This window comes from Agrobacterium leguminum, assembly GCF_015704895.1.
In the GTDB taxonomy this organism is placed as follows: Bacteria; Pseudomonadota; Alphaproteobacteria; order Rhizobiales; family Rhizobiaceae; genus Agrobacterium; species Agrobacterium leguminum.
Genome location: NZ_JADQWB010000002.1, coordinates 509,369 through 565,990, shown reverse-complemented (window position 1 = coordinate 565,990; position 56,622 = coordinate 509,369). Strand labels below are relative to the sequence as shown.

The window sequence follows — 56,622 nt, the reverse complement described above, 5'->3', positions numbered from 1 at the left end:
TTTGGGCCTCCTCGGTGCGGCAACCGACGCCATGGCGCAGGGTGCCGCCAAAGGCGCAAGTGGTTTGCCGCTGCCACGTTTTGTCAGCCTGAAATCCAAGCGCGTCAACATGCGCATCGGACCGAGCACGGATTATGCCGTGTCATGGATGTATCTCAAATCGGGAATGCCGGTGGAAATCATTCAGGAATATGAAAACTGGCGGCGCATCCGCGATGCTGATGGGACGGAAGGCTGGGTCAACCAGGCTCTGCTTTCCGGTGAGCGCACGGCCGTTGCGGCTCCGTGGATGCGTGGCAAGGGCAAGGAAGTTTACGTGAACATGCGCCGCGAGGCGCAGTCGGGCGCTTCCGTCGTGGCGCGGCTTGAGCCGGGCGTCGTCTTCAGGATCGGCGAATGCAATGGCGACTGGTGCCGCGCCGAGGCCGGCCAGGCCTCGGGCTGGGTTTCGCAGGGCGAAATCTGGGGTGCTTACCCCGGTGAAGCCTTTAAATAAGGCCGTGCTTCTCGCCAAGCGCCTTGAGCGATGACATCGGGCGCGGCCCGACCTGCTGAATGACGGCGGCAGCCGCAAGGCAGCCGAGCTTGCCGCAATCTTCGAGCGACCGGTCCTGCGTATAACCGAACAGGAAGCCGGCGGCGAAAAGATCACCGGCGCCCGTCGTGTCGACCACATCATGCACCGGATAGGCTTCGACCTTCACACGTTCCATGCCGCGCAGGATGACGGCGCCTTCCTCGCTCATCGTCACCGCTGCGATCTTGCAGTCGGCTGCGATTTTGGTCAGAGCAAGCTCGAAATCGTCGGTTTCGTATAGCGAAAGCGCTTCCTGCTTGTTGGCGAAAACAATGTCCACAGTACCGGAGCGCATCAGGTCGAGGAATTCGTCGCGATAGCGGCCGACGCAGAAGCTGTCGGAAAGCGTCATGGAGACTTCGCGGCCGTTTTCATGGGCAATGCGGGCGCATTCGCGAATGGCGTCCTTGGCGCGCGGCGGGTCCCAAAGGTAACCCTCGAAGTAGGTGACTTTCGTATCCGCCACCACGTCTTCTTCCACGTCTTCAGGACCGAGATCGACGCAGGCGCCGAGATAGGTATTCATCGAACGCTCTCCATCTTCGGTGACGAAGATCATCGAACGCGCAGTCGGCGGGAAGGTGCCTTCCGGCTTGGTTTCGAAATAGACGCCCTGCGCGCGAATATCGTGCTGGAAGATTTCGCCGAGCTGGTCTTCGGCCACCTTACCGAAATAGGCGGCCTTGCCGCCGAAATTCGCCACGCCCGCTGCCGTGTTGCCAGCGCTGCCGCCGGAGGCTTCGAGAGCCGGTCCCATCAGCGAGTAAAGCAACTCGGCCCGTTCCGCATCGATGAGGTTCATCGCGCCTTTGGTAATGGCATTGTCGTTGAGAAAGCGATCATCGCAGCGGGAAATGATGTCGACGATGGCATTGCCGACAGTCAGTACGTCGAATTTCGTCATAGGCCCTATCCGTTTCGCACGGTGTGTGCGTATTTTTCGAAAGGTCTTAAACATTTCTGGCGGCAAGAAAAGCCCAAACAGAAAATATGCGGTTCTCCGCGAGGAGCGAAAACGCGTCATCTGCCTGTAATGTGGTTAAGCTATTTCATTTGTCAGAGCAAAAGGTGTGTGAATGCATACCGGAATGGAAGACATGATGGTCTTCTGGCTCAACCGTTATCTCCGCCACGGATGTACTGGCGGCATATAACGGACACAAAAGGCGGGGGAGACCCCGCTTTTTCTTTTGGGCAACGTTCGGCCTTGCGAATTTTACGGGCCAAGATGCGCTTTCTGCCCGAAGCGGCTCACTGGCCTCCTCCTTCTTGGGCGCCCATTTGGCGAAAACAAACAGTGGGAGCGTTTTCGCGATTCCATTCCCGTGGAAAAGGCTCTAAAGCGGAGTATCTCCCGCAAAAGCCGCGAAAGCTTTCCCTCCATGTCTGCCGTTGCCGCGAATGTCGCCCCGATTTTCATTCTCATCCTGATCGGCTGGCTCACCGTCAAGGCCGGTCTGTTCAGGGCCGATGCCGGCGATATCCTCAGCGATTTCGTGTTCAAGATCGCCGTGCCGACCTTGATCTTCCGCACACTTGCGGAAGCGAATTTTCACGGTGCTTCGCCCTTCCGGCTCTGGATCGCCTATTTCGCCGGCGTGGCCGTCACCTGGACGGTCGGGCATATCGTCACCCGTTATGTCTTCAAGCAGGATGTCCGCATCGCCGTCATTGCCGGCATTTCCTCCGCCTTTGCCAACAATATCTTCATCGGCCTGCCGCTCGTCGGGCGCTCCGTCGGGGATGAGGGGCTGGTGGCTCTCTCCATTCTGCTGGCCATCCACTTGCCGGTGATGATGATCGCCGGCACGATCCTGATGGAAAACGCCACGCACAAGGCGGTCGGCGGAGAAAAGCGAAGCATGGCGGCGGTCTTCAAGCAGGTGGGCCGCAACCTCATCACCAATCCTTTGGTGATCGGCCTGTTCATCGGGCTTTCGACCAATGTTTCCGGCGTGGCGCTGACGCCCATCCTGAAAACCGTGGTCGATCAGATCGCCTCCATGGCGGGGCCGGCGGCGCTTATCTCGCTCGGAATGGCGCTGACGAAATACACCATTCGCGGCAATCTCGGCATTGCCGTCACCATGACGGTGTTCAAGCTACTGTTTTTCCCGGCCTGTGTCTGGGCTATGGGTCACTTTCTCGGCCTCAGCCGGGAATGGACGGCAGCGCTTGTGCTCACATCTTCCGTGCCGACGGGCGTGAATGCCTGGCTGATCGCCAACCGCTTTGGCATCGGCCACAGCGTTGCGGCCTCCACCATCAGCATTTCCACGGCGACAGGCGTTCTTTCCGTGTCGCTGTGGGCATGGCTGCTGAGCTGATTATTCTGCCGAGTTGATTATTTCTGGGCGCTCAGAATCTTGAAGCGGGCATTGCGGCACACTTCAGTGCTGGTGCGGAATTCCGCCGCGAGCACCGGCTCATAGGGCATGCCACGATTGGCGACCATCAGCAGCTTGCCGCCGCTGCGCAGCGCGCCGGCGGCAGCCTTGATGAAAGCCTGCCCGAGAGCAGGTTCTGCTGCCTGTCCCGCCGCATGGAAAGGCGGGTTCATGATGATGAGATCGTATTTTTCCTTCGGCGGTTCGTTTGCCAGATCCTGCCAGAAGAAGCGCGCCGTCAGCCGCGGATTGTTTTCGAGAAGATTGGTTTTGGCGAATTCCAGCGCATTCCAGTCCGCCTCGAACAGATCGATACGGGCCGTGCGCGGCGATTTCTCGGCCAGCATGACGGAGAGATAACCCCAGCCCGCGCCGAAATCGGCGGCATTGCCGTCAAAATCGGTCGGCAGGCGCGATGCGAGCAGTTCCGAGCCGTCATCCACGCGGTCATGGGAGAACATGCCGGGCAGGGCGGTGAAGCGGCCTTCGACCGTGACGGGCTTTTGAGCGAGCTTCGATACGACGGCTGCAACATCGTCCGGCCGTTTGAACCAGAGAGCGACGCCGTGATACTTCGGCGTCGATTCCGCTTCGATGCCAAGCTTTGCCAGCGTCTTGCGCAGCGTCACGATGCCGTCTTCCTTCGATCCGGCCGCGACGATCAGGCCACCGGCCTTCACGCGCGAAAGCGCTTCGGCGACGCGGTTTTCATTCTCGCCGCGATGTTTGCCGCAGAGCAGCAGCGCCGCATCGTAATCCTCGCCCGAAATATCCGGTGTCACCTCTGCGCCCTGAGCCTGCAGAGCACGATAAAGCGGCCGTAGATGCTGAACCGCGACGATCTCCGCGTCAAAACCGTCCAGCCGGGGACCGGCTTCCGCTCCCAGAAACAGAACGCGTTCGCCCTCTTTCGGCATGGAAAGCATGTCCGAGGCGAAGGGATGGAAAAGGGTTTTCACGGCGTCACGGCTCATGGGAGCGTCCTCGAGGTAGGATGGAGTTTGTCAGGGAAAAGTGGAAACCGGTTTTCCAGAAAAGACAAACGATAACAAAACGAAAAAAAGGCGCGGGCAAAACCCGCGCCTCGATAGGGTCTGGCGGCGCGGCCTTATTCGGCAGCGGCTTCGCCGTCTTCCTTCTTCTTGTCGGCAGCGACTTCCTTGCCGGTTGCCTGGTCGACAACCTTCATGGACAGGCGAACCTTGCCACGCTCGTCGAAGCCCATCAGCTTCACCCAGACCTTGTCGCCTTCCTTGACGACGTCAGAGGTCTTGGCGACACGCTCGGAAGCGAGCTGCGAGATGTGGACGAGGCCGTCACGGGCGCCGAAGAAGTTGACGAAAGCGCCGAAGTCAGCGGTCTTCACAACCGTGCCTTCGTAGATCTGGCCGACTTCCGGTTCCGCAACGATGGAGTGGATCCACTTGCGGGCCGCTTCGATTTCCTTGCCGGAAGAAGAAGCGATCTTGACGGTGCCGTCGTCTTCGATGTTGATCTTCGCGCCGGTCTTCTCGACGATTTCGCGAATGACCTTGCCGCCGGAACCGATGACTTCACGGATCTTGTCGACCGGAATGTTCATAACTTCGATGCGTGGTGCGAATTCGCCGAGCTGGCTGCGGCTCTCGGTGATGGCATTGGCCATTTCGCCGAGGATGTGCTTGCGGCCACCCTGTGCCTGCTCCAGAGCGATCTTCATGATCTCTTCGGTGATACCGGCGATCTTGATGTCCATCTGCAGCGAGGTGATGCCGTCGGCAGTACCCGCAACCTTGAAGTCCATATCGCCGAGGTGATCTTCGTCACCGAGGATGTCGGAGAGAACCGCAAAGCGCTCGCCTTCAAGGATGAGGCCCATGGCGATACCGGCAACCGGCTTTGCCAGCGGAACGCCGGCGTCCATCAGTGCAAGCGAGGTGCCGCAAACCGTTGCCATCGACGAGGAGCCGTTGGACTCGGTGATTTCGGAAACGACGCGCAGCGTGTAGGGGAACTGTTCCGCAGTCGGCAGCATCGGGCGGATAGCGCGCCATGCGAGCTTGCCGTGACCGATTTCGCGACGGCCCGGGGAACCCATGCGGCCTGTTTCGCCGACCGAGTAGGGCGGGAAGTTGTAATGCAGCAGGAAGCGTTCCTTGTACATGCCGGTGAGGCTGTCGACATACTGCTCATCTTCGCCGGTGCCGAGGGTCGCGACAACGATCGCCTGGGTTTCACCGCGGGTGAACAGTGCCGAACCGTGCGTGCGCGGCAGAAGGCCGACTTCCGAGATGATCGGACGAACGGTCGACAGGTCGCGGCCATCGATACGGCTCTTGGTGTCGAGAACGTTCCAGCGAACGATCTTCGCCTGAAGGTGCTTGAAGACAGCGCCGATTTCTTCCGGCGTGTACTTGGCTTCGCCTTCTTCCGGCAGGAAGTGCGCCTTCACCTTTGCCTTAACGGCGTCAACGGCGGCGTAGCGGGCTGCCTTTTCGGTGATCTTGTAGGCGTCGCGCAGTTCGGCTTCGGCGAGCGCCAGCATTTCGTTTTCGAGCGCGGAGAAATCTTCCGGTTCGAATTCGCGCGGTTCCTTGGCGGCAACTTCGGCGAGCTTGATGATCGCGTCGATAACCGGCTGGAAGCCCTTGTGGCCGAACATGACGGCGCCGAGCATGACGTCTTCGTTGAGTTCCTTGGCTTCGGATTCAACCATCAGAACGGCGTCGGAGGTACCGGCGACAACCAGGTCGAGCGTGGATTCTTCCATCTCGTCCAGATGCGGGTTCAGAACGTATTCACCGTTGATGTAGCCAACGCGTGCGCCGCCGATCGGACCCATGAACGGAATGCCGGAAAGGGTCAGCGCAGCCGAAGTGGCGACCATCGACAGAATGTCGGGGTTGTTTTCCAGATCGTGCTGGATGACGGTGACGACGACCTGCGTGTCATTCTTGTAGCCTTCCGGGAAAAGCGGGCGGATCGGACGGTCGATCAGGCGCGAAACCAGCGTTTCGTTTTCGCTCGGACGGCCTTCGCGCTTGAAGTAGCCACCGGGGATCTTGCCGGCTGCGTAGGTCTTTTCCTGATAGTTGACGGTCAGCGGGAAGAAGTCCTGGCCCGGCTTCGGAGACTTTGCGGAAACCACGGTCGCGAGAACCATCGTCTCGCCGTAGGTTGCGATGACGGCGCCGTCAGCCTGACGGGCAACCTTGCCGGTCTCGAGCTTCAGCGGGCGGCCTGCCCATTCGATTTCCACGGAGTGTTGATTGAACATATCTTGTCCTTGGTTGTGGCTGCCCGCTCCGGCGTCGTACCGGCGGAAGCAGCGCTGTGACTCAATCACGGGCAAGACAGCGGGAGGCTTCGAAAAGCAAGCATCCGGCAATCCTGCCCCATGACAGGTCTGCGGTTGAAAAAGGCGGCACCGGCCCATCCGGGTCACCCTTATCGTCCGGGGCCACATTTGCGGCGAACGCCCGGAAATTTCTGTGGCCTCGAAGGCCGGATATAAAAACCGGCGGGCATCGTTGCGAAACCCGCCGGAGAAGTTATTAGCGGCGAATGCCGAGAGCACCGATCAGCTTGGTGTAACGGGCTTCGTCCTTCTTCTTCAGATAGTCGAGAAGCGAACGACGGCTCGAAACCAGCGTCAGAAGGCCACGACGGGAGTGGTTGTCCTTCTTGTGGTCCTTGAAGTGACCGGTCAGGTTGTTGATCCGCTCGGTCAGGATAGCAACCTGAACTTCCGGCGAACCGGTGTCGCCTTCCTTCGTGGCATATTCCTTGATGAGGGCGGCTTTGCGCTCTGCAGTAATCGACATCGGACGATCCTTTCTGTTTTAAGGAAAAATGGGACGCCTAAAGCCGGGATGTCGTCCAGCTCTGGCCATTCAGCAGCATAGGCAAAGCCCAAGCTGGCGCTGCCTATAAACTATTCCGGGTGCAATTGAAAGAGGCGATTGACAGCGCCTCCATGAGCGTTTCCAGGAAAAGTGCGAAGCGGTTTTCCGTCCGGAAACGCGTAAAACAAATAGATAGAGCCCGTTTCAGCCGAAAACACGCTTCGGCCGGAATTCGCCTTCGCCGATTTCGCCAATGGCGACGAGCTTGCCATGCGCGGTGGCATAGGCTTCCGGATGATTGGCCGGTGCATCGCGCCCGCGCAGCAGGATGGGGTTGCCCATTTTCAGCCGGTGCGCCTGGTCATCGTTGATGATGAGGCGGGGAAGGGCGGAAAGCGCCTCGGCCGTGTCGATCAGGAAGGCATCCAGCGCCTCCAGTCGCTCGTCGCGATCCTCCACTGCTTCCAGTGCCGTCAAGGTTTCGAGCGGCACCATCATGTCTTCACCGAAGGGGGCGACCATGGTGCGGCGCAGTTCCGAAATATGGCCGAAGCAGCCGAGATCGCGGCCCATGTCGCGCGCCAGTGCCCGTACATAAGTACCCTTGCCGCATTCCACTTCGAAATGCGCGGTGTTGGCGTCCGGACAGGCAAGCAGCGTCAGGCGATGGATTTCCACCTCCCGCGCCGGGATTTCCACCGTCTCGCCGTCACGCGCCAGATCATAGGCGCGCTCGCCGGCGATCTTGATGGCCGAAAATTGCGGCGGTGTCTGCATGATAACGCCAGTGTAATTGGGCAGGATATCGCGGATCGCCTGTTCGTCAGGGCGCAGATCGGAGGATTCGACCACCTCGCCTTCCAGATCGTCGGTCGCGCGCTGCTCACCCCAGGTGACGGTGAATTCGTAGATTTTCCGGCCGTCCATGACATAGGGGACGGTCTTGGTGGCGTCGCCAAGCGCGATCGGCAGCATGCCGGAAGCTAGCGGATCGAGCGTGCCGGCATGGCCGGCCTTCTGGGCGTTGAACAGCCATTTGATCTTGGAAACGGCCTCGGTGGAGCCGAAATCCAGCGGCTTGTCGAGAATGAGCCAACCGGAAATCGGACGGCCCTTGGGTTTGCGGTTTTGCTGTTTGCGTGGTTTGGACATGCTTCAGTTCTGTTCGTCGTCTTTTTCGTTTGAAGGTCCAAGATCGCGCTGCACCTCCGGTGACCGCAGGAGTGCGTCGATCTTCTGGTAATTGTCGAAACTCGTATCGTCGCGGAAACGCAGTTCCGGCATGTATTTCATCTGCCGAAGCTGCGGACCAAGGCGGCCGCGCATGAACTTGGCGTGGCGGTTTAGTGCCGTGATGATGTCGGTGTGATCGGCGACGCCAAGTGGCGTCACGTAGGCGGTGGCGATCTTCAGATCGGGAGACATGCGCACTTCCGAGATGGAAATGACGGTGCCTTCGATCAGATCGTCGCGGACTTCACCGCGCTGGAGAATTTGTGTCAGGGCGGCGCGCACCTGTTCGCCTACACGCAGCATGCGTTGCGAAGGGGCCGATGATGTAGCTTTTGCCATTTTATCTCAGGCTTTTTGTTGTTCGTTGAAGCACAATTGCAGTTCCTATAAGGAGCGGGACGCTTAATGAGGCTGTAATGATGATCCACGATAGCGAGTGCAGACAGCCTTCTCTAATCATGGCTTCAATATATGGATCGTTTGGATCTCCAAGAAGCGGCTCGTAAAGCGTAACCATTAGCCCCAGCAGCAAATATAGCATCATGGACCAAACAAGCCAGAACCAGCGCTTATATGCTCCCAGAGCGATCAGCAGAGTCGCCAAGGTCGACCTAATTATCCCGCTTATTATCTCAGAAGACAGGGTAACGACGCCGTCCTCTGGTTCCCATCCTGCTTTGTCGCAAACTTCCGCAATGGCAGGGTGCGCGAAAAGAAAACAGACGGCGAGCAGAGCTGCCGTCCATTTCGTTTTCAGGCCATAAGCCAGCATGGCTTAGAGCGTTCTTGTGATGTGCTCGACGCGGAAGCACTCGATGATATCGCCTGCGCGGATATCTTCGTAGTTCTCGAACGCCATACCGCATTCCTGACCGACCGGCACTTCTGCCACTTCGTCCTTGAAGCGCTTGAGCGTCTTGAGCTTGCCTTCGTGAATGACGACGTTGTCGCGAATGAGACGAACGCCTGCACCACGTTCCACCTTGCCTTCGGTGACGCGGCAACCCGCGACCTTGCCGACCTTGGTGATGTTGAACACTTCGAGGATTTCCGCGTTGCCGAGGAAGGTCTCGCGACGCTCCGGCGACAGGAGGCCCGACATCGCTGCCTTCACGTCATCCACCAGATCGTAGATGATGTTGTAGTAGCGGATCTCGATGCCGGCGCGTTCGGAAGCCGTGCGTGCCTGTGCGTTGGCGCGAACGTTGAAGCCGATGATCGCGGCGTTGGATGCCTCGGCAAGCGAGATATCCGATTCCGTGATGGCGCCAGCGCCTGAGTGAACGATACGAGCGCGGACTTCGTCGGTGCCGAGCTTGTCGAGCGAAGCGATAATGGCTTCGACCGAACCCTGCACGTCTGCCTTGATGACCAGCGGGAATTCCTTCATTCCCGAAGTCTGCAACTGGCTCATCATCTGTTCCAGCGAACCGCGCTGGCCCGTCTGACGTGCGACAGCCTTGTCGCGTGCCAGACGCTGGCGGTACTCGGAAATCTCGCGAGCACGGCTTTCGTTTTCGACAACCGCGAAACGGTCACCGGCAGATGGCGTACCGGAAAGACCGAGAACCTCGACAGGCATGGCCGGACCGGCTTCCTTGACGTGTTCACCCTTGTCGTTGACGAGGGCGCGAACGCGGCCCCACTGGTCGCCAGCCACGATGATCTGACCAGGCTTCAGCGTACCCTTCTGCACGAGAACCGTGGCGACGGCACCACGGCCGCGGTCGAGTTCCGCTTCGATGACGGTACCTTCTGCGGTACGGTTCGGATCTGCCTTGAGGTCGAGAATTTCAGCCTGCAGCAGGATCGCTTCAAGCAGTTTGTCGAGACCGAGCTGCTTCTTGGCGGAAACTTCCACGTCAAGCACTTCACCGCCCATGGATTCCACGAACACTTCGTGCTGCAGGAGCTGCTGGCGAACCTTTTCGGGGTTTGCCTCGTGCTTGTCGATCTTGTTGATCGCAACGACGATCGGAACACCGGCCGCCTTGGCATGATTGATAGACTCGATCGTCTGCGGCATCACGCTGTCGTCAGCGGCGACCACCAGAACGGCGATATCCGTCGCCTGCGCACCGCGGGCACGCATGGCCGTGAAGGCGGCGTGGCCGGGGGTGTCGATGAAGGTGATCTTCTGGCCGTTCTTTTCGACCTGATAGGCACCGATATGCTGGGTGATGCCACCGGCTTCGCCTGCGACCACATTCGCCTGACGAATGGCGTCGAGCAGCGAGGTCTTGCCGTGGTCGACGTGGCCCATGATCGTGACAACCGGCGGACGCGGCAGCATTTCGCCTTCGTCGTCTGCCTGGTTGAAGATGCCTTCTTCCACGTCGGATTCAGAAACGCGCTTGACGGTGTGGCCGAATTCGACGGCGATCAGTTCCGCCAGATCGGCGTCGATCACGTCGCCCGGCTTCATCATCTGGCCTTCCTTCATCAGGAACTTGATGACGTCGACGGCGCGTTCGGACATGCGCTGCGACAGTTCCTGAATGGTGATGGTTTCCGGCAGGATCACTTCGCGCATGACCTTTTCACGGGTCTCCTGCATCTGGCTGCGGCGGAATTTTTCCTGGCGGCGGCGCATGGATGCCATGGAGCGTCCGCGCGGCGTGCCGTCTTCATCCAGGTTGGACGAGGTGACGGTCAGCTTGCCGCGACGGCGTTCTTCTTCCGTCTTCAGGCGGGCTGCGGGCTTTGCCGGTGCAGGCGCGGCGACCTTGCCACGGACCGGCAGGTTGCCACGGCGTGCACCGCGATCGTCCTCGTCGTCGCCATCGGTACGGCGTCCGCGCGGAGCGGCGGTTTCGGGAGTTGCGCGAGCGGGGGTGGCAGCGGCGGGCTGAGGACGAGCCTCGGCGCGCGGCGCCGGCTGAGCGGCGGTAGCCGGCTTTTCATCGACCGGTTCCGGCTTTGCTTCCACGGCAGGCTGGCTTGCGGCCACCTTGGCGGCTGCGGCCTCTTCGGCGGCGCGGCGTGCGGCCTCTTCCTTTTCGGCGGCGATGCGGCGCTCTTCTTCCACCTTGCGGCGCGCTTCGTCTTCGGCGCGCTGCTTGGCTTCGATCACGTCGCGGGCCTGTGCTTCCATCAGCGCACGGCGGCGGGCTTCCATCTCGCCTGCCGACAGGTCGTGCAGGACGTTGCCGCGCGGACGCTCAGGCTGGCGCTGCTGCGGTGCGGACGAGCCGGGACGCTGCTGCGGCTGGGAGGAACCCGGACGCTGCTGCTGGCCGCTTGGCTGGTGAATGCGCTGCTGTGGCGCCTGCGGACGCGGTGCTGCCGCGGGGGCAGGGGCGGCCGGCTTCGGAGCGGGCGCTGCAACCGAATGAACCTGCTTCTCGTCTTCAGGACGCATGGGGCGGCGCTTGCGTGTTTCCACGACAACCGCGTTCGTGCGACCTCGACCCATATCCTGCCGCACGGTGCCCTGATTCATCCCGCCCGGCTTGAGGGTGAGAGTCTTCTTGGCAGGCGCGTTAAGTGTCTTGTCGTCGTTGTTGTCGGTCATTCCGTTCCCGTTCCTTCGGACGAGAACCGGATGACGTTCATCAGGTCTCGTCGTTCAATTGCTGCATCAGAACGCGGCGACCGTTCATATCGGGCAACCGCGTCATTGTTCTGTCCGGGCAGCGTCGCGTTCCGCCTGAGATCGACCGCCAAGACGGTACTGCTCAAGCATCGTTGCGCGCTTCACTACACCCTCACCCGCCTGCCCTGCAAGCGCGCAGGCATGGATAAAAGCATTCTGGCCCATCAACTCGTCCATTTCGGCGCCGCTGAAGAGCCGGAAGGACGGAATTTCGTTGCCGGCATCGCTGCCGAGCGCCCAGGCCTTGCGGGCCTGGTCCAGTTTTCTCACGCCGTCTGCCGCAGCATCGGTCGCGTGGAACACGGCGATCGCATTCCCCGAACGGACGGCGGCGTCGACTTTCATCGCGCCGCTGATGAACTGGCCCGCCTTGCGCGCCATGTTCATCATGCCTGCAAGCTGCTGCGCCATCAGCCGATCGAGAAGAGCAAGAAGCTCCGGCCCGGCCTTGACGTCGCGTTTGAGCGCCCGTGCGAATAGCTTCTTCGCGATGGCTTTCTCGATCAGGGCGCGCTCGGGTGTTACCCAGCAGCCGCGCCCCGGCAATTGGCGTTTCAGATCCGGAACGACGCTGCCGTCCGGCCCTGCGACGAAGCGGATCAGCTCATCGGGCGATCCGCTTTGCCGTGTCACAATGCACATACGTCCATTGACGTCGCCCTTGAGCCGCCCGTCGTCATCCGTTTCGGGCAGCTCATCCGGCTCATGCGCCTGCGATATCATTCCTGTTCGGCGGTATCCGCCTCCTCGGCAGCCTCAGGATCGGCTTCCTCTGCGGAAGCAAGCTCCTCGGCGGTGATCCAGCCTGCCAGAAGACGGGCCTGTACCACCATGTTCTCGGCCTCGATGCGCGAAACATCGAGCTTGGAGAAGATGCCTTCGAACTTCTTGGTCTCGCCGTCCTTGCGCTCGCTCCAGCCAACGAGATCGTCTGCGGCACAACCGGCAAAATCCTCGATGGTCTTGATGCCGTCTTCACCCAGCGCCACCATCATCTGCGAGGTCAGGCCGTCGATCTGGCGCAGCTCGTCGGAAACGCCGAGTTCCTTGCGCTTGGCGTCCATCTCGGCTTCCAGGCGTTCCAGATATTCGCGGGCGCGGGTCTGGATTTCATCGGCGGTGTCTTCATCGAAACCGTCGATCGAGGAAATTTCGTCGAGATCGACATAGGCCAGTTCTTCGACCTGCGCGAAGCCTTCGGAGGCCAGAACCTGACCGACCATCTCGTCGACGTCGAGGGCTTCCATGAACAGGGCCGTGCGCTCGTTGAATTCCTTCTGGCGGCGCTCGGATTCTTCCTGCTCGGTCATGATGTCGATATCCCAGCCGGTCAGCTGCGATGCCAGACGCACGTTCTGGCCGCGGCGGCCGATGGCGAGCGACAGCTGCTCGTCCGGAACCACCACTTCGATGCGCTCGGATTCTTCATCCAGAACGACCTTGGCGACTTCCGCCGGCTGCAGGGCGTTGACGATGAAGGAGGCCGGTTCCTGGCTCCACGGAATGATGTCGATCTTTTCGCCCTGGAGTTCACCGACAACGGCCTGAACGCGCGAACCGCGCATACCGACGCAGGCGCCGACCGGATCGATCGACGAGTCGTTGGAGATGACGGCGATCTTGGCGCGCGAACCCGGATCACGGGCAACCGACTTGATCTGGATGATGCCGTCATAGATTTCCGGGACTTCCATGGTGAAGAGCTTCACCATGAACTGCGGATGGGTACGCGACAGGAAAATCTGCGGGCCGCGCTGTTCGCGGCGAACGTCGTAGACGTAAGCGCGCACACGGTCGCCGTAACGCATGTTTTCCCGCGGGATCATTTCGTCACGACGGATGATACCTTCGCCACGGCCGAGATCGACGATGACGTTGCCATATTCGACGCGCTTGACGGTGCCGTTGACGATTTCGCCGATGCGGTCCTTGAACTCGTCATACTGGCGGTCACGCTCGGCTTCACGCACCTTCTGCACGATGACCTGCTTGGCGGACTGGGCGGCGATACGGCCGAAATCCATCGGCGGCAGCGGATCGGCGATGAAGTCGCCGAGCTTGGCGTCCGGGTTGCGGTCGCGGGCCAGCTCCAGCGGGATCTGGGTCGAATAATCCTCAGCGGCCTCGACAACTTCCAGAAGACGCTGCAGGCGGATTTCGCCGGTCTTGGAATTGATGTCGGCGCGGATGTTGGTTTCCGAACCATAGCGCGAGCGGGCGGCTTTCTGGATAGCGTCGGCCATTGCGGCAAGCACGATTTCGCGGTCGATGACCTTTTCGCGCGCCACAGCATCGGCGATCTGCAGAAGCTCAAGCCGGTTAGCACTCACTGCCATTTTTCTATCTCCGTAAGTCGCATGATTGCGGGGTTCGCCCTTGTTTCCGGGCTTTACGTTGGAATTAGTCTTCGTCTGCTTCGTTTTCGTCGTTCTGGTTTGCGGCGGCGGCCTTGGCCGCCTTGTCTGCCCGCAGCGCATCACGAATAAGATCGTCCGTCAGAATGAGCTTCGCATCCGAAAGCGCGCTGAACGGAATGATGACTGTCGGTTCCTCGCCATAGGCGATCTGGTCGCGTTCCAGCTTGAAGCCGTCCGCATTGACCTCGACGATCTTGCCGCGAAACCGCTTGCGGTTCTCGACCAGAATGGAGGTTTCGACCTTCACCAGATGACCCTGCCAGCGGGTGAAATCCGATTTGCGAACCATCGGCCGGTCGATGCCGGGCGAGGAAACTTCGAGATGATACGCTTTATCGACCGGATCTTCCACATCAAGAACCGGTGAAATCGCCATGGAGACGGCTTCGCAGTCCTCGACGGTCATGGTGCCGTCTTCGCGCTCGGCCATTATCTGAAGCGTCATGCCGTTCTGGTTGGAGAGCCGCACGCGCACCAGAAGATATCCCATGCCTGTCAAAACAGGCTCGATGATCTCGGCAATACGCTGGTCGATGCCCGTTTCGGTTATCAGTCGCGGTTCATGTGCGGTGTCTGCCATCTGGCCTTCCGGTCTTTGATGTTCACCGGGCCTTCTGCCCGTGGTTTCCGGTTCGCCTAACGAAAAAGAGCGGAGCCTTGCGGCCCCACTCTTCATCAAGCGATCAAGAATTTCAGGGCTCATATAGACCCATCCGGGCATGATTGCAAGGTTTTCGCGGCCGTCTGCGTTTCAGTGACGGCTCGGCCACATTTTCACCCTTACCATGTCGGAAAGGCTGGCATGATTGCCGGCACTGTCTATAGTTGCCGTTTGACAAATCGCAGTTGCATCAAGTGGACAGAGCGTGCCTGACCGTAAATCGCCACTCGCGCCTTTAAGGCATTTGACTTACAGACGAATCTGGATCGCCAGCCTTGCCTCGAATTTCGGCGGATTGATCCAGGCGGTGGGCGCCGCATGGATGATGACGTCGCTCTCAAGTTCGGAAAACATGATCGCGCTGGTGCAGGCCTCCACCTCTTTACCGATCATGCTGTTCTCGCTGATTTCAGGGGCGCTGGCCGATAGTTTCGACCGCCGCCGCATCATGATTTCGGCGCAGCTTTTGATGCTGACGGCTTCCGTGCTGCTGACGGTTTTTGCCTGGTCCGGCTGGCTCACGCCGTGGCTTCTGCTCTTCTTCACCTTCATGATCGGCTGCGGCACGGCGCTCAACAACCCGTCCTGGCAGGCCTCCGTCGGCGAAATGGTGCCGCGCGAGGATTTGCCCGCCGCCGTGACGCTGAACAGCGTCGGCTTCAACATCACCCGCAGCGTCGGCCCGGCAATCGGCGGCATCATCGTTGCTGCCGCCGGCGCCGCTGCCGCGTTTTTCGTGAATGCGCTGAGCTATTTCACGCTGATCTACGCCCTGTTTCGCTGGCAGCCGCCCAAATATGCGTCGACCCTGCCACGCGAGCAGCTTCTGGCCGCCATTTCGGCCGGCATGCGTTATGTGGCGATGTCGCCCAATATCGGCAAGGTGTTGGTGCGCGGCTTCCTTTTCGGCCTTTCCGCCAGCGCCATCCTTGCCTTGATGCCCATCGTTGCCCGCGATCTGGTCGAAGGCGGCCCCTTGACCTACGGCGTCATGCTGGGCGCCTTCGGCGTCGGTGCCATTGGCGGTGCCCTGATCAGCGCCAGATTGCGCGAGGTGCTGTCCAGCGAATGGATCGTGCGCGTCGCATTTCTAGGCTTCGCCTTCAGCGCTGGCGTAACAGCTGTGAGCACGAGTGCGATCGTCACTTCGCTGGTGCTGACCGTTGCCGGCGCCTGCTGGGTTCTGGCGCTATCGCTCTTCAACACCATCGTCCAGCTCTCCACCCCGCGCTGGGTGGTTGGCCGGGCGCTCTCGCTCTACCAGACGCTCACCTTCGGCGGCATTGCGGTCGGTAGCTGGCTGTGGGGCGAGCTGGCGGAAGATTACGGCATTTCCTATTCGCTGCTCTGTTCGTGCGCACTGATGCTGCTCGGCGTCGTCGTCGGTCTTAAGCTCGCCATGCCGGCTTTTGCTTCGCTCAATCTCGATCCGCTCAACCGTTTCGTTGAACCGCCGCTGAGGCTGGATATCAAGCCGCGCAGCGGCCCCATCGCCATCCTCATCGACTATGAAATCCACGACGAGGACCTCGGCGAATTCCTGCCGCTGATGGCCGAGCGCCGCCGTATCCGCATCCGGGACGGTGCCCGCAACTGGAACCTGATGCGCGATCTGGAAAATCCCGATATCTGGACCGAAAGCTACCACGTGCCGACATGGGTGGAATATGTCCGCCATAACCACCGCCGCACCCAGGCGGATGCGGAGGCCTGGGACCGGCTGCTCGAGCTTCACCGCGGCAAGACACGGCCGCGTGTGCACCGGATGATCGAGCGGCAGACCATTCCGCCGACCGACGATATTTTTCATAAACCCCACACCGATCAGCATTGAGAGGCGATGGTTAAGTGAGTGGCGATGCCCTTCCCATACACTCCCCGTCATCCTCGGGCCTGTCCCGAGGATCCAAACACCTATCGTTAAATCAATCGGTTGCAGATGCTCGGGACAGGCCCGAGCATGACGGAGGAGAGGTTTTCACACGTTGCCAGCAACCGCTACTTCAGCTTCGTCTTCAGCGTCGCATCCGGAAAGCAGGTCGGAGCGAGGCCGTTTTTCGCCTGCCAGTCGCCCAGCGACCGCCGCGTCTTGAAACCGGCCAGCCCATCTGCCTTGCCGACATCGTAACCTTTGGCCACCAGCGCCTTCTGCATGGCGAGAACATCCGAGCGCAGCATCGATCCGACATTGCCCCATTCACCCTTGAACGGGCCGGCCCCATGGGTGATGCGGTCGGCGAGATTGCCGATGAACAGCGCATAGAGATCGGAATTATTGTATTCCTTGATGACGTAGAAATTCGGCGTCACCACGAATTCCGGTCCGTGCCGTCCGGCCGGCACCAGCATCATGCCATCGGCGGATAGGTCATTGGACGGGAAAGCTTTTCCGGAAATGCGGGTGATGCCCATCTTCGCCCAGTCGGCCACCGGCCGGGCAAGATCAGGGCCTTCCTGCGCGCAGGAGACATTGGCGGGGATCGACACTTCGAAACCCCAGTCGCGATTGCGCTGCCAGCCGCGCTGGGAAAGATAGTTCGCTATGGATGCCAGCGCATCCGGTACGGAATTCCAGATATCGCGATGGCCGTCGCCATCGAAGTCCACGGCATATTTGAGATAGCTCGACGGCATGAATTGCGGCTGGCCGAGCGCACCGGCCCAGGAGCCCATCATGCGTGACGCTGCGATATCGCCGCTTTCGACGATTTTCAGCGCATCGATCAGCTCGGTGCGGAACATCTCCTTACGGGTGGACATATAGGCTTTCGTTGCCAGCACATCGACCACGGAATGCGGCAGTTTCGCCCGGCCGAAACCGGATTCACGGCCCCAGATCGCAACGATGATATCGCCGGGCACGCCGTATTTCGCCTCGATCCTGCGCAGCGTTGCCGCATGGGTGGCGGCAAGCGAGCGGCCGGTGCCGGCCAGCCCCTGCAGCCGTTTTTCGGAGAAATAGGCGCCGGGCGAAGAAAATTCCGCCTGACTCTGGCTCTGTTCCTTGGGTGGCTTCTGGCCGGGAATGACGAGATCGGGCAGGTTCCAGCTGATGGAAAGACCGCTGAGCGTGGCCTCAAGTGTTTTCTGCGAAATACCGGCCTTGCGGGCTTCAGGCCAGATTTCCTTTTTCAGCCAGGCATTAAATTCAGCGTCATATCGGGCTGCCGCTGCTCCTGTCGGTGCCGATTGCGCCAAGGCCGTCGTTGCTGAAAAAACGGAAAGAAGTGCAGCCAGTGCCTTCGGGGCAAAATGGTTTCGCATTCGGTCTCCTCTTTGAATGACGGGGAGGGAGGGCGACTTCAGATCGTCGTGCGCGCCCGAAGCGCCGCCGTCAATGTACCCTCGTCGAGATAATCGAGTTCACCGCCCACCGGCACGCCATGCGCAAGCCGGGTGATCTTGATGTCGAGACCGGAAAGGCGGTCGGTAATGTAGTGGGCGGTTGCCTGCCCCTCCACCGTCGCATTGACGGCGATGATAAGCTCGCGGATGCCGCCGGCGCTGACACGGTCGATCAGGCCCTTGATATTCAAATCCTCCGGCCCGACGCCGTCGAGCGGCGAAAGCGTGCCGCCCAGCACGTGATAGGCGGTGTTCATCGCGCCCGTCCGCTCCAGCGCCCAAAGATCCGACACGTCTTCCACCACGATGATGACCGACTGGTCGCGCCGGTCGTCGGTGCAGACGGTGCAGGGATCGATCGTATCGACATTGCCGCAGCAGGAGCAGATCTTCACCTTGTCATAGGCCTCGCCCATCGCATGGCCCAACGGCCCGAGAAGCTGTTCCTTCTTCTTGATGAGATGCAACGCCGCCCGCCGCGCAGAGCGGGGCCCAAGCCCCGGCACTTTTGCCAGAAGCTGGATCAGTTTTTCAATTTCGGGACCGGTGACTCGTTTTGCCATGAGCGCTTTCTACTGCATAAATCGGGAAACGGGAATCATGAAGCGCAAAGGGCAGTCCATGAAAATCAGGGCGGTATGCCGGGGCGAGGCAAAAAGCCTGCCGGGAAAGACGATGAAGACGGGCATCTTCAAGCATCCCGTCCACGGCCCGGTCATGGTTGATGCGGAAGGCATCGTCAGCGATGCCGTCTGCAATCGCAAACATCATGGCGGGCCTGATCAGGCGATTTACGTCATGGGGTCCGTCGATCTCGATTTCTGGTCGCGCTCTCTGGGCTTTGTCGTCGAAGCCGGGTTTTTCGGCGAAAATCTTGTTCTTGATGGCGTCGACAGCGCAAAACTCCATGTCGGCGACAGGTTCTCGGCCCACGAAGTCGTGCTGGAGGTGACTGCTGCCCGCATTCCCTGCGCCACCCTGTCAGCCCGCATCGGCGACCCCGATTTCGCACCGCGCTTCCGGCAGGCGGGCCAGCCGGGTTTTTATTGCCGGGTGCTGAAAGGTGGAATGCTCGCCTCCGGGGAGGATATCGCCTTCGCACCCTATCAGGGAACGAAACTGGCCATACCGACTATTCTACAGCGCTTCCGCCCCATGCAGCTCGATATGGCTGAACGCGCGGCCTATCTCGAAACGCCGCTTGCAAGCCGGTTCCGCGCGATGCTGGAAGCCTGATCCTGCCTTGAGACAACGACGGCGACCACTCCCCGCGTGTCGCCATCCTCTTCACCTTGATTATATCAGAACGGGAACTTCATGCCGGGCGGCAGCGGCAGGCCCGCGGTCAGGCCGGCCATCTTTTCCTGCGCCTGCGCTTCGCCCTTTTCCTTGGCGTCCTTGTGGGCAGCCACGATCAGGTCTTCGAGGATTTCCACCTCGTCTTCCTTGAACAGCGAAGGATCGATTTTCAGGCCGCGCATTTCGCCCTTACCGTTGAGAATGACGGTCACGAGGCCGCCGCCAGCCCTGCCTTCGACTTCAAGGGCGGCGATTTCTTCCTGCACCTTCTCCATCTTGGACTGCATTTCCTTGACCTTGCCCATCATGCCCATGATGTCACGCATGTGCCAATCTCCTGTTCTTTTTGTTTAAAACTCGATGTCGTCGCCGGGAAGGATGTCGCCTTCGCTCGATTCGGCAACCGATGGAGGCGCGATCTCTTCGGCCTCATCCTGTGCGGCGGCGCGGATGCGCACGTCGGTGATCTTTGCGCCGGGAAACTGCGCCAGAATGGCGGCAACGTCAGGATCCTGCCGCGCATCGACAAGACGGGCATCCCGGGCATTGCCTTCCGCTTCAACAAGGGTCGGCTCGCCCTGTTCCTTGCTGAGGCTGACGATCCAGTGGATACCGGTCCATTCCTTGAGCTTGACGCCAAGCTCGCCGGGAAGCGATCCGGGCGCGCCTTCGCCGAGGCGCATATCAAGCCGGCCGGGCTCCAGCCGCACCAACCGCACAAAGTTGCGCACCTTCGCCCGCATGACGGGATCGCGGTTCTTCTGGCAGAGATCGGCAATATCCTGCACCGAATTAACGGGAACCTTCGGCTCCGGCCGCTCTTCGGTTTTCGGTGCCGCGACCTGCATCTCCTGCGGGCGGCTGTCCGGAACCGCGCGCAGCACGGCGGAGGTCTGCGGTGTCGTCTGGCGCTGGGCGGGAAGATCGACAGGTCTTCCCGCAGCCACGGCCTGTCCTGACGAATAGGCGCGGGCACCGCCGCCATTGCCGCCGCCCGAAGGTCCGCCATTGGCGTAACCGCCTTCACCGTTCGAAAGCTCCAGCAAGCGCCGCGCGGCATCTTCAGGTGCGGGCAGATTGGCGGCGTGCGAAAGCCGGATCAGCACCATTTCGGCCGCACCCGCCGGGCGCGAGGCGTTTTCCGTTTCCGGAATGCCTTTCAACAGCATCTGCCAGATGCGCGAAAGCGCGGTTATCGCAATCGTCTCGGCAAATTCCGCGCCGCGCACGCGCTCGATCTCGGAAAGCGAGGGGTCTTCCGCCGCGTCAGGCACATATTTCATGCGGGTGACGAGATGGGTGAAATCGGCAAGATCGTTCAATACGACGACAGGGTTTGCGCCCGCCTCATATTGCCCGTTGAACTCCGAAAGGGCGGCCGCGACATCGCCTTTGACGACATGCTGAAAGAGATCGACGATACGTGCACGGTCGGCAAGACCGAGCATGCCGCGCACGGCTTCCGCTTCCACACGCCCGCTGCCATGGGCAATCGCCTGATCGAGCAGCGAAAGGCCGTCACGGGCGGAACCTTCGGCAGCGCGGGCGATCATCGACAGTGCCTGCGGATCGGCTTCGAAACCTTCCTTGCCGGCAATGGCGGTGAACAGGCCGACCAGATCGGCGGCGCTGATGCGACGCAGATCGAAGCGCTGGCAACGAGACAGAACGGTGATCGGAACCTTGCGGATTTCGGTGGTTGCGAAGATGAATTTCACATGCTCTGGCGGCTCTTCCAAGGTCTTCAAAAGACCGTTGAAAGCCTGCGTCGACAGCATGTGCACTTCGTCGATGATATAGACCTTGTAGCGCGCCGAAACCGGGCGGTAACGCACCTGTTCGATGATCTCGCGAATATCGTCGATACCGGTATGGGAGGCGGCGTCCATCTCGATCACGTCGACATGCCGGCCTTCCATGATCGCCTGGCAATGTTCACCGGGAATGCGCAGGTCGATGGTTGGCTTGTCGATGGTGTCGGTCTTGTAATTCAGCGCGCGGGCGAGAATGCGGGCCGTGGTCGTCTTGCCCACGCCGCGAACGCCGGTCAGCATATAGGCCTGCGCGATACGGCCGGTCTCAAACGCGTTGGTCAGCGTGCGGACCATCGGCTCCTGGCCGACCATCAGATCGGAAAAATCCTTGGGGCGATATTTGCGCGCCAGTACCCGGTAGCCGGTCCCGACCTGGGATTCGCTTGATGTGGTGGGTACGGTGTCGCTCATTGCCTCGCCAGTTTGTTTTGCCAGTTGTCTTGGGGCGCTGAACTGGCCCGGCGAAAGCTGAGCACGTCTTTTAAAAAAGGTGGGAGGCTGGCACGGCGACCCGTGCCGGGCTCGTTAGGGCTGCTTCCTTCCGGACCTGACCCGGTTGGCGAGTGGCTCGTCCACCACCAACCTCCCGGGGCCACATATCGGCAATATCGAAAGCAAATGCAAGCCAAGCCTTCAAAAAACTGCTATCACAATGAAAACAAACATGGAGGACACCTTGGAGACATTCCGGCTGGACGACAGACTGGCGCGCGACAGCGTGCTTGTGACGCGTTTGGGACTATGTGAACTGCGTTTGCAAAACGACAACCGCTGGCCCTGGCTGGTGCTGGTGCCGCAACGAGACGGCGTCAGTGAATTGTTCGATCTCACCCCGCTTGATCAGGCCGTGCTGACATTCGAGACCAATCTCGTCGCGTCTGCCTTGAAAGAAATCACCGGAGCCACCAAGATTAATGTCGGTGCTTTGGGCAATATCGTCCGGCAGCTTCATGTCCATATAATCGCTCGCAATGAAGGCGACACCTGCTGGCCGGGTCCCATCTGGGGTCACGGAACGCCTGTGCCCTATGCCGCGGGCGAAAAGGAAAGTTTGATGAAAAAAATCTCCGGCGCGCTCTGATGATTTCCATGAAAATTTTTGAAACCACTGCCCCCCATCCCGAAGCAAGCCTGCTGACAGCCTTTTCCAAGAACGCCCTCGACCGTTTTGCCGAAAAACGGTCGGAAGAGTGCGTTGCCGATGCGCTGAAGGTCGATGGCACCCATATTTTCGCTTTCTCGGGCAACCGACTTGTCCTGAAGCATGACGAACAGGTCATCGATCCCCTGTTTTCCGCTTATGAGCTGGCAGAACTGCAGCCGGATTTCGACAATGCCGTGCTGCTCGGATATCGCGAAACCGGCGAGCCGAGAATTGCGGTGCCGGTCGCCGTAGCCGAGGACCAGCTGGCCAGCCACTATAAACTCGCCGACGCCCGCACCCTTTATCGCGACCATCTTCTCGATGAGGAATTGCTGAGCGAGGTTGCCCAGGCCGTCAGCCTTACCCACTGGAACGCCGAAAATCGGTTTTGCGGTAAGTGCGGCGGCACTATGGAGCTGCGCATCGGCGGCTACAAGCGCATCTGCGCCGCCTGCAATCACACGATTTTTCCCCGCACCGATCCCGTCGTCATCATGATGACGATCGATATCGAGCGTGATCTTTGCCTGCTTGGCCGCGGTGCGCATTTTGCACCGGGCATGTATTCGTGCCTCGCCGGTTTTGTGGAGCCGGGCGAAACCATCGAGCAGGCAGTACGCCGCGAAACGCATGAGGAATCCGGCGTCGAGATCGGCCGCGTGCGTTACCACGCCTCGCAGCCCTGGCCGATGCCGCATACGCTGATGATCGGCTGTTATGCAGAGGCGCTGTCTTTCGATATTGCCCGCGATGAGATCGAACTGGAGGATTGCCGCTGGTTCACGCGGGCGGAAGTCGCCAAGATGCTGGAGACGGCAACGGGTGAGGGCTTTTCCGCGCCTCCCGGCGGCGCCATCGCGCACCGGCTGATGCGCGATTGGGTGGAATGGACGAAATAATCGCGTTCGGCAGGCTCAACCCTGGTTGAGCTTGCCCCGCATCGCATGGCCCTTGTAGACGCCGAGAATGCGGACTTTTTCGGAGAAGAAGCGCAACTCATCCAGCGCATGCCGCACCGGTTCGTCGTCGGGATGGCCTTCAATATCGGCATAAAACTGCGTTGCTACGAATTTGCCGCCGAGCTGGTAGCTTTCGAGCTTCGTCATGTTGATGCCGTTTGTCGCAAAGCCGCCCATGGCTTTGTAGAGCGCGGCCGGAATATTGCGGACGTTGAAGACAAAGGTGGTGACGACGATTTCGTCGCTAGACTGACGCTTGGCCCAATTTTCATCGCGGGAAAGCACAACGAAACGCGTGACGTTGTTTTCCGAATCCTCGACGTTTTCAGCGAGAATATCGAGGCCGTAGAGATTGGCGGCAAGGCGCGGCGCAAGTGCCGCCATGCTGCGGTCGCCCTTTTCGGACACCAGTCTCGCGGAGCCCGCCGTATCGCCGGCGATGACGGGCTTCCAGCCGTTCGAGCGGATGATTTTCCGGCACTGGCCAAGCGCGTGAATGTGGCTGTGGACGGTGCGAATCTCGTCCTTCTTCACGCCCGGCATCACCATCAACTGGAAGCGGATCGGCATGAAATATTCGCCGATGATGTGCAGGTGCGATTCCGGCAGCAGGTGATGAATATCAGCAACGCGGCCGGCCAGCGTGTTTTCAATCGGGATCATGCCGAGATCGGCTTCGCCGTTTTCAATGGCGTTGAAGGCATCCTCGAATGTCGGGCACGGCAAAGGCTCCATATCCGGGAACATGTCGCGGCAGGCCATATCGGAATTCGCGCCGAATTCGCCCTGGAAGGCAATGCGATTTGTGCTCAAGGTCATGGGACTGTCCGTTAGAGGGTTCTGCTTGCGAGAATTTTGCGGGCTTTTTCCAGATCGTGCGGCGTGTCGACGCCGAGCGGCACGGAACTGACGATTTCGGCGTCGATGCGCATGCCGGCTTCCAGCGCGCGCAGCTGTTCCAGCCGCTCGCGTTTTTCCAGCGGCGAGGGCGGCAGGCTCACGAATGTCTCGAGTGCTGCGCGGCGATAGGTATAAAGTCCGATGTGATGATAAAGCGGGCCATCGCCATAAGGGGCGGTGGTGCGGGTGAAATAAAGCGCGCGCAATCGCGACTCGGAAAGCGGGCTGCCCACCACTTTCACTACGTTCGGATTGGTTTTTTCTTCCTCGTCGGTGATTTCGACCGTCAGTGTCGCAATATCGACGGCGGCATTTTCCAGTGGACGCAACGAAGCGCGGATCGTCTCCGCTTCGATGGTCGGAAGATCGCCCTGGACATTGATGACATATTCCGCCTTGCCATAGGGATCGGCTTTCTGCAGCGCTTCGAAAATGCGGTCCGAGCCGGATTGGTGGTCGTCGCGCGTCATCATCACGTCGAAACCGGCATTTTTGACGGCCGAAAACACCTGTTCGTCATCGACGGCCACAACGATTCGCTCTGCGCCGGCCTCGCGTGCGCGCAGCGCCACCTGCACGATCATCGGCTTGCCGCCGATGTCGGCGAGCGGCTTGCCCGGCAGGCGCGTGGATGCCATCCGCGCCGGTATGAGGACGACAGCTTTCTCGAAATCCCGATTCTTCATCCGACACCCTTCAAATCCCGCCCGAAAAGTGTCAAAACGTCACGGTGTGGGGAGCATTATTCAAGTTGCGCAGGCTGTGCAAAAGCCATAGCTTTCGAGCAATTTCAAGATGCCCGTTATATCAAGCGGATGCGAGGGAGCGCATATAGATGAATTCTTATGTAAATATGGGCGTTGGGGCGTTGCTTGGCACGGTTTTCGTCCTGATGTCGGTGTCGATTGCGTCTGAGGGCATTTTCCATGCGCCTGCGCCCGAAAAGGAAGGTTATGCCATCGCTGCGGCAGAGGGTGGCGGCGACGCAGCCGGCGGAGAAGCCGCTGCCGCGGCGACGCCGATCGCGCAATTGCTTGCCAGCGCCGATGCCGCCAAGGGTGAGACGGTCTTCAAGAAGTGTACGAGCTGTCATACCGGAGAGAGTGGTGGTGCAAACAAGGTCGGCCCCAATCTCTTCGATATCGTCAACCGGCCGATCGCCAGCCATGAAGGTTTCAGCTACTCCGCAGGGATGAAGGATTTCTCCAAGGGCGGTTCCGTGCATTGGGATTACGATCATCTCAGCTTCTTCCTCGAAGCTCCCAAGAAACACGTTCCCGGCACGGCCATGGGCTTTGCGGGCGTGAAGAAGGAAACGGAACGCGCCGATCTCATCGCTTATCTGCGGACGCTGTCGGCAAACCCGGCACCGCTTCCGGATCCCGCTGCGGCTCCCGCGCCGACAAACTGATCGTTACGATGGTTTCATGAAAAAAAGCCCGGCATCGCTGCCGGGCTTTTTATTTTTGCAGCGCCGGATTGCGGCTGCGGCAATGGCGCCTGAAAAATCAGAACCCCTTGCCGCCGCGCAATTCGGAAATCACCGTTCCGACCATGATCTTGATATCCAGCCAGAGCGAAAAATTGTCGACGTAATAAAGATCGGAGACGATTCGGGCGCGCGCCTTGTCGCTGCGATCCGTCGGGCCGCGCAATCCCCGCATCTGGGCAAGGCCGGTAATGCCCGGCCGCACCCGGTGCCGCATATGGTAGTGCGGCACCAACTCCTCATAAAGACGGCCGGCCGCCAGCATGCCGATGGCATGGCAGCGGGGCCCGACCAGCGACATATCGCCTTTCAGCACATTCAGAAGCTGCGGCAGTTCGTCGATATTGGTGCGGCGAAGAACCGCGCCGATCCGGGTTATTCTGGGGTCGTTCTTCACCGTCTGCGCCACGCCGGTGGCGTCGCAGAGATCGGTCCTCATGGAGCGGAATTTATAGACACGGATTTTCCGCCCGTTCATGCCCCAGCGGACCTGCGAAAACAGGACCGGTCCCTTGCTGTCGAGTTTGACCATCACTGCCACGGTGAGCAGCACCGGCGCGAGTGCGACAAGGGCGATGGACGCCCCTGCGATGTCAATCGTTCTTTTGAGCGCGAACTGGCCGCGCAGGAATGCGGAGACGGTTTTTTCCGAAGAGGAAGGTTGCGTTTCCGGCGATTCGAAAGTGGTGGCTGCGGAATAGGAGGCACCGTAAAAAACGGCATGCGATGAGCCTTTAGTACCCAGCATAATATAAAGCCCTGAAAAGTTATTTTGATAGAAGAAAATTAATTTATATGAACGATTAATAATTCATTTACCGTAAAAAGTCATCCGAAATGTAACCGCCCCGGCGCAAATGGCAATCTACGGTTAATGCGACTGCACGCGGATGTTGCAGGGTCGGCGTCCTCTCCGCTCGTAGCTGCGGAGACGGCCTGTCCCATGGAACCAAAACCTGCAAAATCGGGAATTTTCGTGCAGCGCTGGCGAAATCGCCATCGGCCCTGAGACAAGCGCTTTTCGACCACTCTAAGTCGTCAGTTTCCCATCAGAATATCGAGCAGGGTCGTCTGCTTCGGTCCGGATGGCGCCTGACCGCCGATATCCGCGGGTGGTACAGGCCCGTTGCCGGCTGAATAGCCGGGTTCGATATCGCGGGAAGGGATATTTGCCGGCGGCATCGGCGCACCGGGCTGATTCGGGTTTGGTGCAACCGGGGCTTCGGGATAGGCGCGCGTATCCACCGTTCCGCCGCCGAGCGCATTGGAAATGATATCGCCGATGGAGGAGGGCGTGCTTTCCGGCGCCGGCTGCTGCATTTCCCCAAGCGGCGGCACGCCGCCTGCGCCAAGCCCGAAGAGCGGTGAGGGCGAAAGCCCCGAATGGGCGGCGGTCATGAAATCTTTCCAGGCCTTTGCGGGAAGCCCGCCGCCGGTGACCTTCTTCATCGACGTGCCGTCGTCATTGCCGAACCACACGCCGGTGGTCAGGTTGCTTGTGTAGCCGACAAAAAGGGCGTCGCGGAAGGATTGCGTCGTGCCGGATTTTCCTGCCGCCTGCCAGCCCTGCAGCCGTGCCGCCTTGCCGGTGCCTTCGGTAATGACGCGCGACAGCATGCTGTTCATGGTCGCGGCGATCTCTTCGCTCAGGACGCGCGGCGGGTTGTCGTATTTGTTTTCGTAAAGCACTTTGCCATCCGCATCGGTGATGCGTTTGACGATATGCGGCGTCGCCTTGTAGCCGCCATTCATGAAGGGGGCGTAGGAGGCCGTGAGCTCCATCAGCGACACTTCCGAGGTGCCGAGCGCGATGGAGGCATTGTTCTGCAGTTCGGATTCGATGCCCATGCGATGCGCCACCTGGGTCACACGATCCGGACCCACTTCCATCACCAGCTGCGCGGCAATGGTGTTCAGCGAATTGGCGAGCGCGGTGGCGAGCGTCACTTCGCCTCGATATTTCTTCTCGTAATTTTCCGGGGTCCAGTTGCCGATGCGAACAGGCGCGTCGTTGCGGATGGTATAGGGCGTGAGCCCGGATTCGAGTGCGGCGACGTAAACGAAGGGCTTGAATGCGGAGCCGGGTTGCCGTTTTGCCTTGGCGGCGCGGTTGAACTGGCTTTCGGCATAATCCGCCCCGCCCACCACGGCCCGGATCGCGCCCGTGCCATCGATGGAAACCAGCGCCGCCTGCGAAGCGCCCTGCTTCTTGCCGTCACCCTGCAGCACGTGGGTCAGCGCCTTTTCGGCGTCACGCTCAAGATTGGGGTCGATGGTCGTGTCGACGACGATGTCCTGCTTGACCTCACCGACGAGGTTGCGCACTTCCTCCAGCACCATATCGGCGGCGTAGTGTTCGGCGCCAGACCAGAAACGTTTCGCCTTGGTCGGCGGCTGCGACATGGCGGTCTTGATTTCATCGTCGGTGATGAAGCCGACATCGCGCATGGATTGCAGCACGACCTGCGCCCGCTCTTCCGCCGCCTGCGGATCGCGCGCCGGCGAAAGGCGCGAGGGCGCTTTAAGAAGCCCGGCCAGCATGGCCGCCTCGCCCAGATTGACGTCGCGCGCGGATTTGTTGAAGTAGCGCCGCGAGGCAGCCTCGACGCCATAGGCATTGGAGCCGAAATAGACGCGATTGAGATACATCGCGAGAATCTGGTCCTTGGTGAACTTATGCTCCAGCCAGAAGGACAGCAGCACTTCCTGAACCTTGCGTTCCAGCGTGCGATCCGGCGAGAGGAACAGGTTTTTCGCGAGCTGCTGCGTCAGCGTCGAGCCGCCCTGCACGGTTCGTCCCGTCAGCACATTCGTGACGATGGCGCGTCCGAGACCGAGCGGATCGACTCCGAAATGCGAATAAAACCGCCGGTCCTCAATGGCCATGACGGCCTGCGGAATATAGGGCGACATATCTTCCAGCGCGAGCGCCTCGCCGCCGGTGGTGCCGCGATTGGCCAGCACGCTGCCATTCACCGAAACGATCTTCACATTCGGCGGGCGTTCGGGAATGGACCAGCTGCTGGCGCTCGGCATGCGTGCACCGTAATAGAGAACGAGACCGGCAACACCGATGCCGCCCCAGATGCCGAGTACGATGCACCAATAGACGAGGGAGCGAATGAAGCCCGTCGCGCCGCGGCCGGAGCTGCGGGTGCGCTTTTCTTTTTTCCTGGATTTGGTGCGGCCGGATGTCGGCTTCGGTTTTCTGGCTTGCTGCTTTGTGGTTCCGCTGATGCGCTCGCTGGCGTCGAGGCGCAGGTCATCACCGGATTCGTGGAAATCCCCGAAGGAGGGTTCTACCCGTTCGCGTGATTTACCCTTGCCTGCCATCCAGCCGAAGTCGCTCCTATTCGCGAAACCGCGCGCATCCCGTTCGGGTTTAAGGCTTCTATGCCTGCGCGATCCTTAATCCAGGATGAAGAGTTTAAATGCGGCAATTTAAGGCGGGGTTAAGTCCTCGCCGGATCAAATCGGCGTCATTGGCAGACGTCGACCCATTCCGCATCCGTCAGCTCGGCCATCGCCTCCGGCGAGATCTTCACCGCCGCATTGGTGGCGCCGGCCGCGGGAACCACCTCATGATAGTTTTTCAGAGAGACGTCGCAAAACACCGGAAGCGGGGAGGGCAGGCCGAAAGGGCACACGCCGCCGATCGGATGGCTGGTCACCGCAACCACCTCTTCCGGTCCGAGCATGCGCGGCTTTGCGCCAAAATGATCGCGGAATTTGCGGTTGTCGAGCCGCTTCGTGCCGGCGGCGACGACGAGAAGAATGGTTTCACCCGCCTTCAGGCAAATGGTTTTCGCAATCTGGTCGGGGTCGACACCATGCGCTTCAGCGGCCAGCGCAACCGTCGCCGAACTCGTTTCCGTTTCGATCACGGCAACCTCGGGCGACTTTTCGGTAAAAAAGGCTCTGACGGATTCGATAGACATGCGTATTTATTAGGCGTTACGCGGAGAAGCTTCAAGTCACCTCGAAACAGCTATGCATTATACGCAATGCTGCGCTGCGATGAAACGTCTGTTTTTTAAGCGGCGATCCTGTATCTTCAAATCATCGAAGCGACGCACTCCTCCTCCCAGCGTCGCCCGATTGGACTGACAATACTCCTCCTCCCAATTGTCAGTCAGTTTCAAGAACCCGGCGCACCTCCTCCCGCGCCGGGTTTTTGCTTTTTGGCGTTCCTGTCGTCTGGCTCCCTGCTGAACCCTGACCAGATGGTCGTGTTCAAAGAAACTTGACTTTCAGCCCCTTCCAACCTAGGTACTTCGCCATCGATATTTGTTTGACGACCAGAGCTTCGGCGTCTTTTTAGGCGCTCACGACGATCTTTTCCTTCAAATTCGACCCAAGTCCGCACTGCTCGCAGTGCAAATACAATTGCCAACGGAAGGAAATCGTTATGGCGACTGGTACAGTAAAGTGGTTCAACGCAACCAAGGGCTACGGCTTCATTCAGCCTGACGACGGTTCGCAGGACGTATTCGTTCACATCTCCGCTGTTGAGCGCGCTGGTCTGACCGCCCTCAACGACGGCCAGAAGCTCTCCTACGAGCTGATGCAGGATCGTCGCTCGGGCAAGATGTCCGCAGGCAACCTCGTTGCTGCCTGATAAGCGCTTTGGCCCGAAAGGGTCATTCGCATGAATGGAAAGGCCGGATTTTTCCGGCCTTTTTCTTTTGCAGGAAGGGGCTGGACCGGTTGCCCTTGAAAAAGCCAGGTCACATACCAATATAGGGTTCAACAGTGCTCCGGACCGGAACTGCCGGGAATGGCGCTTTTTAAAAGTGCCGCTGCTGTTGTGTTAACCAAAGATTAACCAAAGCAGCCGATCCTGAGCCGGAAAGCAGCGTCGATATCTTTGACGCGCTCTGGAGCATCAGACCGTTTAAACGCTTTGACCACGGATGTACTGGCATTGACGGAAAACGGATGGAAAGGTCGGGCTTGCCCGGCCTTTTTGTTTTATGTGCAGAGGAGGTGCCGAATATTCGGCGCCTCCTCTTTTTTCTGGATTATTTCGCCGCGAGCGCGTCGAGAATACGGACCCAGGAGCGGATGCCCTTGTGGAAGGACTGCAGGTCGTATTTTTCATTCGGCGAATGAATACGGTCATCGGTAAGTCCGAAGCCGACAAGCAGCGAATCCATTCCCAGCATCTTCTGAAAATCGCCGACAATCGGGATCGAGCCTCCCATACCGATGACGACAGCAGGTTTCGGCCACTCCTCTGAAAGCGCATTTTTGGCTTTGGTCAGCACGGGCGAGTCGTAGGAAAGCTGGATGGCGGGTGAGCCGCCATGTTCGTGGAACTCCACGGAGCAATCGGCGGGAATCTTCGAGCGCACATAGGCCCGGAAGCTTTCACGAATGGCCGCAGGATCCTGCTCGCCGACAAGGCGGAAAGACACCTTGGCGGAGGCCTTGGCGGCGATCACGGTCTTGAAACCGTCGCCGGTATAGCCGCCGATAATGCCGTTGACTTCCGCCGTTGGCCGCGCCCAGGTCTGCTCCAGCACGGAGCGGCCCTTTTCGCCCGAGGGAACCGAAAGGCCGACTTCGCCGAGGAAGGCTTCGGCCGTCCGGCCCAGCGTCTCCCAGGAGGCCTTGATGTTGGCCGGGGTTTCTTCCACGCCGTCATAAAAGCCTGAAAGAGTGACCCGGCCGGTCTCGTCATGCAGGCCGGCGAGAATATCGGTGAGGATGTGGATGGGGTTTGCCGCCGCCCCACCGAACAGACCGGAATGCAGATCGCGGTCGGCCGCAGTGATGACGACTTCCTCGCCGACCAGGCCGCGAAGGGCTGCGGCAATGGCTGGCGTATCCCGGTCCCACATGCCGGTATCGCAGACCAGCGCATAATCGGCCTTCAGTTCTTCCGCATTGGCTTCGAGGAAAGGCTTCAGCGACGGCGAGCCGGATTCTTCTTCGCCTTCAAAAAGAATGGTGACGCGCACCGGCAGGCCGCCATTGACAGCCTTGTACGCCCGGCAGGCTTCCACGAAGGTCATCAGCTGGCCCTTGTCGTCCGCCGTACCGCGTCCGGTAATCACCTGCCGGCCGGCGCCGATATCCTTGACGGCGGGTTCGAACGGATCGTTTTCCCACAGCTCGAGCGGATCGACCGGCTGTACGTCATAATGGCCGTAGAAAAGCACATGCGGCGCGTCCTTGGTGGCCGCATCGTGATGCGCCACGACCATGGGGTGGCCGGCCGTATCGCGCACGGAGGCCGTAAAGCCGAGCGCCGAAAGCGTTCTGACCAGCCATTCCGCCGCCTTGCGGCATTCCGCCTTGTAGGCGGGGTCCGTCGAAATCGACGGAATACGTACGAGCTCGAACAGTCGCTCAAGGCTGGAGGTGAGATTATCGTCGGCGGTGGAAAGAATGGGGGAAACGTCTGTCATCGCTGATCCTGTCATGTCTGTCGTGACCCGGCGATAAGACGAAACATCCGGGCATCGCGCATCGCGGGAAACAAGGGGGCCGGCGCGTCGTGAATCGGCAAACGTGCGGCCGCCGGAACGATAGAGCAGTTCAGAGAAAGTGCGAAGCGGTTTCGGGCTGTAAATGCTATTTCGCTTTTTTGGCGCTTTCGATCGCCCGGCGCATATATTCCAGCAGAAGCTGTCTCTCGAAACGCCGGAAATCCTTGAGCAGCGCGTCTTCGGTGGCTTCGGAGGCGGCAATGGCGTTGGCTTCCAGATCCCTGCCGCGCTGGGTCAGTTCGATGATCTGGGCGCGGCGGTCGCTTGGATGGGATTTGCGGACGATCAGCCCGTCGCGTTCCATGCGCGAGAGCGTATTGGCGAGCGTCGCCTGTTCGACATCGATTCTATCGAGCAATTGTCTCTGGGTCAGGCCGTCCTCATGCCAGAGCTCGATGAGGATGGGGAATTGTCCGGGTGAGAAACCCAGGGCGGCGGCTCTTTTCTGCAGCGCCATGGTGAATTCCCGCGCCATTTTCGAAGCGAGATAGATTGCCGATTCGTCCCGGGAAAAACCCATTTTTCCGCCCATAAAGCATCACGGCCGGCTCAGCCCGGCAATTCGATAGCGCGATATATATCGCATGATATGTTTAAGCCAGTCCGAAACGGCGCATAAAATAAAACCGCCATGGCCGGGAGGGGTCGGCCATGGCGGTCATATTGGAGGACAAAGGCCCGGAGAGGGGGAAAGGCCTTTGTCCGGTCTGACGCGGCGGGGGACGAGCCAGCTATCAGACTACGGCGTGATCAGGCGCCGTCCCTTATGAAATGTGTCTGCAAATGCGGCTTTTCAAGGGAAGGGCGGATTACAAATCGGTAACGTTCAGGTGAATTTTGCGGGCCTGTGGTGCGGCCTCATTCCCCGCTCTTTGCGGTGCGTTGTGCGAAGTTTCGGTAGACGTCAAAACAGCCCCGCGCTATCCATGCTACCCATGAAAAAAGGCGATCATCTCTTCCTCGTTGACGGTTCCGGTTTCATTTTCCGGGCCTTCCATGCAATCCCGCCGCTGAACCGCAAGTCGGACGGGCTGCCGGTCAACGCCGTCTCCGGCTTCTGCAACATGTTGTGGAAGCTGCTGAAGGATGCGCGCAATACCGATGTCGGCGTGACGCCGACCCATTTTGCGGTGATTTTCGACTATTCGTCGAAGACCTTCCGCAACGAGCTTTATGATCTCTACAAGGCCAACCGCACCGCGCCGCCAGAAGATCTGGTGCCGCAATTCGGCCTGATCCGTGAAGCGACGCGCGCCTTCAACCTTCCCTGCATCGAGACGGAAGGCTTCGAGGCGGACGATATCATCGCCACCTATGCCCGGCAGGCCGAGGCGATCGGCGCCGATGTCACCATCATCTCTTCCGATAAGGATCTGATGCAGCTCGTTACGGCCAATGTACACATGTACGACGCCATGAAGGACAAGCAGATCGGCATTCCGGATGTTGTCGAAAAGTGGGGCGTAGGCCCTGAAAAGATGATCGACCTGCAGGCGATGACCGGCGACTCGACCGATAATGTGCCCGGCATTCCCGGTATCGGCCCGAAGACGGCGGCGCAATTGCTGGAGGAATACGGCGATCTCGATACGCTGCTGGCGCGGGCGGGCGAAATCAAGCAGCAGAAGCGCCGGGAAAATATCATCGCCAATGCGGAGCTTGCCCGCCTTTCCAGGCAGCTCGTGGCGCTCAGAACCGATGTGCCGCTGGATCAGTCTCTCGAAGCGCTGGTGCTCGAACCGCAGAACGGCCCGAAACTGATCGCCTTCCTGAAGGCGATGGAGTTCACGACGCTGACACGCCGGGTTGCCGAGGCAACCGAAACCGACGCTTCCGCCATCGACCCTGCCAATGTGCCGGTGCAATGGGGTGCCGATGCCCATGGTCCCGATCTCGATGCGCCGGCCGCTGCCGTGAAGGCTGGCGAAGTGGCCGCTGATGCGACGGGCGCTGCGGCTTCGCCTGCCGCGCCGGCAAGGAAAGTAACGGGGGAGGGCAGCGCGCCCGCTGATCTCGCCACAGCGCGACAGGCGCTTTTTTCCGCCGCCAAGATCGATACGACCGCCTATCTGACGATCAGGGACCTTGCGACGCTCGACCGCTGGATCGCGGCGGCCCGGGAGACAGGCATCGTCGCCTTCGATACGGAAACGACCTCGCTCGACCCGATGCAGGCGGAACTTGTCGGTTTTTCTCTGGCCATTGCCGATAATGGCAAGGATGCCACGGGCACCGATATCCGGGCCGCTTATGTTCCCTTGACGCACAAGACCGGTTCCGGCGGCGATCTCTTCAGCGATGGCATCAAACTGGCCGAAGGGCAGGTGCCCTTTGCCGAGGCGCTGGCGCGTCTGAAGGACCTCCTTGAGGACGAAGCCGTTCTGAAGGTCGCGCAAAACCTGAAATATGATTATCTGCTGATGAAACGCCACGGCGTCGTCATGCAGAGCTTCGACGACACGATGCTGATTTCTTATGTCCTTGAGGCCGGCAAGGCAACGCATGGCATGGATTCCCTGTCCGAACGCTGGCTCGGCCACACGCCGATCGCCTATAAGGACGTGGCGGGATCGGGCAAGTCGAGCGTCACCTTCGATTTTGTCGATATAGACAAGGCGACCGCTTATGCTGCGGAAGATGCCGATGTCACCCTGCGGCTCTGGATGGCGCTGAAGCCGAGGCTTGTCTCGGAACGGCTGACCAAGGTTTATGAGCGGCTGGAGCGTCCCCTCGTGCCGGTTCTGGCGCATATGGAAGAGCGCGGCATCACCGTCGACCGGCAGATTCTCTCGCGTCTTTCCGGCGAACTCGCCCAGAAGGCCGCGTCCTTCGAAGAGGAAATCTACGAGCTAGCGGGTGAGCGCTTCAACATCGGCTCGCCAAAGCAGCTCGGCGATATTCTGTTTGGCAAGATGGGCCTGCCGGGCGGCTCCAAAACCAAGACCGGGCAATGGTCGACTTCGGCGCAGGTTCTCGAAGATCTCGCGGCGGAAGGCGCCGAACTGCCGCGCAAGATCGTCGACTGGCGGCAGCTGACGAAGCTGAAATCGACCTATACGGATGCACTGCCCGGATATATCCATCCCGAGACGAAACGGGTGCATACGTCCTATGCGCTCGCCTCCACCACCACGGGGCGTCTGTCCTCCTCGGAGCCGAACCTTCAGAACATCCCGGTTCGCACCGCCGAAGGCCGCAAAATTCGCACGGCTTTCATCTCCACACCCGGTCACAAGCTTCTGTCGGCCGACTACAGCCAGATCGAGCTGCGCGTGCTGGCCCATGTCGCCGATATTCCGCAGCTCCGCAACGCCTTTGAAAACGGCATCGACATTCACGCCATGACGGCATCGGAAATGTTCGGTGTGCCGGTGGAAGGCATGCCGTCGGAAGTGCGCCGCCGCGCCAAGGCCATCAACTTCGGCATTATCTACGGCATTTCCGCCTTTGGTCTCGCCAACCAGCTCGGCATCGCCCGCTCCGAAGCCGGCGACTATATCAAGAAATATTTCGAGCGCTTTCCCGGCATTCGCGACTACATGGAGGCAACCAAAGCCTTCGCCCGCGAAAACGGTTATGTCGAAACGATTTTCGGCCGCCGCGCGCATTATCCGGAAATCCGCTCTTCCAATCCTTCGGTAAAAGCCTTCAACGAACGCGCGGCCATCAACGCGCCGATCCAGGGCTCCGCCGCCGATATCATCCGCCGCGCCATGGTTCGTATCGAGCCTGCGCTGGAGGCGGAAAAGCTTTCCGCCCGCATGCTTTTGCAGGTGCATGACGAACTCATCTTCGAAGTCGAGGAGGCGGAAATCGAAAAGACCTTGCCGGTCGTCGTCTCTGTTATGGAAAACGCGGCCATGCCGGCGATTTCCATGAAGGTGCCGCTCAAGGTGGATGCGCGCGCCGCTGACAATTGGGATGAGGCGCATTGATCGGTCAATGACCGACGGATGTCATTGCTTTGTCGCGTGCGGGGACTAGGGGAAACGTCTCACAAGGAGTTTCCCATGCACGCCCCGCTCGTCTCGAAAGATCTCGGCTATATTTCCGCCGCCAACCACGATCAGCCGCCGCGCCATCTCGGCAGCCGCTTCAACGCGGATGGCGAGTTTCTGCCCGACTCGGGCAACACGGTCGTCTGCCATCTTGTCGAGGGATCGCAGACTGAAAAGGCGATCATTGCGACCCGCCAGCGTTTTCTGGATATGGCCGAGGCGCCGCAGCTCGCCTTCACCCCTATTCCCAGCCTGCACATGACGGTATTCCAGGGTGTCAACGATTTGCGGCGCACGCTTCCCTATTGGCCGAGCGAAATGCCGCTCGATGCGTCGGTCGATGCGATGACGGACTACTATCGCGACCGTTTTTCAGCCTTTCCGGCTTTGCCGGCCTTCAACATGGAGGTTACGGGCCTGCGCCCGGTGGGACTGGTGATGAAGGGCGCAACCGCCGAGGACGATCAGATCGTGGCTCTCTGGCGGGATACATTCGCCGATTTCTTCGGCTACCGACATCCTGATCATGACACTTACGAATTTCACATCACCCTGTCCTACATCATTCGCTGGTTCGAGCCGGAGTGCCTGCCGCGCTGGCAGGCGATGCTCGACGAGGAACTGGAAAAGCTGCGCGCCGCAGCGCCGGTCATAGAGATGCGGCCGCCAGCTTTCTGTGAATTTAAGGACATGAACCACTTCAAGGAGCTTGTCGTTTTCGATAAGCCGTGAGGCATGATGTGTGATGCCTGAGGATCGCTTGCCACGCTGATTCCGTTGAATCGGAAAAAATGTGCGTCAGGGCTGGTCAAAGCCCGTTTGGGCATGTATAAGCGCGCCAAATTTCCGATATCGAGACATCCGACATTCGGCCTTTGGTTCTGGCCGGTTCCGTTGTTTCGCCGCTTAAGTGGAGTAACAAAAATGGCTGTACCAAAAAGAAAAACAAGCCCGTCCAAGCGCGGTATGCGCCGCTCGGCTGACGGTCTCAAGTCTGCGACCTATGTTGAAGACAAGAACTCCGGCGAACTGCGCCGTCCGCACCATATCGATCTGAAGACCGGTATGTATCGCGGCCGTCAGGTTCTGACGCCGAAGGAAAGCGCATAAGCTTTTCTGAAATCATCTTTGCAAAAAACCGGTCCTCGTGGCCGGTTTTTTGTTTTCGGGACCGTCCACCTGCCTTTTCCGCTCACTTGGAAAATTCGGCCACTCCTCCTACACTCTTTCAGGGAGAGCAGGTTTCGATGCCTGCAACAGGAGGGGAGCTTCGGTGAAATATCGCTGGATTTTATTGATGCTTCTCAGCCTCGGCCTCGGTTATGGCGCCGTGACGAGAGGTGGCGGCATCATAGCGGAAAGCTATTTCGGCGAAATGTCCGAGCAGGGCCGCACGACGCTGCGGCTGGCCGTCTCTGCGCTCGGCGGGCTTTTGAACCGTTACGAGCCGCTGCCGGCCCTGATTGCCGATCATGACGACATTGAGGAACTGGTCGCACATCCCAAGGATGCCGAACTGCGCCAGCGCGCCAATATCTACCTCAAATCCATCAACACCCTGCTGGAATCCTCCGATATCTACATCATCACGCTGGATGGGGAGACGATCGCCGCCAGCAACTATGATGGTCCGACAAGTTTCGTCGGTGAGAATTTCAGCTACCGTCCCTATTTTCAGGATGCCGCCAAAGGCTTCCAGTCACGCTTCTTCGCGCTTGGCACCACCTCCCACAAGCGTGGCTATTATTTTTCAGCGCCCATTCTCTTCAACGAGGAGATCAAGGGTGTCATCGTCTTCAAGGTCGATATTGAAGGCATAGAGGCGTCATTCGGCGATGGTGAGAACCGAATTCTGGTATCGGACCCGGAAGGCATCATCTTCATGACCGGAACGCCGCAATGGCTTTATTCCGGCCTGATGCCGCTGACACCCGAAAGGCTGGCGCGAACCGAGGCTTCCCGCCGCTACGCCAATGCCACCCTTAAGGAATTGCCCCTGAAAAACGGCAATTTCGGTTCGCATCAGCTGATGACCATCAGCCAGGATGACGGTGAAAGGGAATATATGGTCCTGTCGCAGCCGATGCCGGACGCGGGCTGGACAGTCAGCGTGCTGATGGACACGGGTTCGCTCCGAACGCAGGTGAAGACGGCGATGATAGCCATCATCCTCTGCCTCTGCCTGGCGGCCGCCCTCATCGCCGCCATGCTGCAAAGGCGTCGTCGCCTGCGGGAACGGCTGACCCATCAGGCGGAGGCGCAGGCGGAGCTGGAACGCCGGGTGGAGGAACGCACGGCCGATCTGGCGCGGGTCAATCAGGAGATCGAGCACGAAATCGCCGAACGCCGCCAGACGGAAAAACAATTGCGCAAGATGCAGAACGATCTGGTGCAGGCGGGCAAGCTAGCAGCGCTCGGGCAGATGTCGGCGGCGTTGTCGCATGAGTTCAACCAGCCGCTCGCAGCCGCCAAGAACTACGCCGAAAACGCCTCGCTTCTCGTGGAGCGGGGACGGCTGGAGGAGGTGACGGAAAACCTCAGGCGCATTTCGGGCCTTATCGACCGTATGGCCTCCATCAGCAAGCATCTCAGGAATTTCGCCCGCAAGCCCAATGAAAAAATGGCCGCAGTAAGTCTGGAAGCCGTCCTTCGCGATACGCTTGAAATCGTCGGTGCGCGGCTGAAGGCCGCCGATGCGGTGCTGGATGTGGATCTCGGCCGGGTGCCGCTTGCCGTGAAGGCCGGCCCGGTGCGGCTGCAGCAGGTGCTCGTCAACATCATCTCAAATGCTGCCGATGCGGTGGAGGGGCGGGAGGATCGCCGCATTGCGCTGCGTGCTGTGCAGCATGGCCAGTCGGTGTCGATTTTCATTCGTGATCGCGGTCCGGGTGTGCCGGCGGCGATTTCAGAACGCATTTTCGATCCTTTCTTCACCACCAAGGGCGTGGGACGCGGCCTCGGTCTTGGCCTGTCCATCTCCTATAACATCATCAAGGATTTTGGCGGCCAGCTCCGTGTCAGAAACCATGACGAGGGCGGGGCTGAGTTCGATATCGAATTGCCGGCCGCCGCCTGGCGCGTGGAGGCTGCTGCGGAATGACCATGTCGCGGGTTCTGTTGATCGATGACGAGGAAGAATTGCGCTTTTCCACCGCGCAGGCGCTGGAGCTTTCCGGTTTTGCCGTCACCATGCTCGCAAGCGCAGAACATGCGCTCGAACTCATCGGCTACAGCTTCGACGGCGTCGTGGTCAGCGATATCAGGATGCCCGGCATGGATGGCATGACGCTGCTGCAGAAGGTGCGGGAGCTCGATCCTGAAATACCTGTCATCCTGATGACGGGCCACGGCGATGTGCAGCTCGCGGTCAACGCCATGCGCAACGGCGCGTATGATTTCATCGAAAAGCCGTTCACGCCGCAATATCTCGCCGGTATCATCAAAAGGGCGAATGATCGGCGGGCGCTGGTACTGGAAAACCGCCGCCTCAAGGCGGTGGCGGGCAAGCATGACGATCTCGAAACGCGTCTGCCCGGCAGAACCCAGATCATGGTCGATCTGCGGTATCGTATCCGCGCCATCGGCGCGACGGACGCCGATACGCTGATCGTCGGTGACACGGGCGCCGGCAAGGAGGTCGTGGCGCGGGCTCTGCACGATATCAGCGCCAGAGCCAACCGGCCCTTCGTGGCGATCAATTGCGCCGCCCTTCCCCAGACTTTGATCGAAAGCGAATTGTTCGGTCATGAGGCAGGTGCCTTCCCCGGAGCGCTGCGCCCGCGCTACGGCAAGTTCGAACATGCTCGCGGCGGCACCATATTGCTGGATGAGATCGGCTCCATGCCCTTCGAATTGCAGGGCCGCTTCCTGCGTGTCTTGCAGGAACGGGTGATTACCCGTCTCGGCTCGAATGAAACGGTCGAACTCGATGTCCGTTTCATCGCCACCAGCAAGGTCGATCTGGAACAGGAAGTCGCGGCTGGCCGGTTCCGCGCCGATCTTCTTTATCGGCTCAACGTGGCGACACTTCTCGTACCATCGCTCTCGCAGCGCAGCGCAGATATACCGCTACTTTTCCTGCACCTCGTGCGGGAAGCCGCTGCCCGTTACGGGCGGGAAGACACTGACGTGCCGCAAAGTCTGCTTTCGGCCGTCTCCCTGCGTGAATGGCCGGGCAATGTTCGTGAATTGCGCAATGCCGCAGACCGCTTCGTTCTCGGTCTGGAAAGCGATGTTTCCGAAGCCTCGCTGCCGTTTCAGGGTGACGGAAAAGCGGCCCTTTCCGCACGGGTCGCGGCTTACGAAAAAAGCCTGATCGCACATGCAATCGCCGCACATGGCGGAAATCTGAAGTCCGTCTATGAGAATCTCGGCATTTCGCGCAAAACGCTCTACGAAAAAATGCAGAAATACGGGCTGCAGCGGCACATGACCGAGGTCTGATGGGTGGATTTCCACCCATGGATGAGCCCCTATGGGTAGAAATCCACCCATTGCCGTTCAGGGACAGCAATAAAAGCGCACCTCACGACAAGACCGCCATTGCTGAACGGCGATCCCGGATCGCAAATATCTCACCCCGGTCGCCATGGAGGAGCATGCGCGGCTGAAGTGGCGAACATTTTCATCCGGGAGGAATCGATGAAAATACTGAAGACAGTCACCGGCCTTGCTGCCGCCGCTGCCGTTTCCCTTTTTGCGCTGTCCGCATCCGCTCAGAACTATCCAGAGCGCAACATCACCATGGTCGTGCCCTTTGCCGCGGGCGGCCCGACGGATACGGTTGCGCGCCTTGTCGCTGAATCCATGTCGAAGGACCTTGGCCAGCAGATCATCGTTGAAAATGTCGGCGGCGCAGGCGGCACGCTGGGTGCTGGTCGTGTGGCATCGTCCGATCCGGACGGCTACACCGTTCTTCTCCACCATATCGGCATGGCCACCAGCGCCACGCTCTACCGCAAGCTCGCCTACGACACGCTGAACGCTTTCGAATATGTCGGCCTGGTCACCGAAGTGCCGATGACCATCCTGTCGCGCAAGAACCTCGAGACGACGGATCTGAAAGGTCTGATCGAATACGCCAAGGCGAACAAGGACAAGGTCACCGTCGCCAATGCCGGCATCGGCGCCGCCTCGCATCTGTGCGGTATGCTGTTCATGAGCGCCATCGAAACCCCGCTCGTCACAGTCCCTTACAAGGGCACGGGCCCGGCCATGACCGATCTGCTCGGCGGCCAGGTTGACATCATGTGCGACCAGACCACCAATACCACCAAGCAGATTCAGGGCGGCACGGTGAAGGCTTACGCCGTAACCACCGCCAAGCGGCTGGATGTGCTGCCTGATGTGCCGACAGTCGTTGAAGCGGGCCTGCCGAAACTCGAGGTCGGCATCTGGCACGGCATTTACACGCCTAAGGGCACGCCTGCCGAAATCAATGAAAAGCTCTCCAAGTCGCTCCAGGCCGCGCTGAAGGACAAGAATGTCGCGGCCCGGTTCGCCGAACTCGGCACGACGCCTTCCCCGGAAAGCGACGCGACGCCTGCGGCGCTGAAGGCCAAGCTCGAAAGCGAAATCGCTCGCTGGAAGCCGGTCATCGAGTCCGCCGGCCAATACGCCGACTGATGAGCAACGGAATGACCGGCGGCGCTATGCCGCCGGTTTTCTGCTGTCGTTTTAACGCGCGGAACGGTGTGTCGCTGGCCGCAGTGGAGGGGCATCTTTCATGAAGTCGTTTTTTATTGACCCTGCCGAAGCAGCCTGCGGGGCAATTTTCATCGGTTTTGGCGCTTTTTTCGCCTTGCAGTCCTACGGGCTTGATTTGGGAACCACATTCCGCATGGGGCCGGGTTACTTTCCGCTCGTTCTCGCCATCGTCTTGATCCTGCTTGGAAGCGTCATATTTCTTCGCGCTACCCGGGTGCAGGGAGACGCCATCGGAGCCATCGCCTGGCGGGGGATTTTTTTCATTCTGCCCGCACCCATCTTTTTCGGCCTCACGGTCCGGGGACTTGGTTTCGTACCGGCACTGTTTTTCAGCGCCCTCATCGCAGCCTTTGCCTCGCACAAGATGAGCCCGCTGATGGCCGTTGCCATTTCCGCGGCCATCACGGTCTTTTCCGTCGCAGTGTTCAACTACGGTCTCGGGCTGCCTTTCCAGCGCTTTGGCCCATGGCTTAACTTTTAAGGTGCCGTGATGGAGCTGTTCAATAATCTCGCACTCGGTTTTTCGACGGCGTCGTCGCTGGAAAACCTGTTTTTCTGCCTCATTGGTGTGCTGCTCGGCACGCTCATCGGCGTGTTGCCGGGCATCGGCGCAACGGCCACCATCGCCATGCTGTTGCCGATCACCTTCCAGCTGGAGCCAGTCTCTTCGCTGATCATGCTCGCCGGTATCTATTACGGCGCGCAATATGGCGGTTCCACCACCGCAATCCTTATCAACATGCCCGGCGAATCCTCCTCCGCCGTCACCGCCATCGACGGGTATCAGATGGCGCGCAAGGGCAAGGCGGGGGCTGCCCTCGCCATTGCCGCCATCGGCTCGTTCTTCGCCGGCACGGTTTCCACCTTCCTCGTGGCGATCTTCGCTCCGCCTCTGACGGCGATTGCGCTGGAATTCGGCGCGGCGGAATATTTCTCGCTGATGGTCGTCGGCCTTGTTTCGTCCATTGCGCTTGCCCATGGCTCCATCGTCAAGGCGCTGGCCATGGTCGTGCTGGGCCTGCTGCTGGGTTTGGTCGGCACCGATATCTATAGCGGCACACCGCGTTTCACCCTCGGCATCCGCGAATATGCCGACGGTCTGAACTTCGTGGCCGTGGCCGTCGGCGTCTTCGGTATCGCCGAAATCCTGCGCAATCTCGAAAATGAGCGCACCCGTTCGGTGCTGATCGCCAAGGTCAGCGGGCTGATGCCGACACGCGAGGATTTCAGGAAAATGATCGCGCCGGTGCTGCGCGGCACGGTCATCGGTTCCGCTCTCGGCATTCTTCCGGGCGGCGGCGCGATCCTCGCGGCCTTCGCTTCCTATACGGTGGAAAAACGCGTCTCCAAGAACCCGGAAGAATTCGGGCATGGCGCGGTTGCCGGCGTGGCCGGTCCGGAATCCGCCAACAATGCCGGCGCCCAGACCTCCTTCATCCCGCTGCTCACGCTCGGTATTCCCGCCAATCCGGTGATGGCGCTGATGATCGGCGCGATGATCATTCAGGGTATCGTGCCGGGTCCGAACGTCGCAACCGAACAGCCGGCGCTGTTCTGGGGCATCATCGCCTCCATGTGGATCGGCAACCTGATGCTCGTCATCCTGAACCTGCCGCTGATCGGGCTATGGGTAAAGCTTCTGACGGTGCCCTATTATGTGCTGTTCCCCATCATCATGGCCTTCTGCGCCATCGGGGTCTACAGCGTCAATTCCAATGTCTTCGATCTCTATGCCGTCGCCTTCTTCGGCTTCATCGGTTACGTGCTGGTGAAACTGCGCTGCGAGCCGGCGCCGCTGCTCCTGGGCTTCGTGCTTGGGCCGCTGCTGGAGGAGAACCTGCGCCGCGCCATGATCCTGTCGCGCGGCGATCCGACCACCTTCGTCACCCGGCCGATCAGCGCCACCCTGCTTTTCATTGCTCTGGCCGTGCTGATCGTCGTCTTCCTGCCCAGCGTGAAGAAGAAGCGTGAGGAGGTTTTCGTAGAAGAAGACTGAGGAAAGCCAAGAACTCGGATGCCGGCGATGGAAACATCGCCGGCTTTTTCCGTTTCTGGATCGCCGTGACGAATTCGCTTCACCAAAGCGACATATGGTTGACTCAGGCGCTTTTAGGCCCAAGGAAGGGCTGGAAAGAGAGGTCGATATGACGTCGGAAACCGAAAAACGGATCATTGCGCTCGAGGAAACGGCCGCGCATCAGGCGAAGGTGATAGAGGAGCTGTCCGATCAGCTGGCGGAACAATGGAAGGTGGTGGAGCAGACCCGCGCCAAGCTCGACCGCCTGACGGAGAGGTTCCTGAGCCTGGAGGAGCAATCGCTGGACGCGCCCGCGATTACTCGACCGCCGCATTATTGACAGGGAAGAGCCAATGAAAAACGAAACCGCCGCGCTGGCCGCCGATATCGTCGATTTCTGGAAGAAGGCCGGACCGGACAAGTGGTTCGACAAGGACGCGGCCTTTGACAGTCATTTTCATGATCGTTTCCGCGATGCCCATTTTGCAGCAGCTCGGCGTGAGCTGGACGACTGGCTGGAGGGTGCGGAAAGCAGTCTCGCGCTGATGCTTCTGCTGGATCAGTTTCCGCGCAACTGCTTTCGCGGCACCGCTCACATGTACGCCACCGACCCGCTGGCGCGGCTCTTTGCCGACGAGGCCATCCGCCGCGGGCATGACCAGGCGGTGGGCGAGGATTTACGCGTCTTCTTCTACCTGCCCTTTTCCCATGCGGAGGATATCGCCGCCCAGCGGCGTGCCTGCGACCTGAACCAGCCGCTTGGCGGGCTTTATCTTCATCACGCCGAAGAGCATCGGGATATCGTCGAACGTTTCGGCCGCTTTCCGCATCGCAATGACATATTGCTGCGGGAAACGACGCCGGAGGAACGGCAGTATCTTGATGAAGGTGGCTTTTCCGGCTGAGCCCGAAATGAAAACGCCGCCAGTCCCGAAGGAGGGCGGCGTTCTCAAAGCATGGGGCGGCGACAATCAGCCGTCGAAGAATTCTTTCATCCGGGCGAAGAAGCCCGTGGATTCCGGATTGTTCTCCTTGGAGGAGAGCTGCTCGAACTCCTGCAACAGCTCGCGCTGACGCTTGCTGAGTTTCTGCGGCGTTTCGATCTGGATCTGGATATAGAGGTCGCCCGTCTGCGCCGAACGCAGCACCGGCATGCCCTTACCCTTCAGACGGAACTGCTTGCCCGGCTGGGTTCCTTCCGGAACCGTAACGCGCGACTTGGTGCCGTCGAGCGTCGTGACATCGAAAGTGCCGCCAAGTGCTGCCGTCGTCATGGAGATCGGCACGGTGCAATAAAGGTCGGCGCCGTCGCGCTGGAAGAATTCATGCGGACGCACGGACAGGAAGATGTAGAGATCGCCCGCCGGGCCGCCACGCATGCCGGCCTCGCCTTCGCCCTGCAGGCGAATGCGGGTGCCGTCCTCGATGCCCGAGGGAATGTTGACGGAAAGCGAACGCTCTTCCGTTACACGGCCCTGACCGTGGCACTTGCCGCAGGGGTCGGAGATCGTCTGCCCGCGACCATGGCAGGTGGGGCAGGTGCGTTCCACCGAGAAGAAGCCCTGCGCCGCGCGCACGCGGCCGGAACCCTGACAGGTGGCGCAGGTCTTCGGCTGCGTGCCGGGCTTTGCACCCGAGCCGGAACAGACATCGCAGGTGATCGAGGTCGGGACCCTGATCTGCGCTGTCTTGCCGGTGAAGGCCTCTTCCAGCGTGATTTCCATGTTGTAGCGAAGGTCGGCGCCGCGCTCACGTCCGCCGGAAGAACGGCGCGCACGGCCGCCGCCCATCATCTCGCCGAAGATGTCTTCGAAAATATCCGAGAAGCCGCCATTGGCGAAACCGCCGCCGCCAAAGCCGCCACCGCCGCCCATGCCGCCATTTTCAAATGCGGCGTGGCCGAAACGGTCATAGGCCGCGCGCTTCTGCGGGTCCTTCAGCGTTTCATAGGCTTCGTTGATTTCCTTGAATTTCCGTTCGGAATCGGCATCGTCCGGGTTCTTGTCCGGATGGTATTTCATCGCGAGTTTGCGGAAGGCGCTTTTCAGCTCTTTTTCGTCCGCGGTCTTGCTGACGCCAAGTGTTTCGTAAAAGTCTGCTTTCGCCATTAAGTTAACAAGCCCCGCAAATGGATTTCCGGCTGCACGTCGGCAGCCGGATGTCTTGCATATGTTTTCAGGAGACGGGAGGTCACGCGATTAGGCGGACTTCTTGTCGTCCTTGATTTCCTCATAGTCGGCGTCGACGACGTCGTCCTTGCCTTCTGCGGAAGCATCGCCGGCCTCGGCCTGCTGCGCTTCGTAGATGGCCTGACCGAGCTTCATGGAAACTTCCATGAGGGTCTGGGTCTTGGCCTGAATGTCGTCTGCATCCGGCTCAGCGGCTTCGACGGCGGTCTTCAGGCTGGCAATGGCGTCTTCGATAGCCTTGCGGTCGGTCTCGGAAACCTTGTCGCCATATTCCTTCACCGACTTCTCGGTGGAATGGATGAGGCTTTCGGCCTGGTTCTTGGCTTCCACACCCGCACGACGCTTCTTGTCGGCTTCGGCATTGGCTTCGGCGTCCTTCACCATCTTCTCGATGTCGGCGTCGGAGAGACCGCCGGAAGCCTGGATGCGGATCTGCTGTTCCTTGCCGGTGCCCTTGTCTTTCGCCGAAACCTGCACGATGCCGTTGGCGTCGATATCGAAGGTTACTTCGATCTGCGGAACGCCACGCGGTGCCGGCGGCAGACCGACGAGGTCGAACTGGCCGAGCAGCTTGTTGTCCTGCGCCATTTCACGCTCGCCCTGCGAGACGCGGATGGTCACGGCCGACTGGTTGTCTTCGGCGGTCGAGAAGGTCTGGCTCTTCTTTGTCGGGATCGTCGTGTTGCGATCGATCAGACGGGTGAAGACGCCACCGAGCGTTTCGATGCCGAGCGACAGCGGAGTCACGTCGAGCAGCAGAACGTCCTTGACGTCGCCCTGCAGAACGCCGGCCTGGATGGCAGCGCCCATGGCGACCACTTCATCCGGGTTCACGCCCTTGTGCGGCTCCTTGCCGAACAGCTGCTTGACGACTTCCTGCACCTTCGGCATGCGGCTCATGCCACCGACGAGAACGACTTCATCGATCTCGGAAGCGGAAACGCCGGCATCCTTGAGTGCTGCCTTGCACGGCGCGACGGTGCGCTGCACCAGATCGTCCACCAGGCTTTCGAACTTGGCGCGGGTCAGCTTCAGCGTCAGGTGCTTCGGACCGGAAGCATCGGCCGTAATGAACGGCAGGTTGATTTCGGTCTGCTGCGAGGACGAAAGTTCGATCTTCGCCTTTTCGGCAGCTTCCTTGAGGCGCTGCAGGGCGAGCTTGTCGTTCTTCAGGTCGATGCCCTGATCCTTCTTGAACTCACCGGCCAGATATTCGACCAGACGCATGTCGAAGTCTTCACCGCCAAGGAAGGTATCGCCATTGGTGGACTTCACTTCGAAGACGCCGTCGCCGATTTCCAGAACGGAAATATCGAAGGTGCCGCCGCCAAGGTCGTAAACGGCGATCGTCTTGCCGTCCTTCTTGTCGAGGCCATAAGCGAGTGCTGCCGCAGTCGGCTCGTTGATGATGCGCAGGACGTCCAGACCGGCAATGCGGCCCGCATCCTTGGTTGCCTGACGCTGGGCGTCGTTGAAGTAGGCAGGAACCGTGATAACGGCCTTCTCGACCTTTTCGCCGAGATAGGATTCAGCCGTTTCCTTCATCTTCTGAAGGATCATCGCGGAAATCTGCGAAGGGGAATAGGGCTTGTCCTGCGCCTTCACCCATGCGTCGCCATTGTCACCCTTGACGATTTCAAAGGGGACCAGAGCCTTGTCCTTTTCGACGGTCGGGTCTTCATAACGGCGGCCGATAAGGCGCTTGACCGCAAACAGGGTGTTGGTCGGGTTGGTGACCGCCTGGCGCTTGGCCGGCTGACCGACAAGGCGTTCGCCATCGTCGGAAAATGCCACCATGGACGGCGTAGTGCGCGCGCCTTCCGCGTTTTCAATTACTTTCGTGTCCTTGCCGTCCATCACTGCAACGCAGGAATTGGTCGTGCCAAGGTCGATACCGATTACTTTTGCCATGCTCTTCTCTCCTTGAAGCGAGCTGTCGGAACCCCGTGAGGCATTCTTGTGGCAGCTCCTTGACTTGGATTTGCAGTATTCGCTGCAGTTCTGCGGCGTATATAAGGAGCGATTTTTCCTGCTGCAAGGCGCAAGAGAGGGGGAAGCGCAGCAAAAAAGCGCAAGAAACCCCTGTCTGTGCAGAAGCATAGCCATCACGGCTTGCGGAAGCGGGAAAACGCGACTTGTGTGCTACGCGGCGCCGTCGGTCGGCATCGCGGTGGGCGAACCGGTGAGGTTTGCTTTTAACGGCATCGGGGTGGGGTGAAATGGCGGACAGGGTGGGATTCGAACCCACGGTACGCTTTCACGCACACACGCGTTCCAGGCGTGCGCCTTAAACCACTCGGCCACCTGTCCTTTTTCAAATCTGCATGTTTTGAAGAATGCAAATCACTGGAACGGCGCGATATATACCGATGAATTCGCAGGGATCAACACGAATCTGACAGTTTTTTGAAATGTCGGCAATTTCCTGCGTTCCGATGCGATTGCAAAGCGGTTTTCCCGCCTTTATCGATGCATTATAAGTTTCAAAATATGGCTGTCTGACCGGCAGATCGTAAGCGAGGTGTCCCTGATGAAAGCTTTTTTGCGGTTTTTGAGCTTTCTTTTCCTCGTTGCGGCGGTTTTTCTGGGCGTGCTCGATTCGATCCGCTCGGTTTCCACATCCTCGGTCAACATCACCGGCATCCTGTCCGTCTGGAACTATCTTCTTCCTGCTTCCCGCACCATGGTGGAAGCGGCCATGGCTCACTATATTCACCCTGAAGCGTGGCGCTTCATTGAGAATGCCCTGTCGGCGGTGCCCGCATTTGCCGTTTCCCTGGCGCTTTCCCTGCTCTGCTGGATGGCGGGTTACAGGAAACACAAGGCGATGAGGCGTTTATCGGCCTGACTTTTGTCTGTTGAGTTGGACGCGCCCGCAGATGTGAACCATGAGAAGCGGCGGAACTGGCCGCATGGAGGACCGAATGTTCCTGTTCGATACGCTTTCAAAAAAAACGACGATGCCGACCGAAGAAACCGCCTTGCCCGGCCGTGAAGAGGCGCTTGCGGTGCCGGAAGCCCATTTCGTCAATGGCCGGCCCTTGAAGGGGCCTTATCCTGACGGACTTGAAACCATCTATCTCGGCATGGGCTGCTTCTGGGGCGCGGAACGATTGTTCTGGAAAACGCCGGGTGTGTGGGTGACGGCGGTGGGTTATGCCGGCGGCTTCACCCGCAACCCCACCTATCAGGAGACGACGACGGGCCAGACGGGCCACGCCGAAGTGGTCAAGGTTGTCTACGATCCGGCGGTTATCTCGCTCTCGGGTCTGCTGAAGATATTCTTCGAGGAGCATGATCCGACGCAAGGAATGCGGCAGGGCAACGATGTCGGCACGACCTACCGTTCCGCCATTTACGCGACGACGGAAGGGCAGTTGCAGCAGGCGCAGAAGGCGAGCGATGCTTTTCAACAGGCTTTGGACGAGGCCGGCCATGGCAGCGCCATCACCACCGAGATCGGGCCGCTTGAAAAGTTTTATTACGCTGAAGACTACCATCAGCAATATCTTGCCAAGAACCCGGGCGGTTACTGCGGCCTGAGGGGAACCGGCGTAAGCTGCAATATCGACTAGATTTTTTGCAGGTCGCCCCGGTGGAAAGACCAAAAAAGCGCCAGAATAAAGTTTTTCCACCGGGTCAAAAAAACCGGATGAATTTTTCATTGAGCCATGCAAGGATATGAGGCAAGCACAGCCGGGAAAACGGCTGGCGGTTCCGCAGACATTCCCGGTCAACGGGATTGCGGGAGGACCCTTAAAATATCAATTGCAACAACAGGGCTGCACAATGAAAAAATCCCTTCTGACGCTTTTTGCGCTCGCCGCAATGTCGGCTTCCGCGCTCGCCGCCGATATCAAGCCGGCGCTGGTCTATGGCACGGGCGGCAAGTTCGACAAATCGTTCAACGAAGCCGCTGCGGCCGGCGCTGAAAAGTTCAAGGCAGAAACGGGCATCGAGTTCCGCGATTTCGAGCCGACCAGCGACACGCAGGGCGAACAGGCCATCCGCAACTTTGCGAGCAAGGGCTTCAACCCGGTCGTCGCCGTTTCCTTCGCCTGGACCTCGGCCATGGAAAAGGTCGCAGCCGAATTCCCTGACACCAAGTTCGTCATCGTCGATTCCGTCGTCGAGCTGCCGAATGTCCGCTCCGTCGTCTACAAGGAGCACGAAGGCTCCTATCTCGTCGGTCTTCTAGCCGGCATGGCCTCCAAGACCGGCAAGGTCGGCTTCATCGGCGGCATGGATATTCCGCTGATCCGTAAGTTCGCCTGTGGTTATGCGCAGGGCGCCAAGGCTGCCAACGACAAGATCGAAGTCTTCCAGAACATGACCGGCACCACGGGTGCTGCCTGGAACGATCCGGTGCGCGGCGGCGAACTCACCAAGAACCAGATCGACCAGGGTGCGGACGTGATTTACGCGGCAGCCGGTGCGACCGGTATCGGTGTGCTGCAGACTGCCGCCGACAACAAGAAGTTCTCGATCGGCGTCGATTCCAACCAGAACCACCTGCATCCGGGTTCGGTTCTGACCTCCATGGTCAAGCGCGTCGATCTGGCCGTCTACAATGCCTACAAGGATGCCAAGGACGACAAGTTCACCCCCGGCATCGTTGCCCTCGGCGTCAAGGAAGATGGCGTCGCCTACGCGGTCGACGACAATAACAAGGCCCTGATCACGCCGGAAATGACCGCCGCCGTGGACAAGGCGAAGGCCGATATCATCTCCGGCGCCGTCAAGGTTCATGACTATATGGCGGATAATTCCTGCCCGAAATGATATGATATGTAACGGGGGCGCATGATGTTTTTCATCTTGCGCCCTTTTCATATCCAGCCTTCGGAGAGGTTTCGGTTTGAGTATGGACCCTGCAATCGAACTGGTGGGCATCGACAAGAAATTCGGTGCCGTTCACGCCAACAAGAATATCAATCTGACTGTCGCCAAGGGCACGATCCACGGCATTATCGGGGAAAACGGTGCCGGGAAGTCGACCCTGATGTCGATCCTCTACGGCTTTTACCAGGCGGATGCCGGTGAAATCCGGGTGAATGGCACGCCCGTCGCGATCCGTGACAGCCAGACGGCCATCAATGCCGGCATCGGCATGGTGCATCAGCACTTCATGCTGGTGGAAAATTTCACCGTGCTGGAAAACGTCATGCTCGGCGCGGAAGGCGGCGCATCGCTCGCCAAGGGCCGGGCGGCGGCCCGCAAGGAATTGCAGCGCCTCGAGGACGATTACGGTCTGGAAGTCGATCCGGATGCTGTCATCGAAGAACTGCCTGTTGGTCTGCAGCAGCGCGTCGAAATCCTCAAGGCCATGTATCGTGGCGCCGAAATCCTGATCCTCGATGAGCCGACCGGCGTTCTGACACCGGCCGAGGCCGATCACCTTTTCAAGATTCTCGGCGTCCTGCGCGAGCAGGGCAAGACCGTCATCCTCATCACCCACAAGCTGCGCGAAATCATGGCGATCACGGATTCCGTCTCCGTCATGCGCCGCGGTGAAATGGTCGCAACCCGCAAAACTTCCGAAACCAGCGTCGAGGAACTGGCCGAGCTGATGGTTGGCCGCCGCGTGCTGCTCAGGGTGGAAAAGGGCGAGACGACACCGGGCGATGTTCTGCTCTCCATCCGCAGTCTCACTGTCAAGGACAGTCGCGGCGTCACCATGGTGGACGATGTCTCGCTCGATGTCCGCGCCGGTGAAATCGTCGGCATTGCCGGCGTGGCGGGTAATGGCCAGTCGGAGCTGCTCGAAGCCATCGCCGGTATCCGCAAGCCCCATTCGGGCGAGATATGGGTGGATGGCCAGAAGGTGGACCGCCCCGATCCGGCCATTCTGCGCAGGCTCGGCCTCGCGCATATTCCGGAAGACCGCCACCATATGGGGCTGGTGCTGAAATTCGAGGAATATGAAAACTCAATCCTCGGCTATCACCATGATGAGCGATACGGCAAAGGACCTTTCCTCAATCCCGAGGCCATCCGCAAGGATGCGGTCGAAAAGATCGAGAAATACGATATCCGCCCGCCGAACCCGCAGCTGAAGACCGCCAATTTTTCCGGCGGCAATCAGCAGAAGATCGTCGTCGCCCGCGAAATCGAGCGTGACCCGAAGATGCTGATCATCGGCCAGCCGACACGCGGCGTGGATATCGGCGCCATCGAATTCATCCATCGCCGCATCATCGAAATGCGCGATGCTGGTAAGGCGATTTTGCTGGTTTCGGTCGAACTCGATGAAATCCGTTCCCTTTCGGACCGGATCATGGTCATGTTCGCCGGCCGTGTCGTTGGAGAAAAAACGGCGGAAGCCGAAGAACAGACGCTGGGCCTGATGATGGCCGGCATCGCCGCATGAGGCATGAATGAGCACCGCTTCCGTACCCCTACCAAACTGGATCAGCTACGGCCTGTTGCCGTTTTTGAACGTCGTCACCGCCTTTCTGATTTCCGGCCTCGTTGTCTGGTCGATCGGTGAAAGCCCGCTGGCGGCGCTCCGCCTGCTCATCGAAGGTGCGCTTGGCCGTGGCGACGCCATCGGCTTCACGCTCTTCTACACGACGAGCTTCATCTTCACCGGCCTTTCCGTCGCCGTGGCCTTCCATGCCGGCCTGTTCAACATCGGCTCGGAAGGTCAGGCCTATATTGGCGGTCTGGGTGCCGCGCTGGTGGCGCTGGCGCTCGACCGTTACGTGCCGTGGTATGTGACGATGCCTTTCGCCGTCATCGGTGCCGCGCTTTTTGGCGCGGCCTGGGCTTTCATTCCGGCCTGGCTGCAGGCAAAACGCGGCAGCCACGTCGTCATCACCACCATCATGTTCAACTTCATCGCGGCTGCGCTGATGGTCTATCTGCTGGTGAATGTGCTGATCGTGCCGGGCAAGATGGCGCCGGAAACGCGCACCTTTCTGCCGGGCGGGCAATTGCCGAAGCTCGACTGGTTGATGGCGCTGTTCGGCCTTAAGCTCGGGCCGGCGCCGTTCAACGTCTCCTTCATCATCGCACTGGTCATGTGTTTCCTCGTCTGGGTGCTCATCTGGCGCACCAAGCTCGGTTATGAGATGCGCACGCTCGGCATCAGTCCCTCAGCCGCCATCTATGCCGGCATTCCCTATGCACGCACCGTCATCATCGCCATGCTCATTTCGGGCGGTCTGGCGGGCATGATGGCGCTGAACCCGGTCATGGGCGCTTCCGCCCGCCTGCAGGTGGAATTCGTCGGCGGTGCTGGCTTCGTCGGCATTGCCGTGTCGCTGATGGGGCGAAGCCATCCGCTTGGCATCATCTTCGCGGCATTGCTGTTCGGCATTCTCTATCAGGGCGGTGCGGATCTTTCCTTCGAGATGCCGAACATTACCCGCGAAATGATCGTGGTCATTCAGGGTCTGGTGATCCTCTTCGCCGGCGCGCTGGAATATATGTACCGGCCGGCGGTCGTCCGCATCTACCAGCATTTGGCAAAGGGGTGAGCTGATATGGATTTCTTCGATATGCTGGTCAGCATCCTCGGCTCGACCGTCCGCCTCACCATCCCGCTTCTCTTCACCGCACTTGCCGGGCTTTTTTCCGAACGCGCTGGCGTGTTCGATATCGGCCTTGAAGGCAAGATGCTGGCGGCGGCCTTCGCTTCCGCCTGCGTCGCCTATCTCACGGCAGATCCATGGGCCGGTCTGCTGGCGGGCATCACCGTCTCCATCCTCTTCTCGCTGATCCATGGTTTCGCCGTCATCACCAATCGCGGCAACCAGATCGTGTCGGGCGTGGCGCTGAACTTCATCGCCGCCGGCCTGACGGTGGTTCTGGGGCAGGCCTGGTTCGGGCAAGGCGGCCGCACGCCGCAATTGCCGTCCGAGGGCCGCTTTGCGCCGATCATCCTGCCGGGTGCGGATGCGATGCGCGAGGTGCCCTTCATCGGCCCGCTCTATGCCAATGTCATTTCCGGCAACAATATCCTCACCTATCTCGCCTTTCTGGCGGTGCCGCTCTCCTGGTGGGTGCTTTACCGTACCCGTTTCGGCCTGCGTCTGCGCGCTGTCGGTGAAAATCCGGGCGCGGTGGATACGGCCGGCATTTCGGTGACATGGATGCGTTTCCGCGCCGTCATCGTCGCCGGCTTCCTCTGCGGTTTTTCGGGCGCCTATCTCGCCGTGGCGCAGTCGGCGGCCTTCATCGCCAATATGTCGGCCGGCAAGGGCTATATTGCGCTCGCGGCACTGATTTTTGCCAAATGGAAGCCGGTGCCGGTCATGTTGGCCTGCCTGCTCTTCGGTTTTCTGGATGCCTTCGCCAACTTCATGCAGGGCAAATCCGTGCCGGGTATCGGCGAGGTGCCGGTGCAGATATTCCAGGCCATGCCCTATATTCTGACCTGCATCCTGCTTGCCGGTTTCATCGGCGTCGCCAAGCCCCCCAAGGCCGGTGGCGTTGCCTATGCGAAGGAGCGTTAAATCCATGTCCCGAGATCCGATGTCCCATGCCCTTTTCGAGGCGGCGGTGGAGGCCATGGCCTTTGCCCATGCGCCCTATTCGAAATTTCCGGTCGGTGCGGCGATCCGCGCTGAAGACGGCAAGATTTACAAGGGCGCCAATATCGAGAACCTCTCCTTCCCGCAGGGCTGGTGCGCTGAACCTTCCGCCATCAGCGCCATGATCATGGGTGGGGCGAAGAAGATCAGCGAAATCGCCGTCATCGCCGAAAAGCTTGCTCTTTGCCCACCCTGCGGCGGCTGCCGGCAGAAGATCGCCGAATTCGCCACGCCGGATACGAAAGTCTATCTCTGCGACGAAACCGGCGTGCAGAAGGTCATGACCATGGAAGAGCTTTTGCCCTTCAGCTTCAAGACAGAGCTGCCCTGATGCCGGATATGCTGATCGATATTCTGGTGGAGCGCCTGAACGGCCTGATGCCGCGCGTCGCCATCGTCCTCGGCTCGGGCCTCGGTTCGCTGGTGGAAGACGTCAGCGACCCGATCCGGGTGCCCTATGCCGAACTTCCCGGTTTTCCTGCGAGCGGCGTTTCCGGCCATGCGGGCGAGCTGGTGGCGGGCTATCTTGGTGGTGAGCCGGTCATGATGCTCTCCGGCCGGGTGCATTATTACGAAAAGGGCGATCCGTCCGCCATGCGCGCGATCATCGGGGCGCTGGCCGGTCTTGGCGTGCAGTCGCTCATCCTCACCAATTCGGCAGGTTCGGTCAGGCAGGATATGCCGCCCGGCTCGGTCATGCAGGTCACCGATCACATCAACTATTCCGGCATGAACCCGCTGATCGGCGAGGAAAGCGACCGCCGCTTCGTCGGCATGACCACCGCTTACGATCCCGATCTGATGCTTGCCATGCGCAACGCCGCCATCCGCGCTACGGTGCCTTTGTTCGGCGGCGTCTATATGTGGTTTTCCGGCCCGAGCTTCGAAACGCCGGCGGAAATCCGCATGGCGCGGCTGCTGGGAGCGGATGCAGTTGGCATGTCCACCGTGCCGGAAGTCATCCTTGCGCGCTTTTTCGGGATGCGCGTTGCTGCCGCATCGGTTATTACCAATTACGGTGCCGGCATGACCGGCGCGGAACTGAGCCATGAAGAAACCAAGGATATGGCTCCCGTGGGTGGCAAGAGGCTTGCCGCCATTCTGAAGGAAATGATCGCAGGAGGAGCGTGACCATGGAACTCCAGCGTCCGCGCGAAGCGGCTGCCCTCACCCTGTCCTTGCTGGACCTTACCAATCTCAAGGAAGACTGCACGCCCGAGCAGATCGCCGCTCTGTGCCAGCGCGCGCATACGGAATATGGCAATACGGCTGCAATCTGCATCTGGCCGCGCTTCGTGGCGCAGGCCCGTGCTGCTTTCGGAAAAGACCATGCTATCCGCATCGCCACGGTCGTCAATTTTCCTTCGGGCGATCTCGACATCGCGACCGTGGTTGCCGAAACCGAGGCGGCGATCCGCGACGGCGCTGACGAAGTCGATCTCGTCATTCCCTATCGCAAATTCATAGCCGGCGATGAAACGGCGGTGTCTACCATGGTGGCCGCCGTTCGCAAGGCCTGCGTTGCACCCGTGCTGCTCAAGGTCATTCTTGAAACCGGCGAGTTGAAGGACAAGGCGCTGATCCGTCGCGCATCCGAACTCGCCATTGCCGAAGGGGCCGATTTCATCAAGACCTCGACCGGCAAGGTTGCCATCAATGCCACGCTGGAGGCCGCCGACATCATGTTGCAGGCGATCCGCGATAGCCGGCAGAAGGTGGGTTTCAAGCCCGCCGGCGGTATCGGCACGGTGGAGGACGCCACGCTTTACCTCAGGCTTGCGGAAACCATCATGGCGCCCAACTGGGCCATGCCGTCCACCTTCCGTTTCGGCGCTTCCGGTGTTCTCGATGATGTGCTGAACGTGCTGGCCGGCGGCGAGCCCGCCAAGGCCGCCAGCGGGTATTGAGCTTGATCCCGCAGGAAATCATCCGGCGCAAACGCGATGGCCTGTCACTTGAGCCTCGGGAGATTGCCGCTTTCATAGAAGCGCTTTCGAAAGACGGCATCTCGGAAGGGCAGGCGGCTGCCTTTGCCAT

The 56,622-nt window shown here is 59.9% G+C and carries 52 protein-coding genes, 1 tRNA gene and 1 other RNA gene (2 of these 54 only partly in view); 28 read left to right on the top strand and 26 right to left on the bottom strand.

Annotation, left to right across the window (positions count from 1 at the left end):
* Window positions 1–496, top strand: the 3' portion of a protein-coding gene (locus I3J13_RS05670; RefSeq protein ID WP_026363850.1) for an SH3 domain-containing protein. Its footprint begins 38 nt before the window's first position; only the last 496 of its 534 coding nucleotides appear in the window; its start codon lies off the left edge, out of view; the stop codon is at window positions 494–496.
* On the opposite strand, the gene I3J13_RS05665 is transcribed toward I3J13_RS05670, so the two are convergent.
* The gene (locus I3J13_RS05665; RefSeq protein WP_196378224.1) at window positions 489–1,481 is read right to left on the bottom strand and encodes an adenosine kinase; all 993 of its coding nucleotides are present in this window, start codon (window positions 1,479–1,481) and stop codon (window positions 489–491) included. The two genes, I3J13_RS05670 and I3J13_RS05665, sit on opposite strands and share 8 nt — an antisense overlap.
* Before the next feature lie 478 nt (window positions 1,482–1,959).
* On the opposite strand from I3J13_RS05665, the gene I3J13_RS05660 reads away from it, so the two are divergent.
* Window positions 1,960–2,904, top strand: coding sequence for an AEC family transporter (locus I3J13_RS05660; protein WP_196378223.1), 945 nt, complete (start codon window positions 1,960–1,962; stop codon window positions 2,902–2,904).
* Between the two features lie 17 nt (window positions 2,905–2,921).
* Here I3J13_RS05660 and I3J13_RS05655 read toward each other — a convergent pair whose 3' ends face one another.
* From I3J13_RS05655 to rimP, 10 genes are all read right to left on the bottom strand, one after another.
* On the bottom strand, window positions 2,922–3,938 hold the full coding sequence (locus I3J13_RS05655; RefSeq protein WP_020812682.1) for a class I SAM-dependent methyltransferase: 1,017 nt from the start codon (window positions 3,936–3,938) through the stop codon (window positions 2,922–2,924).
* 134 nt (window positions 3,939–4,072) lie between these two features.
* On the bottom strand, window positions 4,073–6,220 hold the full coding sequence (gene pnp, locus I3J13_RS05650; protein ID WP_059758914.1) for a polyribonucleotide nucleotidyltransferase: 2,148 nt from the start codon (window positions 6,218–6,220) through the stop codon (window positions 4,073–4,075).
* A 277-nt stretch (window positions 6,221–6,497) separates the two neighbouring features.
* Window positions 6,498–6,767 carry a 30S ribosomal protein S15 gene (gene rpsO, locus I3J13_RS05645; RefSeq protein WP_004439050.1) on the bottom strand — a complete coding sequence of 90 codons (270 nt, stop codon included), beginning with the start codon at window positions 6,765–6,767 and terminating at the stop codon, window positions 6,498–6,500.
* A gap of 225 nt (window positions 6,768–6,992) precedes the next feature.
* Window positions 6,993–7,940, bottom strand: coding sequence for a tRNA pseudouridine(55) synthase TruB (truB, locus tag I3J13_RS05640; protein ID WP_196378222.1), 948 nt, complete (start codon window positions 7,938–7,940; stop codon window positions 6,993–6,995).
* A gap of 3 nt (window positions 7,941–7,943) precedes the next feature.
* Window positions 7,944–8,360: a 30S ribosome-binding factor RbfA gene (gene rbfA, locus I3J13_RS05635; RefSeq protein WP_003507167.1), complete on the bottom strand. Its 417-nt coding sequence runs from the start codon at window positions 8,358–8,360 to the stop codon at window positions 7,944–7,946.
* A 1-nt stretch (window position 8,361) separates the two neighbouring features.
* Complete coding sequence (locus tag I3J13_RS05630; protein WP_020812678.1) at window positions 8,362–8,793, bottom strand: hypothetical protein; 432 nt, start codon at window positions 8,791–8,793, stop codon at window positions 8,362–8,364.
* A 3-nt stretch (window positions 8,794–8,796) separates the two neighbouring features.
* Window positions 8,797–11,535, bottom strand: coding sequence for a translation initiation factor IF-2 (gene infB, locus I3J13_RS05625; protein ID WP_196378221.1), 2,739 nt, complete (start codon window positions 11,533–11,535; stop codon window positions 8,797–8,799).
* A 102-nt stretch (window positions 11,536–11,637) separates the two neighbouring features.
* Window positions 11,638–12,339, bottom strand: coding sequence for an RNA-binding protein (locus tag I3J13_RS05620; protein WP_059758920.1), 702 nt, complete (start codon window positions 12,337–12,339; stop codon window positions 11,638–11,640).
* Entirely contained in the window at window positions 12,336–13,952 is a 1,617-nt protein-coding gene (gene nusA / locus I3J13_RS05615) for a transcription termination factor NusA (protein ID WP_196378220.1), read from the bottom strand. Before nusA ends, I3J13_RS05620 begins: the two co-directional genes overlap by 4 nt.
* Before the next feature lie 64 nt (window positions 13,953–14,016).
* Window positions 14,017–14,613, bottom strand: a complete 597-nt coding sequence (gene rimP, locus I3J13_RS05610; RefSeq protein WP_059758925.1) for a ribosome maturation factor RimP — start codon at window positions 14,611–14,613, stop codon at window positions 14,017–14,019.
* 286 nt (window positions 14,614–14,899) lie between these two features.
* Here rimP and I3J13_RS05605 point away from each other — a divergent pair, with 286 nt between their 5' ends.
* Window positions 14,900–16,528 carry an MFS transporter gene (locus tag I3J13_RS05605; protein ID WP_003524308.1) on the top strand — a complete coding sequence of 543 codons (1,629 nt, stop codon included), beginning with the start codon at window positions 14,900–14,902 and terminating at the stop codon, window positions 16,526–16,528.
* A gap of 164 nt (window positions 16,529–16,692) precedes the next feature.
* On the opposite strand, the gene I3J13_RS05600 is transcribed toward I3J13_RS05605, so the two are convergent.
* Window positions 16,693–17,958 (bottom strand): lytic murein transglycosylase, encoded by a 1,266-nt coding sequence (locus tag I3J13_RS05600; protein ID WP_196378219.1) that lies wholly within the window; start codon window positions 17,956–17,958, stop codon window positions 16,693–16,695.
* A 38-nt stretch (window positions 17,959–17,996) separates the two neighbouring features.
* On the bottom strand, window positions 17,997–18,602 hold the full coding sequence (recR, locus tag I3J13_RS05595) for a recombination mediator RecR (protein WP_003524309.1): 606 nt from the start codon (window positions 18,600–18,602) through the stop codon (window positions 17,997–17,999).
* A gap of 37 nt (window positions 18,603–18,639) precedes the next feature.
* On the opposite strand from recR, the gene I3J13_RS05590 reads away from it, so the two are divergent.
* Entirely contained in the window at window positions 18,640–19,275 is a 636-nt protein-coding gene (locus tag I3J13_RS05590; protein ID WP_196378218.1) for an MOSC domain-containing protein, read from the top strand.
* Window positions 19,276–19,340: 65 nt separating this feature from the next.
* Here I3J13_RS05590 and I3J13_RS05585 read toward each other — a convergent pair whose 3' ends face one another.
* The 3 genes from I3J13_RS05585 to ffs all read right to left on the bottom strand — a co-directional run bounded on the left by I3J13_RS05585 (window position 19,341) and on the right by ffs (window position 21,739).
* Window positions 19,341–19,664 carry a YbaB/EbfC family nucleoid-associated protein gene (locus I3J13_RS05585; protein WP_003507179.1) on the bottom strand — a complete coding sequence of 108 codons (324 nt, stop codon included), beginning with the start codon at window positions 19,662–19,664 and terminating at the stop codon, window positions 19,341–19,343.
* A 24-nt stretch (window positions 19,665–19,688) separates the two neighbouring features.
* On the bottom strand, window positions 19,689–21,563 hold the full coding sequence (locus I3J13_RS05580) for a DNA polymerase III subunit gamma/tau (RefSeq protein WP_196378217.1): 1,875 nt from the start codon (window positions 21,561–21,563) through the stop codon (window positions 19,689–19,691).
* Between the two features lie 79 nt (window positions 21,564–21,642).
* Window positions 21,643–21,739, bottom strand: an RNA gene (ffs, locus tag I3J13_RS05575) — signal recognition particle sRNA small type.
* Between the two features lie 65 nt (window positions 21,740–21,804).
* On the opposite strand from ffs, the gene I3J13_RS05570 reads away from it, so the two are divergent.
* Window positions 21,805–22,233, top strand: coding sequence for an HIT domain-containing protein (locus I3J13_RS05570; RefSeq protein ID WP_065654787.1), 429 nt, complete (start codon window positions 21,805–21,807; stop codon window positions 22,231–22,233).
* On the top strand, window positions 22,233–23,195 hold the full coding sequence (gene nudC, locus I3J13_RS05565; RefSeq protein ID WP_196378216.1) for an NAD(+) diphosphatase: 963 nt from the start codon (window positions 22,233–22,235) through the stop codon (window positions 23,193–23,195). The genes I3J13_RS05570 and nudC overlap by 1 nt, the downstream gene beginning before the upstream one ends.
* Before the next feature lie 15 nt (window positions 23,196–23,210).
* Here nudC and I3J13_RS05560 read toward each other — a convergent pair whose 3' ends face one another.
* Window positions 23,211–24,074, bottom strand: coding sequence for a prephenate dehydratase (locus I3J13_RS05560; protein WP_196378215.1), 864 nt, complete (start codon window positions 24,072–24,074; stop codon window positions 23,211–23,213).
* Between the two features lie 11 nt (window positions 24,075–24,085).
* Window positions 24,086–24,841, bottom strand: coding sequence for a 3-deoxy-manno-octulosonate cytidylyltransferase (locus I3J13_RS05555; protein ID WP_059758939.1), 756 nt, complete (start codon window positions 24,839–24,841; stop codon window positions 24,086–24,088).
* Window positions 24,842–24,990: 149 nt separating this feature from the next.
* Between I3J13_RS05555 and I3J13_RS05550 the strand changes: the two genes are divergently transcribed.
* Window positions 24,991–25,566: a c-type cytochrome gene (locus I3J13_RS05550; protein WP_196378214.1), complete on the top strand. Its 576-nt coding sequence runs from the start codon at window positions 24,991–24,993 to the stop codon at window positions 25,564–25,566.
* A gap of 97 nt (window positions 25,567–25,663) precedes the next feature.
* Here I3J13_RS05550 and I3J13_RS05545 read toward each other — a convergent pair whose 3' ends face one another.
* The 3 genes from I3J13_RS05545 to I3J13_RS05535 all read right to left on the bottom strand — a co-directional run bounded on the left by I3J13_RS05545 (window position 25,664) and on the right by I3J13_RS05535 (window position 29,582).
* A complete protein-coding gene (locus I3J13_RS05545) occupies window positions 25,664–26,392 on the bottom strand; it encodes a sugar transferase (protein WP_003524319.1) in 729 nt (242 codons plus the stop codon).
* A 290-nt stretch (window positions 26,393–26,682) separates the two neighbouring features.
* Complete coding sequence (locus tag I3J13_RS05540; protein ID WP_196378213.1) at window positions 26,683–28,977, bottom strand: transglycosylase domain-containing protein; 2,295 nt, start codon at window positions 28,975–28,977, stop codon at window positions 26,683–26,685.
* Window positions 28,978–29,123: 146 nt separating this feature from the next.
* On the bottom strand, window positions 29,124–29,582 hold the full coding sequence (locus tag I3J13_RS05535; RefSeq protein ID WP_020811679.1) for a YbaK/EbsC family protein: 459 nt from the start codon (window positions 29,580–29,582) through the stop codon (window positions 29,124–29,126).
* A gap of 470 nt (window positions 29,583–30,052) precedes the next feature.
* Between I3J13_RS05535 and I3J13_RS05530 the strand changes: the two genes are divergently transcribed.
* Window positions 30,053–30,262: a cold-shock protein gene (locus tag I3J13_RS05530; protein ID WP_003492998.1), complete on the top strand. Its 210-nt coding sequence runs from the start codon at window positions 30,053–30,055 to the stop codon at window positions 30,260–30,262.
* 403 nt (window positions 30,263–30,665) lie between these two features.
* Here I3J13_RS05530 and I3J13_RS05525 read toward each other — a convergent pair whose 3' ends face one another.
* Together I3J13_RS05525 and I3J13_RS05520 are read right to left on the bottom strand one after the other, a co-directional pair.
* On the bottom strand, window positions 30,666–32,057 hold the full coding sequence (locus I3J13_RS05525) for a dipeptidase (protein WP_059758948.1): 1,392 nt from the start codon (window positions 32,055–32,057) through the stop codon (window positions 30,666–30,668).
* Between the two features lie 166 nt (window positions 32,058–32,223).
* Window positions 32,224–32,658, bottom strand: a complete 435-nt coding sequence (locus I3J13_RS05520; protein WP_035259662.1) for a MarR family winged helix-turn-helix transcriptional regulator — start codon at window positions 32,656–32,658, stop codon at window positions 32,224–32,226.
* A gap of 415 nt (window positions 32,659–33,073) precedes the next feature.
* Between I3J13_RS05520 and polA the strand changes: the two genes are divergently transcribed.
* The 10 genes from polA (at window position 33,074) to I3J13_RS05470 (ending at window position 44,764) form a co-directional block, all read left to right on the top strand.
* A complete protein-coding gene (polA, locus tag I3J13_RS05515; RefSeq protein WP_196378212.1) occupies window positions 33,074–36,073 on the top strand; it encodes a DNA polymerase I in 3,000 nt (999 codons plus the stop codon).
* Window positions 36,074–36,148: 75 nt separating this feature from the next.
* Window positions 36,149–36,868: a DUF1868 domain-containing protein gene (locus tag I3J13_RS05510; protein WP_196378211.1), complete on the top strand. Its 720-nt coding sequence runs from the start codon at window positions 36,149–36,151 to the stop codon at window positions 36,866–36,868.
* 192 nt (window positions 36,869–37,060) lie between these two features.
* Window positions 37,061–37,246 carry a 50S ribosomal protein L32 gene (gene rpmF, locus I3J13_RS05505; protein WP_003507205.1) on the top strand — a complete coding sequence of 62 codons (186 nt, stop codon included), beginning with the start codon at window positions 37,061–37,063 and terminating at the stop codon, window positions 37,244–37,246.
* Between the two features lie 187 nt (window positions 37,247–37,433).
* Window positions 37,434–39,236 carry a sensor histidine kinase gene (locus I3J13_RS05500; RefSeq protein WP_196378210.1) on the top strand — a complete coding sequence of 601 codons (1,803 nt, stop codon included), beginning with the start codon at window positions 37,434–37,436 and terminating at the stop codon, window positions 39,234–39,236.
* Window positions 39,233–40,579, top strand: coding sequence for a sigma-54-dependent transcriptional regulator (locus tag I3J13_RS05495; protein WP_196378209.1), 1,347 nt, complete (start codon window positions 39,233–39,235; stop codon window positions 40,577–40,579). Before I3J13_RS05500 ends, I3J13_RS05495 begins: the two co-directional genes overlap by 4 nt.
* A gap of 198 nt (window positions 40,580–40,777) precedes the next feature.
* Window positions 40,778–41,761 carry a tripartite tricarboxylate transporter substrate-binding protein gene (locus tag I3J13_RS05490; protein WP_065654776.1) on the top strand — a complete coding sequence of 328 codons (984 nt, stop codon included), beginning with the start codon at window positions 40,778–40,780 and terminating at the stop codon, window positions 41,759–41,761.
* Between the two features lie 100 nt (window positions 41,762–41,861).
* Window positions 41,862–42,323, top strand: coding sequence for a tripartite tricarboxylate transporter TctB family protein (locus I3J13_RS05485; protein WP_065654775.1), 462 nt, complete (start codon window positions 41,862–41,864; stop codon window positions 42,321–42,323).
* A gap of 9 nt (window positions 42,324–42,332) precedes the next feature.
* Window positions 42,333–43,838, top strand: coding sequence for a tripartite tricarboxylate transporter permease (locus I3J13_RS05480; RefSeq protein WP_065654774.1), 1,506 nt, complete (start codon window positions 42,333–42,335; stop codon window positions 43,836–43,838).
* A 148-nt stretch (window positions 43,839–43,986) separates the two neighbouring features.
* Window positions 43,987–44,199 (top strand): SlyX family protein, encoded by a 213-nt coding sequence (locus I3J13_RS05475; RefSeq protein WP_059759493.1) that lies wholly within the window; start codon window positions 43,987–43,989, stop codon window positions 44,197–44,199.
* 13 nt (window positions 44,200–44,212) lie between these two features.
* Window positions 44,213–44,764 carry a DUF924 family protein gene (locus I3J13_RS05470; protein WP_196378208.1) on the top strand — a complete coding sequence of 184 codons (552 nt, stop codon included), beginning with the start codon at window positions 44,213–44,215 and terminating at the stop codon, window positions 44,762–44,764.
* 66 nt (window positions 44,765–44,830) lie between these two features.
* Here I3J13_RS05470 and dnaJ read toward each other — a convergent pair whose 3' ends face one another.
* The 3 genes from dnaJ to I3J13_RS05455 all read right to left on the bottom strand — a co-directional run bounded on the left by dnaJ (window position 44,831) and on the right by I3J13_RS05455 (window position 48,358).
* A complete protein-coding gene (dnaJ, locus tag I3J13_RS05465) occupies window positions 44,831–45,967 on the bottom strand; it encodes a molecular chaperone DnaJ (protein WP_004439156.1) in 1,137 nt (378 codons plus the stop codon).
* A 90-nt stretch (window positions 45,968–46,057) separates the two neighbouring features.
* Window positions 46,058–47,959, bottom strand: a complete 1,902-nt coding sequence (gene dnaK / locus I3J13_RS05460; RefSeq protein ID WP_003524342.1) for a molecular chaperone DnaK — start codon at window positions 47,957–47,959, stop codon at window positions 46,058–46,060.
* Window positions 47,960–48,268: 309 nt separating this feature from the next.
* Window positions 48,269–48,358 (bottom strand) — tRNA-Ser (locus I3J13_RS05455).
* A 220-nt stretch (window positions 48,359–48,578) separates the two neighbouring features.
* Here I3J13_RS05455 and I3J13_RS05450 point away from each other — a divergent pair.
* From I3J13_RS05450 to deoA, 10 genes are all read left to right on the top strand, one after another.
* On the top strand, window positions 48,579–48,896 hold the full coding sequence (locus I3J13_RS05450; RefSeq protein WP_059758969.1) for a hypothetical protein: 318 nt from the start codon (window positions 48,579–48,581) through the stop codon (window positions 48,894–48,896).
* A gap of 76 nt (window positions 48,897–48,972) precedes the next feature.
* Window positions 48,973–49,623: a peptide-methionine (S)-S-oxide reductase MsrA gene (gene msrA / locus I3J13_RS05445; protein WP_020812546.1), complete on the top strand. Its 651-nt coding sequence runs from the start codon at window positions 48,973–48,975 to the stop codon at window positions 49,621–49,623.
* Between the two features lie 214 nt (window positions 49,624–49,837).
* Window positions 49,838–50,830 (top strand): BMP family lipoprotein, encoded by a 993-nt coding sequence (locus I3J13_RS05440; RefSeq protein ID WP_003524348.1) that lies wholly within the window; start codon window positions 49,838–49,840, stop codon window positions 50,828–50,830.
* An 82-nt stretch (window positions 50,831–50,912) separates the two neighbouring features.
* On the top strand, window positions 50,913–52,418 hold the full coding sequence (locus tag I3J13_RS05435) for an ABC transporter ATP-binding protein (protein ID WP_196378240.1): 1,506 nt from the start codon (window positions 50,913–50,915) through the stop codon (window positions 52,416–52,418).
* Between the two features lie 7 nt (window positions 52,419–52,425).
* On the top strand, window positions 52,426–53,529 hold the full coding sequence (locus I3J13_RS05430; protein WP_196378207.1) for an ABC transporter permease: 1,104 nt from the start codon (window positions 52,426–52,428) through the stop codon (window positions 53,527–53,529).
* Between the two features lie 6 nt (window positions 53,530–53,535).
* Window positions 53,536–54,507 (top strand): ABC transporter permease, encoded by a 972-nt coding sequence (locus I3J13_RS05425; RefSeq protein WP_196378206.1) that lies wholly within the window; start codon window positions 53,536–53,538, stop codon window positions 54,505–54,507.
* Between the two features lie 19 nt (window positions 54,508–54,526).
* Window positions 54,527–54,916, top strand: coding sequence for a cytidine deaminase (locus I3J13_RS05420; protein ID WP_003524353.1), 390 nt, complete (start codon window positions 54,527–54,529; stop codon window positions 54,914–54,916).
* Window positions 54,916–55,716, top strand: a complete 801-nt coding sequence (locus I3J13_RS05415) for a purine-nucleoside phosphorylase (protein WP_196378205.1) — start codon at window positions 54,916–54,918, stop codon at window positions 55,714–55,716. Before I3J13_RS05420 ends, I3J13_RS05415 begins: the two co-directional genes overlap by 1 nt.
* A 2-nt stretch (window positions 55,717–55,718) precedes the next feature.
* Window positions 55,719–56,492: a deoxyribose-phosphate aldolase gene (gene deoC, locus I3J13_RS05410; protein ID WP_196378204.1), complete on the top strand. Its 774-nt coding sequence runs from the start codon at window positions 55,719–55,721 to the stop codon at window positions 56,490–56,492.
* Window positions 56,489–56,622: the 5' end (the start) of a thymidine phosphorylase gene (gene deoA, locus I3J13_RS05405; RefSeq protein ID WP_196378203.1), read on the top strand. 1,183 nt of this gene lie beyond the right edge of the window; the window shows 134 of its 1,317 coding nt (coding positions 1–134); its start codon is at window positions 56,489–56,491; its stop codon lies beyond the right edge, outside the window. The genes deoC and deoA overlap by 4 nt, the downstream gene beginning before the upstream one ends.

Excerpts from the sequence above, each read along its gene's own strand:
- I3J13_RS05665 (WP_196378224.1), bottom strand. The coding sequence starts at position 1,481 with ATGACGAAATTCGACGTACTGACTGTCGGCAATGCCATCGTCGACATC.
- I3J13_RS05660 (WP_196378223.1), top strand. The coding sequence starts at position 1,960 with ATGTCTGCCGTTGCCGCGAATGTCGCCCCGATTTTCATTCTCATCCTG.
- I3J13_RS05655 (WP_020812682.1), bottom strand. The coding sequence starts at position 3,938 with ATGAGCCGTGACGCCGTGAAAACCCTTTTCCATCCCTTCGCCTCGGAC.
- pnp (WP_059758914.1), bottom strand. The coding sequence starts at position 6,220 with ATGTTCAATCAACACTCCGTGGAAATCGAATGGGCAGGCCGCCCGCTG.
- rpsO (WP_004439050.1), bottom strand. The coding sequence starts at position 6,767 with ATGTCGATTACTGCAGAGCGCAAAGCCGCCCTCATCAAGGAATATGCC.
- truB (WP_196378222.1), bottom strand. The coding sequence starts at position 7,940 with ATGTCCAAACCACGCAAACAGCAAAACCGCAAACCCAAGGGCCGTCCG.
- rbfA (WP_003507167.1), bottom strand. The coding sequence starts at position 8,360 with ATGGCAAAAGCTACATCATCGGCCCCTTCGCAACGCATGCTGCGTGTA.
- I3J13_RS05630 (WP_020812678.1), bottom strand. The coding sequence starts at position 8,793 with ATGCTGGCTTATGGCCTGAAAACGAAATGGACGGCAGCTCTGCTCGCC.
- infB (WP_196378221.1), bottom strand. The coding sequence starts at position 11,535 with ATGACCGACAACAACGACGACAAGACACTTAACGCGCCTGCCAAGAAG.
- I3J13_RS05620 (WP_059758920.1), bottom strand. The coding sequence starts at position 12,339 with ATGATATCGCAGGCGCATGAGCCGGATGAGCTGCCCGAAACGGATGAC.
- nusA (WP_196378220.1), bottom strand. The coding sequence starts at position 13,952 with ATGGCAGTGAGTGCTAACCGGCTTGAGCTTCTGCAGATCGCCGATGCT.
- rimP (WP_059758925.1), bottom strand. The coding sequence starts at position 14,613 with ATGGCAGACACCGCACATGAACCGCGACTGATAACCGAAACGGGCATC.
- I3J13_RS05600 (WP_196378219.1), bottom strand. The coding sequence starts at position 17,958 with ATGCGAAACCATTTTGCCCCGAAGGCACTGGCTGCACTTCTTTCCGTT.
- recR (WP_003524309.1), bottom strand. The coding sequence starts at position 18,602 with ATGGCAAAACGAGTCACCGGTCCCGAAATTGAAAAACTGATCCAGCTT.
- I3J13_RS05590 (WP_196378218.1), top strand. The coding sequence starts at position 18,640 with ATGAAGCGCAAAGGGCAGTCCATGAAAATCAGGGCGGTATGCCGGGGC.
- I3J13_RS05585 (WP_003507179.1), bottom strand. The coding sequence starts at position 19,664 with ATGCGTGACATCATGGGCATGATGGGCAAGGTCAAGGAAATGCAGTCC.
- I3J13_RS05580 (WP_196378217.1), bottom strand. The coding sequence starts at position 21,563 with ATGAGCGACACCGTACCCACCACATCAAGCGAATCCCAGGTCGGGACC.
- I3J13_RS05570 (WP_065654787.1), top strand. The coding sequence starts at position 21,805 with ATGAAAACAAACATGGAGGACACCTTGGAGACATTCCGGCTGGACGAC.
- nudC (WP_196378216.1), top strand. The coding sequence starts at position 22,233 with ATGATTTCCATGAAAATTTTTGAAACCACTGCCCCCCATCCCGAAGCA.
- I3J13_RS05560 (WP_196378215.1), bottom strand. The coding sequence starts at position 24,074 with ATGACCTTGAGCACAAATCGCATTGCCTTCCAGGGCGAATTCGGCGCG.
- I3J13_RS05555 (WP_059758939.1), bottom strand. The coding sequence starts at position 24,841 with ATGAAGAATCGGGATTTCGAGAAAGCTGTCGTCCTCATACCGGCGCGG.
- I3J13_RS05550 (WP_196378214.1), top strand. The coding sequence starts at position 24,991 with ATGAATTCTTATGTAAATATGGGCGTTGGGGCGTTGCTTGGCACGGTT.
- I3J13_RS05545 (WP_003524319.1), bottom strand. The coding sequence starts at position 26,392 with ATGCTGGGTACTAAAGGCTCATCGCATGCCGTTTTTTACGGTGCCTCC.
- I3J13_RS05540 (WP_196378213.1), bottom strand. The coding sequence starts at position 28,977 with ATGGCAGGCAAGGGTAAATCACGCGAACGGGTAGAACCCTCCTTCGGG.
- I3J13_RS05535 (WP_020811679.1), bottom strand. The coding sequence starts at position 29,582 with ATGTCTATCGAATCCGTCAGAGCCTTTTTTACCGAAAAGTCGCCCGAG.
- I3J13_RS05530 (WP_003492998.1), top strand. The coding sequence starts at position 30,053 with ATGGCGACTGGTACAGTAAAGTGGTTCAACGCAACCAAGGGCTACGGC.
- I3J13_RS05525 (WP_059758948.1), bottom strand. The coding sequence starts at position 32,057 with ATGACAGACGTTTCCCCCATTCTTTCCACCGCCGACGATAATCTCACC.
- I3J13_RS05520 (WP_035259662.1), bottom strand. The coding sequence starts at position 32,658 with ATGGGTTTTTCCCGGGACGAATCGGCAATCTATCTCGCTTCGAAAATG.
- polA (WP_196378212.1), top strand. The coding sequence starts at position 33,074 with ATGAAAAAAGGCGATCATCTCTTCCTCGTTGACGGTTCCGGTTTCATT.
- I3J13_RS05510 (WP_196378211.1), top strand. The coding sequence starts at position 36,149 with ATGCACGCCCCGCTCGTCTCGAAAGATCTCGGCTATATTTCCGCCGCC.
- rpmF (WP_003507205.1), top strand. The coding sequence starts at position 37,061 with ATGGCTGTACCAAAAAGAAAAACAAGCCCGTCCAAGCGCGGTATGCGC.
- I3J13_RS05500 (WP_196378210.1), top strand. The coding sequence starts at position 37,434 with ATGCTTCTCAGCCTCGGCCTCGGTTATGGCGCCGTGACGAGAGGTGGC.
- I3J13_RS05495 (WP_196378209.1), top strand. The coding sequence starts at position 39,233 with ATGACCATGTCGCGGGTTCTGTTGATCGATGACGAGGAAGAATTGCGC.
- I3J13_RS05490 (WP_065654776.1), top strand. The coding sequence starts at position 40,778 with ATGAAAATACTGAAGACAGTCACCGGCCTTGCTGCCGCCGCTGCCGTT.
- I3J13_RS05485 (WP_065654775.1), top strand. The coding sequence starts at position 41,862 with ATGAAGTCGTTTTTTATTGACCCTGCCGAAGCAGCCTGCGGGGCAATT.
- I3J13_RS05480 (WP_065654774.1), top strand. The coding sequence starts at position 42,333 with ATGGAGCTGTTCAATAATCTCGCACTCGGTTTTTCGACGGCGTCGTCG.
- I3J13_RS05475 (WP_059759493.1), top strand. The coding sequence starts at position 43,987 with ATGACGTCGGAAACCGAAAAACGGATCATTGCGCTCGAGGAAACGGCC.
- I3J13_RS05470 (WP_196378208.1), top strand. The coding sequence starts at position 44,213 with ATGAAAAACGAAACCGCCGCGCTGGCCGCCGATATCGTCGATTTCTGG.
- dnaJ (WP_004439156.1), bottom strand. The coding sequence starts at position 45,967 with ATGGCGAAAGCAGACTTTTACGAAACACTTGGCGTCAGCAAGACCGCG.
- dnaK (WP_003524342.1), bottom strand. The coding sequence starts at position 47,959 with ATGGCAAAAGTAATCGGTATCGACCTTGGCACGACCAATTCCTGCGTT.
- I3J13_RS05450 (WP_059758969.1), top strand. The coding sequence starts at position 48,579 with ATGAAAGCTTTTTTGCGGTTTTTGAGCTTTCTTTTCCTCGTTGCGGCG.
- msrA (WP_020812546.1), top strand. The coding sequence starts at position 48,973 with ATGTTCCTGTTCGATACGCTTTCAAAAAAAACGACGATGCCGACCGAA.
- I3J13_RS05440 (WP_003524348.1), top strand. The coding sequence starts at position 49,838 with ATGAAAAAATCCCTTCTGACGCTTTTTGCGCTCGCCGCAATGTCGGCT.
- I3J13_RS05435 (WP_196378240.1), top strand. The coding sequence starts at position 50,913 with ATGGACCCTGCAATCGAACTGGTGGGCATCGACAAGAAATTCGGTGCC.
- I3J13_RS05430 (WP_196378207.1), top strand. The coding sequence starts at position 52,426 with ATGAGCACCGCTTCCGTACCCCTACCAAACTGGATCAGCTACGGCCTG.
- I3J13_RS05425 (WP_196378206.1), top strand. The coding sequence starts at position 53,536 with ATGGATTTCTTCGATATGCTGGTCAGCATCCTCGGCTCGACCGTCCGC.
- I3J13_RS05420 (WP_003524353.1), top strand. The coding sequence starts at position 54,527 with ATGTCCCATGCCCTTTTCGAGGCGGCGGTGGAGGCCATGGCCTTTGCC.
- I3J13_RS05415 (WP_196378205.1), top strand. The coding sequence starts at position 54,916 with ATGCCGGATATGCTGATCGATATTCTGGTGGAGCGCCTGAACGGCCTG.
- deoC (WP_196378204.1), top strand. The coding sequence starts at position 55,719 with ATGGAACTCCAGCGTCCGCGCGAAGCGGCTGCCCTCACCCTGTCCTTG.